69 protein-coding genes, 2 rRNA genes and 2 other annotated features (2 of these 73 only partly in view) are annotated in these 55,298 nt (G+C 49.6%); all 71 genes read left to right on the forward strand.

Annotation, left to right across the window (positions count from 1 at the left end):
• Positions 1 to 405, forward strand: a 23S ribosomal RNA gene (locus tag IC804_RS10275) (it extends 2,523 nt beyond the left edge of the window).
• A 99-nt stretch (positions 406 to 504) separates the two neighbouring features.
• A 5S ribosomal RNA gene (rrf, locus tag IC804_RS10280) occupies positions 505 to 621 on the forward strand.
• Positions 622 to 906: 285 nt separating this feature from the next.
• Positions 907 to 1,368, forward strand: coding sequence for a transcriptional regulator CtsR (gene ctsR, locus IC804_RS10285; RefSeq protein ID WP_029761781.1), 462 nt, complete (start codon positions 907 to 909; stop codon positions 1,366 to 1,368).
• Between the two features lie 14 nt (positions 1,369 to 1,382).
• A complete protein-coding gene (locus IC804_RS10290; RefSeq protein ID WP_008882051.1) occupies positions 1,383 to 1,931 on the forward strand; it encodes a protein-arginine kinase activator protein McsA in 549 nt (182 codons plus the stop codon).
• Positions 1,932 to 1,935: 4 nt separating this feature from the next.
• On the forward strand, positions 1,936 to 3,027 hold the full coding sequence (locus IC804_RS10295) for a protein-arginine kinase McsB (RefSeq protein WP_011886620.1): 1,092 nt from the start codon (positions 1,936 to 1,938) through the stop codon (positions 3,025 to 3,027).
• Complete coding sequence (clpC, locus tag IC804_RS10300) at positions 3,024 to 5,459, forward strand: ATP-dependent protease ATP-binding subunit ClpC (RefSeq protein WP_029761780.1); 2,436 nt, start codon at positions 3,024 to 3,026, stop codon at positions 5,457 to 5,459. Before IC804_RS10295 ends, clpC begins: the two co-directional genes overlap by 4 nt.
• A gap of 74 nt (positions 5,460 to 5,533) precedes the next feature.
• Positions 5,534 to 6,907: a DNA repair protein RadA gene (gene radA, locus IC804_RS10305; RefSeq protein WP_029761778.1), complete on the forward strand. Its 1,374-nt coding sequence runs from the start codon at positions 5,534 to 5,536 to the stop codon at positions 6,905 to 6,907.
• 205 nt (positions 6,908 to 7,112) lie between these two features.
• Complete coding sequence (locus tag IC804_RS10310) at positions 7,113 to 8,207, forward strand: PIN/TRAM domain-containing protein (protein WP_008882047.1); 1,095 nt, start codon at positions 7,113 to 7,115, stop codon at positions 8,205 to 8,207.
• A 21-nt stretch (positions 8,208 to 8,228) separates the two neighbouring features.
• Positions 8,229 to 8,915 carry a 2-C-methyl-D-erythritol 4-phosphate cytidylyltransferase gene (gene ispD, locus IC804_RS10315; protein ID WP_029761777.1) on the forward strand — a complete coding sequence of 229 codons (687 nt, stop codon included), beginning with the start codon at positions 8,229 to 8,231 and terminating at the stop codon, positions 8,913 to 8,915.
• Between the two features lie 14 nt (positions 8,916 to 8,929).
• Complete coding sequence (ispF, locus tag IC804_RS10320) at positions 8,930 to 9,412, forward strand: 2-C-methyl-D-erythritol 2,4-cyclodiphosphate synthase (protein ID WP_029761776.1); 483 nt, start codon at positions 8,930 to 8,932, stop codon at positions 9,410 to 9,412.
• 210 nt (positions 9,413 to 9,622) lie between these two features.
• Positions 9,623 to 11,092 (forward strand): glutamate--tRNA ligase, encoded by a 1,470-nt coding sequence (gltX, locus tag IC804_RS10325; RefSeq protein ID WP_029761775.1) that lies wholly within the window; start codon positions 9,623 to 9,625, stop codon positions 11,090 to 11,092.
• Positions 11,093 to 11,168: 76 nt separating this feature from the next.
• Positions 11,169 to 11,406: a binding site (T-box leader), on the forward strand.
• Positions 11,407 to 11,467: 61 nt separating this feature from the next.
• Positions 11,468 to 12,142: a serine O-acetyltransferase gene (gene cysE / locus IC804_RS10330; protein WP_008882042.1), complete on the forward strand. Its 675-nt coding sequence runs from the start codon at positions 11,468 to 11,470 to the stop codon at positions 12,140 to 12,142.
• A complete protein-coding gene (gene cysS / locus IC804_RS10335) occupies positions 12,120 to 13,523 on the forward strand; it encodes a cysteine--tRNA ligase (RefSeq protein ID WP_008882041.1) in 1,404 nt (467 codons plus the stop codon). Before cysE ends, cysS begins: the two co-directional genes overlap by 23 nt.
• 3 nt (positions 13,524 to 13,526) lie before the next feature.
• Entirely contained in the window at positions 13,527 to 13,949 is a 423-nt protein-coding gene (locus tag IC804_RS10340) for a Mini-ribonuclease 3 (RefSeq protein WP_008882040.1), read from the forward strand.
• Positions 13,949 to 14,686, forward strand: a complete 738-nt coding sequence (rlmB, locus tag IC804_RS10345) for a 23S rRNA (guanosine(2251)-2'-O)-methyltransferase RlmB (RefSeq protein WP_035499806.1) — start codon at positions 13,949 to 13,951, stop codon at positions 14,684 to 14,686. Before IC804_RS10340 ends, rlmB begins: the two co-directional genes overlap by 1 nt.
• Before the next feature lie 3 nt (positions 14,687 to 14,689).
• Complete coding sequence (locus IC804_RS10350) at positions 14,690 to 15,202, forward strand: NYN domain-containing protein (protein ID WP_008882038.1); 513 nt, start codon at positions 14,690 to 14,692, stop codon at positions 15,200 to 15,202.
• A gap of 69 nt (positions 15,203 to 15,271) precedes the next feature.
• Complete coding sequence (gene sigH / locus IC804_RS10355) at positions 15,272 to 15,922, forward strand: RNA polymerase sporulation sigma factor SigH (protein ID WP_008882037.1); 651 nt, start codon at positions 15,272 to 15,274, stop codon at positions 15,920 to 15,922.
• A gap of 106 nt (positions 15,923 to 16,028) precedes the next feature.
• On the forward strand, positions 16,029 to 16,178 hold the full coding sequence (gene rpmG, locus IC804_RS10360; protein WP_011886625.1) for a 50S ribosomal protein L33: 150 nt from the start codon (positions 16,029 to 16,031) through the stop codon (positions 16,176 to 16,178).
• Between the two features lie 40 nt (positions 16,179 to 16,218).
• Positions 16,219 to 16,401, forward strand: coding sequence for a preprotein translocase subunit SecE (gene secE, locus IC804_RS10365; protein WP_008882036.1), 183 nt, complete (start codon positions 16,219 to 16,221; stop codon positions 16,399 to 16,401).
• A gap of 107 nt (positions 16,402 to 16,508) precedes the next feature.
• The gene (gene nusG / locus IC804_RS10370; RefSeq protein ID WP_008882035.1) at positions 16,509 to 17,042 is read left to right on the forward strand and encodes a transcription termination/antitermination protein NusG; all 534 of its coding nucleotides are present in this window, start codon (positions 16,509 to 16,511) and stop codon (positions 17,040 to 17,042) included.
• Positions 17,043 to 17,282: 240 nt separating this feature from the next.
• Positions 17,283 to 17,708, forward strand: coding sequence for a 50S ribosomal protein L11 (gene rplK, locus IC804_RS10375; protein ID WP_008882034.1), 426 nt, complete (start codon positions 17,283 to 17,285; stop codon positions 17,706 to 17,708).
• Between the two features lie 202 nt (positions 17,709 to 17,910).
• Positions 17,911 to 18,612 carry a 50S ribosomal protein L1 gene (gene rplA / locus IC804_RS10380; protein WP_011886627.1) on the forward strand — a complete coding sequence of 234 codons (702 nt, stop codon included), beginning with the start codon at positions 17,911 to 17,913 and terminating at the stop codon, positions 18,610 to 18,612.
• Positions 18,613 to 18,660: 48 nt separating this feature from the next.
• Positions 18,661 to 18,811 (forward strand) — a sequence feature (ribosomal protein L10 leader region).
• A gap of 51 nt (positions 18,812 to 18,862) precedes the next feature.
• Positions 18,863 to 19,363, forward strand: a complete 501-nt coding sequence (rplJ, locus tag IC804_RS10385) for a 50S ribosomal protein L10 (RefSeq protein WP_008882031.1) — start codon at positions 18,863 to 18,865, stop codon at positions 19,361 to 19,363.
• 50 nt (positions 19,364 to 19,413) lie between these two features.
• Positions 19,414 to 19,782, forward strand: a complete 369-nt coding sequence (gene rplL / locus IC804_RS10390; protein ID WP_029761771.1) for a 50S ribosomal protein L7/L12 — start codon at positions 19,414 to 19,416, stop codon at positions 19,780 to 19,782.
• Between the two features lie 105 nt (positions 19,783 to 19,887).
• On the forward strand, positions 19,888 to 20,490 hold the full coding sequence (locus IC804_RS10395; protein ID WP_081157332.1) for a class I SAM-dependent methyltransferase: 603 nt from the start codon (positions 19,888 to 19,890) through the stop codon (positions 20,488 to 20,490).
• A gap of 406 nt (positions 20,491 to 20,896) precedes the next feature.
• The gene (gene rpoB / locus IC804_RS10400; protein WP_081157331.1) at positions 20,897 to 24,469 is read left to right on the forward strand and encodes a DNA-directed RNA polymerase subunit beta; all 3,573 of its coding nucleotides are present in this window, start codon (positions 20,897 to 20,899) and stop codon (positions 24,467 to 24,469) included.
• Positions 24,470 to 24,580: 111 nt separating this feature from the next.
• Positions 24,581 to 28,180 (forward strand): DNA-directed RNA polymerase subunit beta', encoded by a 3,600-nt coding sequence (rpoC, locus tag IC804_RS10405; RefSeq protein ID WP_081157330.1) that lies wholly within the window; start codon positions 24,581 to 24,583, stop codon positions 28,178 to 28,180.
• Positions 28,181 to 28,316: 136 nt separating this feature from the next.
• On the forward strand, positions 28,317 to 28,565 hold the full coding sequence (locus tag IC804_RS10410) for a 50S ribosomal protein L7ae-like protein (protein ID WP_008881950.1): 249 nt from the start codon (positions 28,317 to 28,319) through the stop codon (positions 28,563 to 28,565).
• A gap of 90 nt (positions 28,566 to 28,655) precedes the next feature.
• Positions 28,656 to 29,078 (forward strand): 30S ribosomal protein S12, encoded by a 423-nt coding sequence (rpsL, locus tag IC804_RS10415; protein WP_008881949.1) that lies wholly within the window; start codon positions 28,656 to 28,658, stop codon positions 29,076 to 29,078.
• Between the two features lie 39 nt (positions 29,079 to 29,117).
• The gene (gene rpsG, locus IC804_RS10420; RefSeq protein ID WP_008881948.1) at positions 29,118 to 29,588 is read left to right on the forward strand and encodes a 30S ribosomal protein S7; all 471 of its coding nucleotides are present in this window, start codon (positions 29,118 to 29,120) and stop codon (positions 29,586 to 29,588) included.
• A gap of 190 nt (positions 29,589 to 29,778) precedes the next feature.
• Positions 29,779 to 31,857, forward strand: a complete 2,079-nt coding sequence (gene fusA, locus IC804_RS10425) for an elongation factor G (RefSeq protein WP_008881947.1) — start codon at positions 29,779 to 29,781, stop codon at positions 31,855 to 31,857.
• Between the two features lie 122 nt (positions 31,858 to 31,979).
• Positions 31,980 to 33,167: an elongation factor Tu gene (tuf, locus tag IC804_RS10430; RefSeq protein WP_008881946.1), complete on the forward strand. Its 1,188-nt coding sequence runs from the start codon at positions 31,980 to 31,982 to the stop codon at positions 33,165 to 33,167.
• A 427-nt stretch (positions 33,168 to 33,594) separates the two neighbouring features.
• Entirely contained in the window at positions 33,595 to 33,903 is a 309-nt protein-coding gene (rpsJ, locus tag IC804_RS10435; protein WP_008881945.1) for a 30S ribosomal protein S10, read from the forward strand.
• Positions 33,904 to 33,928: 25 nt separating this feature from the next.
• Positions 33,929 to 34,564, forward strand: coding sequence for a 50S ribosomal protein L3 (rplC, locus tag IC804_RS10440; RefSeq protein ID WP_008881944.1), 636 nt, complete (start codon positions 33,929 to 33,931; stop codon positions 34,562 to 34,564).
• Between the two features lie 29 nt (positions 34,565 to 34,593).
• Positions 34,594 to 35,217, forward strand: a complete 624-nt coding sequence (gene rplD, locus IC804_RS10445) for a 50S ribosomal protein L4 (protein WP_008881943.1) — start codon at positions 34,594 to 34,596, stop codon at positions 35,215 to 35,217.
• On the forward strand, positions 35,217 to 35,504 hold the full coding sequence (rplW, locus tag IC804_RS10450; protein WP_008881942.1) for a 50S ribosomal protein L23: 288 nt from the start codon (positions 35,217 to 35,219) through the stop codon (positions 35,502 to 35,504). Before rplD ends, rplW begins: the two co-directional genes overlap by 1 nt.
• Positions 35,505 to 35,531: 27 nt before the next feature.
• Positions 35,532 to 36,362, forward strand: coding sequence for a 50S ribosomal protein L2 (rplB, locus tag IC804_RS10455; RefSeq protein WP_008881941.1), 831 nt, complete (start codon positions 35,532 to 35,534; stop codon positions 36,360 to 36,362).
• Positions 36,363 to 36,395: 33 nt separating this feature from the next.
• Positions 36,396 to 36,674 carry a 30S ribosomal protein S19 gene (gene rpsS / locus IC804_RS10460; RefSeq protein WP_008881940.1) on the forward strand — a complete coding sequence of 93 codons (279 nt, stop codon included), beginning with the start codon at positions 36,396 to 36,398 and terminating at the stop codon, positions 36,672 to 36,674.
• 18 nt (positions 36,675 to 36,692) lie between these two features.
• Positions 36,693 to 37,034 (forward strand): 50S ribosomal protein L22, encoded by a 342-nt coding sequence (rplV, locus tag IC804_RS10465; RefSeq protein ID WP_008881939.1) that lies wholly within the window; start codon positions 36,693 to 36,695, stop codon positions 37,032 to 37,034.
• Positions 37,035 to 37,037: 3 nt separating this feature from the next.
• Positions 37,038 to 37,694 carry a 30S ribosomal protein S3 gene (gene rpsC / locus IC804_RS10470; protein ID WP_008881938.1) on the forward strand — a complete coding sequence of 219 codons (657 nt, stop codon included), beginning with the start codon at positions 37,038 to 37,040 and terminating at the stop codon, positions 37,692 to 37,694.
• 2 nt (positions 37,695 to 37,696) lie between these two features.
• Positions 37,697 to 38,122: a 50S ribosomal protein L16 gene (gene rplP, locus IC804_RS10475; protein WP_008881937.1), complete on the forward strand. Its 426-nt coding sequence runs from the start codon at positions 37,697 to 37,699 to the stop codon at positions 38,120 to 38,122.
• A complete protein-coding gene (gene rpmC, locus IC804_RS10480) occupies positions 38,122 to 38,322 on the forward strand; it encodes a 50S ribosomal protein L29 (RefSeq protein ID WP_008881936.1) in 201 nt (66 codons plus the stop codon). Before rplP ends, rpmC begins: the two co-directional genes overlap by 1 nt.
• Before the next feature lie 22 nt (positions 38,323 to 38,344).
• Entirely contained in the window at positions 38,345 to 38,608 is a 264-nt protein-coding gene (rpsQ, locus tag IC804_RS10485; protein WP_008881935.1) for a 30S ribosomal protein S17, read from the forward strand.
• Positions 38,609 to 38,657: 49 nt separating this feature from the next.
• A complete protein-coding gene (rplN, locus tag IC804_RS10490) occupies positions 38,658 to 39,026 on the forward strand; it encodes a 50S ribosomal protein L14 (RefSeq protein WP_008881934.1) in 369 nt (122 codons plus the stop codon).
• Positions 39,027 to 39,062: 36 nt separating this feature from the next.
• The gene (rplX, locus tag IC804_RS10495) at positions 39,063 to 39,374 is read left to right on the forward strand and encodes a 50S ribosomal protein L24 (RefSeq protein WP_029761767.1); all 312 of its coding nucleotides are present in this window, start codon (positions 39,063 to 39,065) and stop codon (positions 39,372 to 39,374) included.
• A 27-nt stretch (positions 39,375 to 39,401) separates the two neighbouring features.
• Entirely contained in the window at positions 39,402 to 39,941 is a 540-nt protein-coding gene (rplE, locus tag IC804_RS10500; protein ID WP_008881932.1) for a 50S ribosomal protein L5, read from the forward strand.
• Between the two features lie 29 nt (positions 39,942 to 39,970).
• Positions 39,971 to 40,156 carry a type Z 30S ribosomal protein S14 gene (locus IC804_RS10505; RefSeq protein ID WP_003247599.1) on the forward strand — a complete coding sequence of 62 codons (186 nt, stop codon included), beginning with the start codon at positions 39,971 to 39,973 and terminating at the stop codon, positions 40,154 to 40,156.
• Between the two features lie 33 nt (positions 40,157 to 40,189).
• Positions 40,190 to 40,588 carry a 30S ribosomal protein S8 gene (gene rpsH, locus IC804_RS10510; protein WP_008881931.1) on the forward strand — a complete coding sequence of 133 codons (399 nt, stop codon included), beginning with the start codon at positions 40,190 to 40,192 and terminating at the stop codon, positions 40,586 to 40,588.
• 32 nt (positions 40,589 to 40,620) lie between these two features.
• Complete coding sequence (gene rplF / locus IC804_RS10515; RefSeq protein ID WP_008881930.1) at positions 40,621 to 41,157, forward strand: 50S ribosomal protein L6; 537 nt, start codon at positions 40,621 to 40,623, stop codon at positions 41,155 to 41,157.
• 33 nt (positions 41,158 to 41,190) lie between these two features.
• Positions 41,191 to 41,553 carry a 50S ribosomal protein L18 gene (gene rplR / locus IC804_RS10520; protein WP_008881929.1) on the forward strand — a complete coding sequence of 121 codons (363 nt, stop codon included), beginning with the start codon at positions 41,191 to 41,193 and terminating at the stop codon, positions 41,551 to 41,553.
• Between the two features lie 17 nt (positions 41,554 to 41,570).
• Entirely contained in the window at positions 41,571 to 42,071 is a 501-nt protein-coding gene (gene rpsE / locus IC804_RS10525) for a 30S ribosomal protein S5 (protein ID WP_008881928.1), read from the forward strand.
• Positions 42,072 to 42,084: 13 nt separating this feature from the next.
• Entirely contained in the window at positions 42,085 to 42,273 is a 189-nt protein-coding gene (gene rpmD, locus IC804_RS10530; RefSeq protein ID WP_008881927.1) for a 50S ribosomal protein L30, read from the forward strand.
• 25 nt (positions 42,274 to 42,298) lie between these two features.
• A complete protein-coding gene (gene rplO, locus IC804_RS10535) occupies positions 42,299 to 42,739 on the forward strand; it encodes a 50S ribosomal protein L15 (RefSeq protein ID WP_008881926.1) in 441 nt (146 codons plus the stop codon).
• On the forward strand, positions 42,739 to 44,031 hold the full coding sequence (gene secY, locus IC804_RS10540; protein ID WP_008881925.1) for a preprotein translocase subunit SecY: 1,293 nt from the start codon (positions 42,739 to 42,741) through the stop codon (positions 44,029 to 44,031). The genes rplO and secY overlap by 1 nt, the downstream gene beginning before the upstream one ends.
• A gap of 43 nt (positions 44,032 to 44,074) precedes the next feature.
• Positions 44,075 to 44,728 (forward strand): adenylate kinase, encoded by a 654-nt coding sequence (locus IC804_RS10545; protein ID WP_008881924.1) that lies wholly within the window; start codon positions 44,075 to 44,077, stop codon positions 44,726 to 44,728.
• Entirely contained in the window at positions 44,725 to 45,465 is a 741-nt protein-coding gene (map, locus tag IC804_RS10550; RefSeq protein WP_008881923.1) for a type I methionyl aminopeptidase, read from the forward strand. The genes IC804_RS10545 and map overlap by 4 nt, the downstream gene beginning before the upstream one ends.
• Before the next feature lie 208 nt (positions 45,466 to 45,673).
• Positions 45,674 to 45,892, forward strand: a complete 219-nt coding sequence (gene infA / locus IC804_RS10555) for a translation initiation factor IF-1 (protein ID WP_008881922.1) — start codon at positions 45,674 to 45,676, stop codon at positions 45,890 to 45,892.
• A gap of 34 nt (positions 45,893 to 45,926) precedes the next feature.
• On the forward strand, positions 45,927 to 46,040 hold the full coding sequence (rpmJ, locus tag IC804_RS10560) for a 50S ribosomal protein L36 (protein ID WP_008881921.1): 114 nt from the start codon (positions 45,927 to 45,929) through the stop codon (positions 46,038 to 46,040).
• Between the two features lie 20 nt (positions 46,041 to 46,060).
• The gene (rpsM, locus tag IC804_RS10565) at positions 46,061 to 46,426 is read left to right on the forward strand and encodes a 30S ribosomal protein S13 (RefSeq protein WP_008881920.1); all 366 of its coding nucleotides are present in this window, start codon (positions 46,061 to 46,063) and stop codon (positions 46,424 to 46,426) included.
• A 25-nt stretch (positions 46,427 to 46,451) separates the two neighbouring features.
• Positions 46,452 to 46,841 carry a 30S ribosomal protein S11 gene (gene rpsK, locus IC804_RS10570; protein ID WP_008881919.1) on the forward strand — a complete coding sequence of 130 codons (390 nt, stop codon included), beginning with the start codon at positions 46,452 to 46,454 and terminating at the stop codon, positions 46,839 to 46,841.
• Between the two features lie 171 nt (positions 46,842 to 47,012).
• The gene (locus tag IC804_RS10575; protein ID WP_008881918.1) at positions 47,013 to 47,957 is read left to right on the forward strand and encodes a DNA-directed RNA polymerase subunit alpha; all 945 of its coding nucleotides are present in this window, start codon (positions 47,013 to 47,015) and stop codon (positions 47,955 to 47,957) included.
• A 115-nt stretch (positions 47,958 to 48,072) separates the two neighbouring features.
• On the forward strand, positions 48,073 to 48,435 hold the full coding sequence (gene rplQ / locus IC804_RS10580) for a 50S ribosomal protein L17 (protein WP_008881917.1): 363 nt from the start codon (positions 48,073 to 48,075) through the stop codon (positions 48,433 to 48,435).
• A 121-nt stretch (positions 48,436 to 48,556) separates the two neighbouring features.
• On the forward strand, positions 48,557 to 49,396 hold the full coding sequence (locus tag IC804_RS10585; protein ID WP_008881916.1) for an energy-coupling factor ABC transporter ATP-binding protein: 840 nt from the start codon (positions 48,557 to 48,559) through the stop codon (positions 49,394 to 49,396).
• Positions 49,372 to 50,247: an energy-coupling factor ABC transporter ATP-binding protein gene (locus IC804_RS10590; RefSeq protein ID WP_008881915.1), complete on the forward strand. Its 876-nt coding sequence runs from the start codon at positions 49,372 to 49,374 to the stop codon at positions 50,245 to 50,247. Before IC804_RS10585 ends, IC804_RS10590 begins: the two co-directional genes overlap by 25 nt.
• Positions 50,237 to 51,034 carry an energy-coupling factor transporter transmembrane component T family protein gene (locus tag IC804_RS10595; RefSeq protein WP_081157329.1) on the forward strand — a complete coding sequence of 266 codons (798 nt, stop codon included), beginning with the start codon at positions 50,237 to 50,239 and terminating at the stop codon, positions 51,032 to 51,034. The genes IC804_RS10590 and IC804_RS10595 overlap by 11 nt, the downstream gene beginning before the upstream one ends.
• A gap of 12 nt (positions 51,035 to 51,046) precedes the next feature.
• Positions 51,047 to 51,808, forward strand: a complete 762-nt coding sequence (truA, locus tag IC804_RS10600) for a tRNA pseudouridine(38-40) synthase TruA (protein ID WP_008881913.1) — start codon at positions 51,047 to 51,049, stop codon at positions 51,806 to 51,808.
• A gap of 323 nt (positions 51,809 to 52,131) precedes the next feature.
• Positions 52,132 to 52,569: a 50S ribosomal protein L13 gene (gene rplM / locus IC804_RS10605; protein ID WP_008881912.1), complete on the forward strand. Its 438-nt coding sequence runs from the start codon at positions 52,132 to 52,134 to the stop codon at positions 52,567 to 52,569.
• Positions 52,570 to 52,591: 22 nt separating this feature from the next.
• Positions 52,592 to 52,984: a 30S ribosomal protein S9 gene (gene rpsI / locus IC804_RS10610; RefSeq protein WP_008881911.1), complete on the forward strand. Its 393-nt coding sequence runs from the start codon at positions 52,592 to 52,594 to the stop codon at positions 52,982 to 52,984.
• Positions 52,985 to 53,106: 122 nt separating this feature from the next.
• Positions 53,107 to 53,547, forward strand: a complete 441-nt coding sequence (locus tag IC804_RS10615) for a YbaK family protein (RefSeq protein ID WP_011886633.1) — start codon at positions 53,107 to 53,109, stop codon at positions 53,545 to 53,547.
• 66 nt (positions 53,548 to 53,613) lie between these two features.
• Positions 53,614 to 54,330 carry an N-acetylmuramoyl-L-alanine amidase CwlD gene (cwlD, locus tag IC804_RS10620; protein WP_008881909.1) on the forward strand — a complete coding sequence of 239 codons (717 nt, stop codon included), beginning with the start codon at positions 53,614 to 53,616 and terminating at the stop codon, positions 54,328 to 54,330.
• A 181-nt stretch (positions 54,331 to 54,511) separates the two neighbouring features.
• Positions 54,512 to 55,298: the 5' portion of an Mrp/NBP35 family ATP-binding protein gene (locus IC804_RS10625; RefSeq protein WP_008881908.1), read on the forward strand. Its footprint extends 230 nt past the window's final position; the window shows 787 of its 1,017 coding nt (coding positions 1-787); its start codon is at positions 54,512 to 54,514; its stop codon lies beyond the right edge, outside the window.

A 55,298-nucleotide genomic window follows, 5' to 3' on the forward strand; every position in this document is an offset into this window, starting at 1 on the left:
CACCTCGATGTCGGCTCATCGCATCCTGGGGCTGTAGTCGGTCCCAAGGGTTGGGCTGTTCGCCCATTAAAGCGGTACGCGAGCTGGGTTCAGAACGTCGTGAGACAGTTCGGTCCCTATCCGTCGTGGGCGTAGGAAATTTGAGAGGAGCTGTCCTTAGTACGAGAGGACCGGGATGGACGCACCGCTGGTGTACCAGTTGTCCCGCCAGGGGCACCGCTGGGTAGCTATGTGCGGAAGGGATAAGCGCTGAAAGCATCTAAGCGTGAAGCCCCCCTCAAGATGAGATTTCCCATCGCGTTAGGCGAGTAAGATCCCTCGAAGATGACGAGGTCGATAGGTCCGAGGTGGAAGCGTGGCGACACGTGGAGCTGACGGATACTAATCGATCGAGGGCTTAACCTAGAAAAGTGGCGGCCGGAGCTAGACAGTACGAAAAGCGGAGGCTTCTTCCCACTAAACGGTTATCTAGTTTTGAGGGAATGATCCCACAACTTCATATTGCCTAGTGGTGATAGCGGAGAGGAAACACCCGTTCCCATCCCGAACACGGAAGTTAAGCTCTCCAGCGCCGATGGTAGTTGGGGCCAGCGCCCCTGCAAGAGTAGGTCGCTGCTAGGCCAAACAAAAAGCACGTCTTTTTCATTAGGAAAAAAGGCGTGCTTTTTCGTTTATCAGCTGCCTGATGTTTCGTCAGCCAAAAAAACGGATATTCTATAGTTAGTTTGACTTCTCCGGTAACTCTTGCAATTTTTCGTAATACATTATATAGTAAAAACAAGGTCAAATATAGTCAAAGTCAACAAGAAGGCGATGATGCCGGTTTCTCCCTATAGGTCTTCTAGTACAAGATGGCAGCTGGTTTCATCGCTAAGCAGGTTGATTGTGAGGAAGGTGGGAGGTAGAGTGCCAAACATTTCCGACATTATTGAGCAATATTTAAAGCAAGTACTCAATATGAGCGACCAAGATATCGTTGAAATTAAACGGAGCGAGATTGCGAATAAATTTCAATGTGTCCCATCGCAAATTAACTATGTCATTAATACGAGGTTTACTCTTGAGAGAGGGTATATCGTCGAGAGTAAGCGCGGTGGCGGCGGGTATATCCGCATTATGAAAGTGAAGACGAAAAGTGAGGCTCATCTTATTGACCAACTGCTTGAGCTCGTTGGCCATCGCATTAGCCAATCGAATGCTGAAGATGTAGTAAAACGTCTTGTTGAAGAAAAGGTAATTTCGGAGCGGGAAGCGAAAATAATGTTAAGCGTGATGGATCGCTCTGTCTTATACATTGGCTTGCCTGAGCGTGATGAATTGCGGGCGCGCATGTTAAAGGCGATGTTGACGTCGCTGAAGTATAAGTAGGGGAGGGGGAAGCGTTGATTTGCCAAGAATGCAAGCAGCGACCAGCAACGATGCACTTTACGAAAATTGTCAACGGTGAAAAAACGGAATTCCATCTTTGTGAACAATGCTCCAAAGAGCATGGCCACATGTTTATGCTCTACGGTAATGATGACTTTTCGCTCAATAACTTGTTAGCAGGACTGCTCAATTTTCAAGCTCCAATGAAAGAGATGACGGCCAATGCGTTTCCAAATCCCGATTTGCTTCAATGTGAGACATGCAAAATGACGTATCATCAGTTCACGCAAATCGGACGATTCGGCTGCGCTGACTGTTACCGGACGTTTGCCCGCTACTTGCCGCCGATTTTGAAACGGCTTCATAGCGGAAATAACGCCCATTCAGGGAAAATTCCGAAGCGGAAAGGCGGCGTTCTCCATTTACGCAAGCAACTTGCTGTGCTGAAGCAAAAGCTCCAAGAGCTAGTCGCCCGTGAGGAATTTGAACGGGCAGCCGAAGTGCGCGACCAAATCCGCTCTTTAGAGGATGAACTTCGCCAACGCGGAGAGGGGGATATGTAGCGGTATGTCGTTTGAGAAGTTTTTCAATACGGCGGTCAGCGCTTGGATGAGCCAAGAAGGACCCGATTCGGACATTGTTTTGAGCAGTCGCATCCGGTTAGCTCGCAATATTGTTGATTTCCGCTTTCCAACGCTGTTTAGCAGCGAGGAGGCAATGCAAATCGTTGCTCTGTTTGAGCGGACGTTTGCCTACCGTTCATACGGGGGGGCAGGCCGTTTTGAGCTGTTGAAAATGTCGGAGCTTCAACCGATTGAAAAACGGGTATTAGTAGAAAAGCACTTAATTAGCCCACATTTGGCGGAAGACTCTCCATTTGGTGCCTGTCTGCTCTCAGAAAATGAGGAAATTAGCATTATGATCAATGAAGAGGATCATATCCGCATCCAATGCTTATTTCCAGGGCTGCAGCTTGCTGAGGCGCTTGAGGCGGCGAGCGAATTGGACGACTGGATTGAAGGACATGTCAACTATGCTTTCGATGAGCGGCTTGGTTACTTAACAAGTTGCCCTACAAATGTTGGGACAGGACTTCGGGCGTCTGTGATGATGCATCTTCCGGCGCTCGTATTGACTCAACAGATCAACCGCATTATCCCTGCCATCAATCAGCTCGGGCTTGTCGTCCGTGGGACATACGGGGAAGGAAGCGAGGCGTTGGGTAATATTTTCCAGATTTCTAACCAGCTCACGCTTGGAAAGTCGGAGGAGGACATTATCGCTGATTTGCATACGATCGTCCAACAGCTGATTGCCCAAGAAAGAGCGGCCCGTCAGGCATTAGTGAAAACTTTGGGCATACAATTAGAAGACAAGGTGTTCCGCTCATACGGCATATTGGCTAACTGCCGCGTCATCGAGTCGAAAGAAGCGGCGCAATGTTTGTCAGATGTGCGTTTAGGGATCGATTTAGGATATATCAAAAACGTCTCGCGCAACATCTTAAATGAGCTAATGATTTTGACGCAGCCAGGTTTTTTACAGCAATATGCTGGTGGGGCACTCCGCCCCGAGGAACGGGATGTCCGCCGGGCGGCATTAATTCGGGAACGCTTAAAGATGGAAGAACGAAGAAAGATGGAGGGTGATGAACGATGATGTTCGGCAGATTTACGGAACGGGCGCAAAAGGTATTGGCGTTGGCACAGGAAGAAGCCATTCGCCTTGGCCATAACAATATTGGCACAGAGCACATTTTGCTCGGGTTGATCCGCGAAGGAGAAGGAATCGCCGCTAAAGCGCTTATGGCGCTTGGCCTTGGTCCAGATAAAATTCAGAAAGAAGTGGAATCGCTCATTGGCCGCGGGAACGAGGTATCACATACGATTCACTACACACCGCGGGCGAAGAAAGTGATCGAGCTGTCAATGGATGAAGCGCGGAAGCTCGGTCATTCGTACGTCGGCACGGAACATATTTTGCTTGGATTGATCCGCGAGGGCGAAGGAGTGGCCGCCCGCGTGTTAAACAACTTAGGGGTGAGCTTGAACAAGGCGCGCCAACAAGTATTGCAGCTGCTCGGCAGCAATGAATCAGTATCGGGCCATGGTGGTGGAGGTGCCTCGCATGTAAACACGCCGACGCTTGACAGCCTCGCCCGTGATTTAACGGCGATCGCCCGTGAAGGGCGGCTTGATCCGGTCATTGGCCGGAGCAAAGAAATCCAGCGCGTTATTGAAGTGTTGAGCCGACGGACGAAAAACAACCCGGTGCTGATCGGTGAACCGGGTGTCGGGAAAACAGCGATCGCCGAAGGATTGGCTCAACAAATTGTCAATAACGAGGTGCCGGAAACGTTGCGCGACAAGCGGGTCATGACGCTCGATATGGGTACAGTTGTGGCCGGGACGAAATACCGTGGCGAGTTTGAGGATCGGTTGAAAAAAGTGATGGATGAGATTCGCCAAGCAGGCAACATCATTTTGTTCATCGATGAGCTCCATACGCTAATCGGCGCTGGCGGAGCCGAAGGAGCGATCGATGCATCGAACATTTTAAAACCAGCGTTGGCACGTGGCGAACTGCAATGCATTGGAGCGACGACGCTTGATGAGTATCGGAAATATATCGAGAAAGATGCCGCGCTTGAGCGCCGTTTCCAGCCGATTCATGTCGATGAGCCAACTGTGGAAGAATCGATCCAAATTTTAAAAGGGCTGCGCGACCGTTATGAAGCGCACCATCGCGTCTCGATTTCCGATGAGGCGATCGTGCAGGCGGTCAAACTGTCGGACCGTTACATTACCGACCGTTTTCTGCCGGATAAAGCGATCGACTTAATTGATGAAGCTTGCTCAAAAGTGCGCCTCCGCTCGTTCACGGCGCCGCCGAAACTGAAAGAGCTGGAGCAAAAGCTCGAGGAAGTGCGGAAAGAAAAAGACGCGGCCGTACAAAGCCAAGAGTTTGAAAAAGCAGCCTCGTTGCGTGATATGGAACAACGGTTGCGCGAAGAGCTCGAGGAAACAAAACGGGCATGGAAAGAAAAGCAAGGTCAAGAAAATTCTGAGGTGACAGTTGAAGATATTGCTGCAGTTGTCTCAAGTTGGACCGGCATTCCGGTATCGAAACTCGCTGAGACGGAAACGGAGCGGTTGCTCAAGCTTGAAGAAATTTTGCATGCGCGCGTTGTCGGCCAAGACGAGGCGGTCAAAGCGGTTGCAAAAGCCGTGCGCCGTGCCCGGGCCGGTTTGAAAGACCCGAAACGCCCGATCGGTTCGTTTATTTTCCTCGGTCCGACAGGTGTCGGGAAAACAGAATTGGCCCGTGCATTGGCAGAAGCCATGTTTGGCGATGAAGACGCCCTGATCCGCATCGATATGTCCGAGTATATGGAAAAACACTCGACATCGCGGCTCATCGGTTCGCCGCCAGGGTATGTCGGCTACGAAGAAGGCGGCCAGCTGACAGAAAAAGTGCGTCGCAAGCCGTACTCGGTCGTTCTGTTGGATGAAATGGAAAAAGCGCACCCAGACGTATTTAACATTTTGCTGCAAGTATTAGAAGACGGGCGGTTGACTGACTCGAAAGGGCGGACAGTCGACTTCCGCAATACGATTATCATTATGACGTCCAATGTTGGTGCTGATGCGCTGAAACGGAACAAGTACGTCGGCTTTAATATTCAAGATGGGAACCAACAATATAAGGACATGAAAAGCAAAGTGATGGATGAACTGAAAAAAGCGTTCCGTCCGGAGTTTTTGAACCGGATCGACGAAATCATCGTCTTCCATTCACTTGAAAAAGACCATCTGAAACAAATTGTCCGCTTGATGGCTGATACGCTTGTGAAGCGGCTGAAGGAACAAGATATCGATCTTGAACTGACTGAAGCAGCGATTGAGAAAATTGCTGCCGAAGGGTTTGATCTGGAATACGGTGCCCGTCCGCTGCGCCGCGCCTTGCAAAAACATATTGAAGACCGTTTGTCCGAAGAATTATTAAAAGGCACGATCGCCAAAGGTCAAAAAGTTGCTGTCGATGTGAAAGATGGAGAATTTGTCGTGTTGTCGAAACAGGCGGTCGTGTAAAGGAAAAAGGTATGCGGCAGCTTGCTGCCCATACCTTATTTTATATGGAACATGTTGCAGAAAGGGTTAGACGGATGGCGAAAAAGAAAACAAAATTTGTTTGCCAAGAATGCGGGTATGAATCAGCGAAATGGCTCGGTCGTTGCCCGGGCTGCCAAACGTGGAACTCGTTCGTTGAAGAAATCGAGCGGACAAAACCGGCTGTGCGCGGGGCGTTTCTTCATTCGGAACCATCGGGGCCAGCCAAACCAATTCCGATTACGGCTGTTACGGCAGCACAAGAGCCACGCATTGAAACGAAAAGTGTGGAGCTCAATCGGGTGCTTGGCGGAGGAATCGTCAAAGGATCGCTCGTCTTAATCGGCGGTGATCCGGGTATTGGCAAATCGACGTTATTGCTGCAGACATCGGCACAGCTCGCTGCGGCCGGACATACGGTATTGTATATATCCGGTGAAGAGTCGGTGAAGCAAGTGAAGCTGCGCGCTGGGCGTCTTCACGCTGAGTCTCATCAACTGTATGTGTTAGCAGAGGCGGATTTGGAATACATTGTAACAGCAATTGAAACGATTCAGCCTGCTTGTGTGATTGTCGATTCCATTCAGACGATGTACCGAACGGATATTACATCGGCGCCGGGCAGTGTTGCCCAAGTGCGCGAGTGCACCGCTGAGCTAATGAAAATCGCCAAGACGAAAGGCATTGCCATTTTCATTGTTGGCCATGTGACCAAAGAAGGGGCGATCGCCGGGCCGCGCCTGCTTGAGCATATGGTTGATACCGTTCTTTATTTTGAAGGGGAGCGGCATCATACGTACCGCATTTTGCGGGCGGTGAAAAACCGCTTCGGTTCAACGAATGAAATCGGTATTTTTGAAATGCGTGACATCGGGCTGCGCGAAGTAGAAAATCCGTCGGAAGTGTTTTTGGAAGAACGGTCGCGCGGGGCGGCCGGCTCGACAGTTGTCGCGGCAATGGAGGGGACGCGTCCGGTGCTTGTTGAAATTCAGGCGCTCGTTTCGCCAACGAGTTTCGGCAACCCGCGACGGATGGCGACCGGCCTTGATCATAATCGCGTATCGCTGTTAATGGCTGTGCTCGAAAAGCGGGTCGGGCTCCTGTTGCAAAACCAGGATGCTTACTTGAAAGTGGCAGGTGGAGTAAAGCTTGATGAACCGGCAATCGATTTGGCGGTCGCCGTCAGCATTGCCTCGAGCTTCCGCGACCGGCCGACAAATCCAGCCGATGTCATTATCGGCGAAGTCGGCTTGACCGGGGAAGTGCGCCGCGTTTCCCGCATTGAACAGCGCGTGCAAGAAGCCGTCAAATTAGGCTTTTCACGGGTCATTGTACCAAAAAACAATTTGACTGGTTGGCAGCCGCCTGCAGGCGTCAATGTGATCGGTGTTTCGCATGTGGCCGAGGCGCTTGAGCATACGATGTTATAAACGATGTGAAAGGATCGAACCTTTTTGTCTTGCAGACGTAAAACATATAGTGAGAACCGAAGTGAATCGGGCGCTATACCGACACCCACCGCTTATGATTACAAGTAGATGTCAAATGTTCAAAAATGGTTAAAAATTGCTTTCCAATTGGTTTCAAACATTGGAAATTGTTTATAATGTTAGATAGGGAGGTGAAGATGAGCCGATGGTCAAACGTATTGTACAACTATTTTTTCTTGCGGTGGGCGGAACGTTGGGAGCCATGTTTTTGCCCGATTTGCTTGAGCTGTTGAATGTAAGCGGCGTGTCGCTTGTCAATAATTCATACACGCTGGCGGTGTTAGGCGCAGTGGTTTTCTTTTTGCTGACGTTTTGGCTTGTCGATTATGTCGTCGATATGATCCGTTGGGCTGAGGAAACGTTGGTCAAGGCGCCGGTCGCTGATGTGTTATTTGGCAGCCTTGGGCTGATTTTTGGTCTTATTATCGCATTTTTAGTCGTTATGCCGTTGCAGTCGTTTCACATTCAAGTGTTGAATACAGTGTTACCGATTTTTTTAACTGTGCTGCTTGGCTATTTAGGATTTCGCGTTGGTTTAAAGAAACGGAATGAGCTGATGAACTTATTTTCTCTTTCCAATCGAATGACGAAGAAAAAAGGTGGAGAAGTCGAAAACGAAGCGTCTAAAGGCGGAGCAGTGAAAATTTTAGACACAAGCGTCATCATTGATGGGCGGATTGCGGACATCTGCCAAACCGGATTTCTTGAAGGACCGCTTGTCATTCCCCGCTTTGTGCTAGAGGAGCTCCAGCATATCGCTGATTCTTCCGACGTACTGAAGCGAAACCGCGGTCGCCGTGGCTTAGATATTTTAAACCGCATCCAAAAAGAGATGGCGATGAAGGTGGAAATTCACGAAGCGGATTTCAGTGATGTGCAGGAAGTCGATAGCAAGCTCGTTAAACTGGCGAAACAGCTTCAAGGAGTTGTCGTTACGAACGATTTTAATTTAAACAAAGTGTGTGAACTGCAAAATGTGCGCGTCCTCAATATTAACGACTTAGCAAACGCTGTTAAACCGGTCGTGCTGCCGGGTGAAGAGCTGAATGTGCACGTCATCAAAGACGGGAAAGAGCATAACCAGGGTGTCGCCTATTTGGACGATGGGACGATGATCGTCGTCGAAGATGGCAAAGAATATATCGGCAAACGGGTTGACGTCTTGGTCACGAGCGTGTTACAAACATCTGCGGGGAGAATGATTTTTGCCAAACTAAAACTGCTGCAAAAGGCGCTGTAAAAAGAACAGGGGAAACGTCTAATGAATTACGAAGCGATCGTATTAGCGGCCGGACAAGGAAAACGGATGAACGCCGGCATGAACAAGCAATTTATTGAACTTGGCGGCGAGCCGCTCATTGTCCGAACGCTGAAAGTGTTCGATGGTGATGAGCGATGCAACGGCATTGTGCTTGTCGTCAATCCAACTGAGCGAGGCCAGTTCGAACAACTTTTCGAGCGCTACCGCATTCGAAAAGTAGTGGCATTCGCCGATGGTGGACAGGAGCGGCAGCATAGTGTTTATAACGGGCTGCAGGCGCTGAGGAGTGGGGAGATTGTCCTCATTCACGACGGTGCCCGCCCGTTTGTGCGTATCGGGCATTTGCATGAGCTGGCGGATGCCGCTGTTCAATATGGGGCGGCTATTCCAGCAGTGAGGGTAAAAGACACGATCAAAAAAGTGGACGGTTTGTTTGTCGAACAGACGATTGATCGTTCCAGCTTGTGGGCGGTGCAAACGCCACAAGCTTTTCGTCTGTCTTTGATCATGGAAGCGCATGAAGAGGCGAAAAAAGCCGGTTACCTCGGCACAGATGATGCCAGCCTTGTTGAGCGGCTCGGCAGGCCGGTGAAAATCTTAGAAGGGGACTACCGCAATATTAAGCTGACAACTCCGGAGGACCTTTTATTTGCTGAGGCGATTTTAGCAAGCCGCATCGCAGAGTAGATGGGGGTGAAGAGATGTTTCGCATTGGACAAGGGTTTGACGTCCATCAATTCGTTGAAGGGCGTCCGCTCATCATTGGGGGCGTACATATTCCGTATGAGAAAGGGCTGCTTGGCCATTCCGATGCCGATGTGCTGCTTCACGCGGTAGCGGATGCATGCCTTGGAGCGATTGGCGCTGGCGATATTGGCCGGCATTTTCCGGATACGGATCCGCGCTATAAAGACGCTGATTCAGCCGAGTTGCTTGCTCACGTATGGTCGCTCGTCCGGCAAGAAGGGTATGTGTTAGTGAACGCAGACTGCACCATTATCGCACAAAAGCCGAAGATGGCGCCGTACATTGAGGAGATGAAGACGGTGATCGCCCGGTTGCTCGAAGTCGAACGTTCGCAAGTCAATGTGAAGGCGACAACGACAGAAAAGCTTGGGTTCACTGGGCGCGAAGAAGGCATTGCTGCTCAAGTGGTTGTGTTGCTGCAAAAGAGCGAGGCATAATGTTTGGCTTTGTTATGATCGCTTGAGAAGCAGCGGTACAACGGGAAGCATTTCGTTCTCCGTTTTTTTGCTGGGGGACGTTTACGTGTTGTGCGGAAGAGTCCGGTGTCAGCGGCATGGTGCCGTTAAGGTGAGCCTTCCGTTTTGAACTTTGCCACGATAAACGGTACAATAATAGCACAAGCTTTGATGGAATTGGAGGTTTGGACGATGGCAAAAAACGTGCGCGTGCGCTATGCGCCGAGCCCGACTGGCCATTTGCATATCGGTGGGGCACGGACAGCGCTGTTTAACTATTTGTTTGCCCGCCATTACGGCGGAAAAATGATCGTCCGCATCGAAGATACGGATATTGAACGGAACGTTGAAGGCGGCGAAGAGTCGCAGCTTGAAAACTTAAAATGGCTTGGCATCGATTATGACGAATCGATTGATAAGGACGGCGGATATGGGCCGTATCGTCAGACGGAACGGCTCGATATCTATCGGAAGTATGTGAACGAGCTGCTTGAACAAGGGCATGCGTATAAATGTTTTTGTACACCGGAAGAGCTCGAGCGGGAACGTGAGGAGCAACGGGCGGCAGGTATTGCTGCTCCGCAATACAGCGGCAAATGCCGCCATTTAACGCCGGAGCAAGTTGCCGAGCTTGAAGCACAAGGAAAACCGTATACGATCCGCTTGAAAGTGCCGGAAGGGAAAACGTATGAAGTAGATGATTTAGTGCGCGGTAAAGTGACGTTTGAATCGAAAGACATCGGCGATTGGGTCATTGTGAAGGCGAACGGTATTCCGACGTACAACTTTGCCGTTGTCATTGATGACCATTTGATGGAAATCAGCCATGTGTTCCGCGGTGAGGAGCATTTATCCAACACGCCGAAACAGCTAATGGTGTACGAATATTTCGGTTGGGAGCCACCGCAATTCGCCCATATGACATTGATTGTCAACGAGCAGCGGAAAAAGCTATCCAAGCGCGATGAATCGATTATCCAGTTCGTGTCGCAATATAAAGAGCTCGGCTATTTGCCGGAGGCGATGTTCAACTTTTTCGCCCTTCTTGGCTGGTCGCCGGAAGGAGAAGAAGAAATTTTTACGAAGGACGAGCTCATCCGCATTTTTGATGTCGCCCGGCTGTCGAAATCGCCGTCGATGTTTGATACGAAAAAGCTGACATGGATGAACAACCAATATATCAAAAAGCTGGATCTCGACAGGCTTGTCGAGCTGGCGTTGCCGCATTTAGTGAAAGCCGGACGCCTGCCGGCAGATATGAGTGATGAGCAGCGGCAATGGGCACGCGATTTGATTGCCTTGTACCAAGAGCAAATGAGCTACGGTGCGGAGATCGTTTCGCTGTCCGAGCTGTTCTTTAAAGAAGAAGTCGAATACGAAGACGAAGCCCGCCAAGTGCTCGCCGAAGAACAAGTACCGGATGTGCTCTCCGCCTTTTTGGCGAATGTGCGTGAGCTTGAGCCGTTTACGGCGGATGAGATTAAAGCAGCGATCAAAGCAGTGCAAAAATCGACAGGGCAAAAAGGCAAGAAGCTGTTTATGCCGATTCGCGCCGCAGTGACTGGGCAAACACACGGACCGGAACTGCCGTTTGCCATCCAACTGCTTGGCAAACAAAAGGTGATTGAACGGCTCGAACGGGCACTGCATGAAAAATTTTAATCAGTCTTTTATGCACGTTTGTTTTGTAGCTGTGGTATAATAATAAAAAGTTTTTGGCTGAACAAGTACACATCATGACAAAGCGTTGACGAGGAGAAGTAGGAGACATCGGCATTCCAGAGAGAACCGCCTTGGCTGGGAGCGGTTTATGCCCGGTGTTGTCTGAAATGCGCCTCGGAGTCTCCTTTCGAACCGGAACAGAGACGTTCTGCAGTAGAGGGGAGCGGAGTATCTCCGTTATCAGACTCAAAGTGAGCGAAACAGCGCATCCGTTTCGCTAAACAGAGTGGAACCGCGCCAAAAGCGTCTCTGTGTCTTCGGCACAGAGACGCTTTTTATTCATCTATATTGACAATAGAATGGAGGGAGGATGCTATGTTTAAAACATTAAAAGAAGACATCGAAGTGATTTTCGATCAAGATCCGGCAGCAAGAAGCTATTTGGAAGTCATTTTAACGTATTCCGGCTTGCATGCCATCTGGGCACACCGGATCGCCCATGCGCTTTACAAACGGAAATTTTTCTTTCTTGCCCGTTTGATTTCGCAAATTAGCCGCTTTTTCACTGGCATTGAAATACATCCAGGCGCAAAAATCGGCCGCCGCTTTTTCATCGATCATGGCATGGGAGTGGTGATTGGTGAGACGTGCGAAATTGGCGACAACGTCACCGTCTATCAAGGGGTTACATTAGGCGGGACGGGGAAAGAAAAAGGGAAACGCCATCCGACGATTAAAGACAACTGTTTGATCGCTGCCGGGGCGAAAGTGCTCGGTTCGATTACAATTGGGGAAAATTCCAAAATTGGCGCTGGGTCGGTTGTGTTAAAAGATGTGCCGCCCAACTCAACGGTTGTCGGCATCCCTGGCCGTGTTGTGGTGCGCGACGGGGTAAAAGTGAAAAAAGATTTAAATCATACCGATTTGCCGGACCCGATCGCGGACCGATTCCGGGAGCTTGAGGCTGAAATCGCCCGGCTGCAAAGCGAGCTTGAGGCATTGAAACAACATGAAAGGAAGAGCGAATATGAGCAGTATCCGACTTTATAATACGTTGACGCGAAAAAAGGAAACGTTTGAGCCGCTCGAACCGAACAAAGTGAAAATGTATGTATGTGGCCCGACGGTCTATAATTATATTCATATCGGCAATGCTCGCGCCGCTATCGTCTTTGATACGATCCGCCGTTATTTAGAGTTCCGCGGTTATGATGTGACGTATGTATCCAACTTTACTGATGTCGACGACAAGCTAATCAGGGCGGCCCGCGAGCTTGGTGAGAGCGTGCCGGCGATCGCCGAGCGGTTTATTGAGGCGTATTTTGAGGACATTGAGGCGCTCGGCTGCAAAAAAGCAGATATCCATCCGCGCGTGACGGAAAATATCGAAACGATTATCGAATTCATTCAAGCGCTCATTGACAAAGGCTATGCGTACGAAGTCGATGGTGACGTATACTATCGGACGCGCAAGTTTGATGGCTACGGCAAATTGTCGCATCAGTCGATCGATGAGCTACAAGCGGGGGCGCGCATCGAAGTTGGGGAAAAGAAAGATGATCCACTCGATTTTGCTCTTTGGAAAGCAGCGAAAGAAGGAGAGATTTCTTGGGACAGCCCATGGGGGAAAGGGCGGCCCGGTTGGCATATCGAATGTTCAGCGATGGCGCGCAAATATTTAGGAGATACGATCGACATTCATGCTGGCGGCCAAGACTTAACGTTTCCACACCATGAAAACGAAATTGCCCAATCGGAAGCACTGACCGGCAAACCGTTTGCGAAATATTGGCTGCACAATGGGTATTTAAATATTAACAATGAAAAAATGTCCAAGTCGCTTGGCAACTTTGTACTTGTTCACGATATCATCCGGCAGATTGACCCACAAGTGTTGCGTTTCTTTATGCTGTCGGTGCACTATCGCCACCCGATCAACTATAGCGAGGAGCTGCTTGAGAGCGCTCGGCGTGGTCTCGAACGCTTGAGGACAGCATACGGTAATTTGCAGCACCGGCTTGGGGCGAGCACGAACTTAACCGATAACGACGGCGAGTGGCTTTCGCGCCTCGCGGATATCCGCGCCTCGTTCATTCGTGAAATGGACGATGATTTCAACACAGCAAACGGCATTGCGGTCTTGTTCGAGCTCGCCAAACAAGCGAACTTGTATTTGCAGGAGAAAACGACATCCGAGAATGTCATTCACGCGTTTTTGCGCGAATTTGAGCAGCTGATGGATGTACTCGGCCTTACTTTGAAACAAGAGGAGTTGCTTGACGAAGAAATTGAGGCGCTGATCCGCCAGCGCAATGAAGCGCGGAAAAATCGTGACTTTGCCTTAGCCGACCGCATCCGCGACGAGTTGAAAGCAAAAAATATCATTTTGGAAGATACGCCGCAAGGGACGAGATGGAAACGGGGATCGTAAACGATGGCACAGTTTGAAATCATCCATGATGTGAAACAATTAAATGGCTTGGCGCTCGCCTATATTGGCGACGCCGTTTACGAGGTGTATGTGCGCCGCCATTTGCTTGCGACTGGTAACGTTCGGCCGCATGAGCTGCATCGGCGGGCGATCCGCTATGTGTCGGCGCGGGCGCAGGCGAAAGTCATTTTAGCTTTGCTTGATGAAGACGCGCTGACCGATGAGGAGAAAGCCATCGTCCGCCGCGGCCGCAATGCCAAATCTGGCACGACTCCGAAAAACACGGATGTTCAGACGTATCGGCATAGTACAGCGTTTGAAGCGTTAATCGGGTACCATTTTTTAAGGAATGATGAGAAGCGAGTCGATGAGCTGATCGGCCGTTCATTTGCCATTATTGAAAGGGAAGAAAGGGCGTTGGAATGATGGAGTACATTATCGGCAGAAATCCGGTTATTGAAGCGCTCAAATCCGGGCGCGACATCAATAAAATTTGGATCGCCGAAGGGGCACATCGTCACGCCGTCGAGCCCGTCCTCGACTGGGCGAAGCGGCGGGGGGTGATCGTCCAATATGTCCCGAAGCGCAAGCTCGACCAAATGGCTGAAGGGGCGCACCAAGGAGTTATCGCCCAAGTGGCGGCGTACCGCTACTATGAGGTGGATGACTTATTCGCCCGCGCCGCTGAACGCGGCGAGGCGCCGTTTTTCCTCGTGTTGGACGAGCTTGAGGATCCACATAATTTAGGGGCCATCATGCGTACAGCCGATGCGGTCGGGGCTCATGGTGTCATCATCCCGAAGCGGCGTTCAGTCGGGCTGACGCCAACGGTCGCAAAGGCGTCAACTGGAGCGATTGAGCACATTCCGGTTGCGCGTGTGACGAACTTGGCACGGACGATCGACGAGTTGAAGGAGCGGGGAGTTTGGGTGGCCGGAACCGACGCAGCTGCCAAAGATGATTACCGTTCACTTGACGGTACGATGCCGTTGGCGCTTGTGATTGGCAGTGAGGGCAAAGGCATTAGCCGTTTAGTGCTCGAAAAGTGTGATTTTTTATTCCGGCTGCCGATGCGCGGTCATGTCACCTCGCTCAACGCTTCCGTTGCCGCCAGCCTACTTATGTATGAGGTGTACCGGAAGCGGTATCCATTAGGGGAATAGCTGATGAACATTTTGATTGTTGACGGCTATAACATCATTGGGGCATGGCCGGTGCTGCGCCAGTTAAAAGAAGAGGGCGATCTAGCTGCAGCAAGGGATTTGCTGATTGATAAAATGGCTGATTACAAAGGGTTTACTGGGGATCATGTCATGATCGTGTTTGACGCCCATCTCGTGCCAGGGAATGAGAAAAAATATAAAAATTACGATGTTGACGTTATTTTTACAAAGGAAAATGAGACGGCCGATGAACGGATTGAACGGTTGGCAAAAACGTTAATGAACGCGCGCACAAAGGTATATGTAGCGACATCTGATTATACTGAGCAATGGACAGTGTTTAGCCAAGGTGCCCTGCGCAAATCGGCACGCGAACTGCTGTACGAAATCGAGGCGGTTGAGCGGGATATTTCCAAAAAACTGAAGGAGATCAAGCAGCACACCCCCATCTCGAAAATGCCGCTCAATGATCGAGTTGCCGAAATTTTTGAAAAATGGAGAAGAGGGCAAAAATGAGCGGTTGACGCTGTAAAAATTTGTACTGTATAATAAATATTAGCGATTGATGCGGTCGGGGGGATCAGCGTGGGGGAATGCTTCAGAGTAGACAATGTCAGAGACTACCAAAAGTTGGATGATGAACAACTTGTCGCACTCGTTCATCAAGGGGATGGGGAAGCGCTTGATTTTTTAATTCACAAATACCAAAACTTTGTGCGCGCCAAAGCCCGCTCGTATTTTTTAGTCGGAGCCGATCGGGAAGATATTGTGCAGGAAGGGATGATCGGGCTGTATAAGGCAGTCCGCGATTTTAAAGGGGACAAGCTCTCCTCATTTAAAGCGTTTGCAGAGCTTTGTATCACAAGGCAAATGATCACCGCTATTAAAACAGCGACCCGCCAAAAACATATCCCGCTCAACTCTTACGTTTCTTTAGACAAGCCCATTTACGATGACGAATCAGACCGGACGCTCATGGATGTGTTGTCCGGTACACAAGCGACGGATCCGGAAGAATTGATTGTCAACCGCGAGGAAGTCGACGATATTGAGCTGAAGATGGCGGAGCTGCTAAGCGATCTAGAGCGGAAAGTGCTTGCCTTATATTTAGATGGGCGCTCGTACCAAGAAATTTCGGAAGAGTTGAACCGCCATGTCAAATCGATCGACAACGCTTTGCAACGTGTGAAGCGGAAGCTCGAGAAATATTTGGAATATCGGGAGATTAGCTTATAAGCAGCGTACCATCCTGAGGCAAAGGAAGACCAAAAGATAGCATTGACAGCAGAAACATGGGTATGATAAATTTTTATGGACATCCTGCGGAAACGGTGAAATGTTTATGCGCCAAAAAGTAACCCTGGCTTGCGAGCAGTGCGGAAGCCGAAATTATACAACGACAAAACAGATGGGCCGCCTCGGTGAGCGCCTGACGGCCAACAAATTTTGCTCAGTATGCAACAAACATACCGTCCATCGCGAAACGAAATGAGCGGTGGCGACAGTTTTGAGCAATCGTGGAGGTACGAGTGATGCAGCGAGTAACCAACTTTTTTAAAGAGGTCGTACGCGAACTGAAAAAGGTAAGTTGGCCAAACCGGAAGGAGTTAGTCAACTATACGGCGGTTGTGTTGGCCACGGTGGCGTTTTTCACCGTCTTTTTTGCCGTTATCGATCTCGGAATTTCACAGTTAATTCGCCTTGTGTTTGAATAAGAGGGCGAATGATATGCTATAATGAAAGATAATCGTAAGAGTATGGAACCCGGCAACGGGTTTTTGTTTTGCATAAAAAATGAAAACCGCCCTAGGGAGGCTCGCTGATGGAGAAAAACTGGTATGTCGTCCATACATATTCAGGATACGAAAATAAAGTGAAAGCGAACTTGGAAAAACGTGTTGAATCAATGGGGATGCAAGATAAAATTTTCCGTGTTGTCGTCCCCGAGGAGACGGAGACGGACATTAAGAATGGAAAGCGGAAAACGACGAAAAAGAAAGTGTTCCCTGGTTATGTGCTTGTTGAAATGGTCATGACCGACGATTCATGGTACGTTGTGCGCAACACACCGGGCGTTACCGGGTTTGTCGGTTCAAGTGGAGCAGGTTCGAAACCGACACCGCTCATGGAAGAAGAAGTAAAACTGATTTTAAAACGGATGGGCATGCCGCTCGCTGAGGTGGATGTCGACTACGAGGTGAACGAGACCGTCCGGATTAAAGAAGGGCCATTTGCGAATTTCACTGGAAAAGTTGAAGCGATTGACCCTGATAAACAGAAAGTAAAACTGCTTGTCGACATGTTCGGACGCGAAACGCGGGTGGAGCTGGAGTTTTCACAAATAGAAAAAATCTAATGGCAAAGAACTTGCAATCACTATTGAAAAGTGATAATATTTTAAAGTCAGTATGTCTTGGGTCTTAGACAAGGCATACAGCGATGAACTTATACCCGCTGTATAAGGGAGCAAACGTGCTTTATGCGCTGATCCTCTCGATGGAAACGGGAGATATGGAGACGGCTCGTTAGACTGGAGCCGAATGAGTGGGAGGGGCAATCCCTATTACCACATCACGGACTTAAGGAGGTGTGTCTCGTGGCGAAAAAAGTAATCAAGATCGTCAAACTGCAAATTCCTGCAGGAAAAGCGAATCCGGCGCCGCCAGTAGGTCCTGCGCTAGGTCAAGCCGGTGTTAATATTATGGCGTTTTGTAAAGAGTTTAATGCCCGTACCGCTGACCAAGCAGGGTTGATCATTCCGGTTGAAATTACGGTTTTTGAAGACCGTTCATTTACATTCATCACCAAAACGCCGCCAGCCGCTGTATTGCTGAAAAAAGCGGCCGGCATTGAATCGGGCTCCGGCGAACCGAACCGCAATAAAGTGGCGACGATCAAACGCGACAAAGTGCGTGAGATCGCTGAGCTGAAAATGCCGGATTTGAATGCAGCGAGCATTGAAGCAGCCATGCGCATGGTTGAAGGTACGGCTCGCAGCATGGGCATCGTGATTGAAGACTAAGGCCAGCGTGTTGTCCGGGGAGGTTGCGTATTCCGCAACCTCTCTCTCCATGGGCAAAAAAAGCGTTTGCTATTTGTTGGGTTAAGGATAGACCGCCTCAGCAGGCGGCTTTTCGCTGAATGGTGTACCTTCGAAAGAGACGAAGGTTGTTTCGTCGTGGGAGGTTTTTTCCGTTAAAACCACAATCAAGGAGGATTTTGACATGCCGAAAAGAGGGAAAAAGTACTTAGAAGCGTTGAAGCTCGTTGACCGCTTCAAAGCATACCCGGTTGCCGAAGCGATCGAGCTTGTGAAAAAAACGAACGTCGCTAAATTTGACGCGACGGTTGAAGTTGCGTTTCGTTTAGGTGTTGACCCGAAAAAAGCGGATCAACAAATTCGCGGTGCTGTCGTTCTGCCGCACGGTACAGGGAAAGTGGCACGCGTGTTAGTGTTCGCGAAAGGGGAAAAAGCGAAAGAAGCAGAAGCAGCTGGCGCTGACTATGTCGGCGATACGGAATATATCAACAAAATCCAACAAGGTTGGTTTGACTTCGATGTTGTTGTGGCCACGCCGGACATGATGGGTGAAGTCGGTAAACTTGGCCGCATTTTAGGACCGAAAGGGTTAATGCCAAACCCGAAAACTGGTACGGTTACATTTGATGTGACGAAAGCCGTGCAAGAAATCAAAGCCGGTAAAGTAGAATACCGCGTTGATAAAGCTGGTAACATTCATGTGCCGATCGGCAAAGTCTCGTTTGACAACGAAAAACTAGCTGAAAACTTCGCAACGATTTACGAAGCGATTTTGAAAGCAAAACCGGCAGCAGCTAAAGGGACGTATGTCAAAAACGTAACGATTACGTCGACAATGGGTCCTGGCATTAAAGTTGACCCGACGACCGTAGCGGTTGCACAATAAACGGTTGACTTTTGTCGCTTAGTCTGATAGAATGCCATTTGGTTGAACAAACGAATATCATTTGTACCGTAGACAGTAGGTGCCTTTTCGGGCTTAATTTCCTACCGAGGTATGTGGACGATAGACAGCGCGCCATCGATCGCGGCGCGTTGAACGATACCTCCATGTCTACGTGGCATGGGGGTTTTTCATTGAACTACCGAACGGTATAAGTGGTATTCCGCTATTTTCTTTGCAGGAGGTGCAGGACGTGTCGAGCGCGATTGAACTGAAAAAACAAGTGGTCGCTGAGATCGCGGATAAATTCCGTGCCAGCAAGGCGACTGTCATCGTCGATTACCGCGGCTTGAACGTGGCGGAAATGACCGAGCTGCGCAAACAGTTGCGCGAAGCAGGTATTGAGTTCAAAGTGTACAAAAACACGATGACCCGCCGGGCGCTCGCGGAAATCGGCCTGGAAGGATTGGATGAGGTGTTTACCGGCCCGAACGCCATTGCGTTCAGCAATGAAGATGTTGTAGCGCCGGCGAAAATTTTAAGCGAATTTGCGAAAACGCATGAGGCGTTGGAAATCAAAGGTGGCGTTATTGAAGGAAGCGTCGCTAGCAAAGAAGAAATCGACGCCTTGGCGAAACTTCCATCCCGCGAAGGGTTGCTCTCGATGTTGCTTAGCGTTCTTCAAGCCCCGATCCGCAACTTTGCGCTTGCGGTTAAAGCGGTGGCCGACAAACAAGAGGAACAAGGCGCGTAATGGCGCATATCGATGTGCATAACGAATATTAACACAAGGAGGAAACGATGATGACGAAAGAACAAATCATTGAAGCAGTGAAAAATATGACGGTATTGGAATTAAATGAATTAGTAAAAGCTATTGAAGAAGAATTCGGCGTAACGGCTGCAGCTCCGGTTGTTGTTGCTGGCGGTGCGGCAGCTGGCGGTGAAGCAGCAGCTGAGAAAACAGAATTCGATGTTATCCTTGCTGATGCTGGTGCGCAAAAAATTAAAGTTATCAAAGTTGTTCGTGAAATCACTGGCCTCGGCTTGAAAGAAGCAAAAGACTTAGTTGACAACACGCCGAAACCGCTCAAAGAAGCTGTTTCGAAAGAAGAAGCTGAAGAAATTAAAGCAAAACTTGAAGAAGTTGGCGCGAAAGTTGAAGTGAAGTAATCGTGTCGCTATAAAAAAGGGGCTGACCCAGGCAAGGGGCGGCCTCTTTTTTGTTACACTATATATCGGGGGCTAATGCAGCTTATCAACAGAGGAGGGATGATTGTGAGCGAACATTATTACTCAGCTAACCCGACGTCTGAGCGAAATCCCCAAACGTGGACGTTTACTTTGCGCGGACATGAATTCCGCTTTACGACCGACAGTGGGGTCTTTTCAAAGCGCGAGGTTGATTTCGGTACGCGTTTACTGATTGAAACGTTTCAAGAACCGGACGTTGCCGGTGATTTGTTAGATGTCGGTTGCGGGTACGGCCCGATCGGCCTCGCTTTAGCCAAATCGTTTCCCGATCGGCGCGTCCAGATGATCGATGTCAATGAACGGGCGTTAGAGCTAGCGGAAGAAAACAAGCAAGCAAACGGTATCCATAATGCCATCATTTATAAAAGCGACTTGTTTTCAGAAGTTGGGGAACAGCGATTTGCGGCAGTGATCACCAATCCGCCGATTCGGGCTGGCAAGCGGGTCGTCCATGCGATCTTTGAGCAAAGCCGAGCGCACCTAGTTGATAATGGAGAGCTGTGGGTTGTCATTCGAAAGAAGCAAGGTGCCCCATCCGCACTGCAAAAGCTGAAAGAATGGTTTGTGGCTGTTGAGGTTGTTGCGAAGAAAAAAGGATATTATATCATAAAGACGAAAAAATGTTGACACCGTTTTTTTATTGTGGTAACATTATAGAATGCTAAATATGCACATTTCCTGTGTAAAGGGGATGACGTATAATTTTGGACGCAATGGAAAAAATGATAAAATCAATAAATAGCTAAACATATGGTTTTCTACTGGATAGAAACCATTTTCTTTTTTTCGCCATCTAACATCTGGTTTCCTCGCGCCGGGAGCATGTTGAATCCCCTTAACGAAACGGTGGTGCCACAGCCAAGCCGTTTCCATCCGGACGGCGGGGGGCCGGCCGCATGCATGCCTAGCGCTGTGCCTCGGAAGACGGAGCGGCCATAATGCCTTGGCGGCATATCTCGCCAAGCGAGATGGATGGGCACGATGTTCCGCTTCCGGTTTTCACTAATGTCTACATTTGAGGGGTGAATCACTCTTGACAGGCCGACTAGTTCAATATGGGCGACACCGCCAAAGAAGAAGTTATGCACGCATTAGCGAAGTGCTGGAATTGCCGAACTTAATTGAAATTCAAACGTCCTCCTATCAATGGTTTCTCGATGAAGGGCTGCGGGAAATGTTCAAAGAAATTTCCCCGATCGAAGATTTTTCTGGCAATCTTTCTCTTGAATTTATCGACTATAGCTTAGGGGAGCCGAAATACTCGGTTGAAGAGGCAAAAGAACGCGATGTTACATATGCAGCACCGCTTCGCGTGAAAGTCCGCCTCATCAATAAAGAGACGGGCGAAGTGAAAGAACAAGACGTGTTTATGGGCGATTTCCCACTGATGACGGAAACCGGCACGTTTATCATCAACGGAGCGGAACGCGTCATCGTCTCTCAGCTCGTTCGCTCGCCAAGCGTCTATTATAGTGATAAAGTCGATAAAAATGGGAAACGCGGCTATTCGGCAACAGTGATTCCGAACCGCGGCGCATGGCTTGAATATGAAACCGATGCGAAAGACGTCGTTTACGTTCGTATCGACCGCACCCGTAAACTTCCTGTTACGGTGCTTCTTCGTGCGCTCGGGTTCAGCTCCGATCAAGAAATCATCGACTTGCTTGGTGATAACGAATATTTGCGCAATACGCTCGAAAAAGATAATACCGACAGCACGGAAAAAGCGTTGATCGAAATTTATGAGCGTCTCCGCCCGGGTGAACCACCGACGCTAGAGAATGCGAAAAGCTTGCTCGCGTCACGCTTTTTTGACCCGAAACGCTACGATCTAGCTAGCGTAGGACGCTATAAAATCAACAAAAAACTTCATATTAAAAACCGTTTGTTTAACCAGCGGTTGGCGGAAACGATTGCTGATCCGGAAACAGGAGAAATCATCGCCGAAGCTGGAACGATGATCGACCGCCGGACGCTGAACCGTCTGTTGCCTTATTTAGAAAAAGGTGCCGGGTTGCAGACGTACCGGCCGACTGAAGGGGTAGCCGACGGACAAATTTCAGTGCAAACGGTAAAAATCTATGCGCCAAATGACCCAGACAATGAAAAAGTCATCAACATTATCGGCAATGGTTTTATTGCTGAGGATGTGAAACATATTACACCGGCGGATATTATTGCGTCGATCAGCTATTTCTTTAACTTGCTTCACGGTGTTGGCGATACGGATGATATCGACCATTTGGGTAATCGTCGCCTTCGTTCGGTCGGCGAACTGTTGCAAAACCAATTCCGTATCGGTTTGTCGCGCATGGAACGCGTCGTGCGCGAGCGCATGTCAATCCAAGATGCGAACACGATTACACCGCAGCAACTGATCAACATTCGCCCGGTGATTGCGGCGGTTAAAGAGTTTTTCGGCAGCTCACAGCTGTCACAGTTTATGGATCAAACGAACCCATTGGCTGAGTTGACGCATAAACGCCGTCTTTCTGCGCTTGGTCCTGGCGGATTGACGCGGGAGCGCGCCGGATTTGAAGTGCGTGACGTTCACTATTCTCACTATGGACGGATGTGTCCGATCGAGACGCCAGAAGGTCCGAACATCGGGTTGATTAACTCACTGTCTACCTACGCGAAAGTAAACAAATTCGGCTTTATTGAAACACCATACCGACGCGTCGATCCGGAGACAGGGAAAGTTACGGATCAAATTGATTATTTAACGGCCGACGAGGAAGACAACTATGTCGTGGCGCAAGCGAACGTGCCGCTTGCGGAAGATGGAACGTTCCTTGAGGAAAACGTCATCGCTCGTTTCCGCGGTGAAAACATTGTCGTCAAACGCGAGCGCGTCGACTATATGGACGTTTCGCCAAAGCAAGTTGTTTCTGCAGCAACGGCATGTATTCCGTTTTTGGAAAACGACGACTCGAACCGCGCCTTGATGGGGGCGAACATGCAGCGTCAAGCGGTACCGCTGTTGCAGCCAGAGGCGCCGATCGTCGGTACTGGAATGGAGTACGTCTCAGCGAAAGATTCGGGAGCAGCGATCATCTGCAAGCATCGCGGCATCGTTGAGCGCGTTGAGGCAAAAGAAATTTGGGTGCGTCGGCTCATTGAAGTAGACGGCAAAGAAGTCAAGGGAGATTTAGATAAATACCGCTTGCTCAAATTCGTTCGTTCGAACCAAGGTACATGCTACAATCAGCGTCCGATTGTGAAAAAAGGCGACATCGTCGAAAAAGGGGAAATTTTAGCTGACGGTCCATCCATGGACAAAGGCGAGCTGGCACTCGGCCGCAACGTGCTTGTCGCCTTTATGACATGGGATGGCTACAACTACGAAGACGCGATCATTATGAGCGAACGGCTCGTCAAAGAAGACGTATATACGTCGATCCATATTGAGGAATATGAGGCGGAATCGCGCGACACGAAGCTTGGTCCGGAAGAAATTACGCGCGACATCCCGAACGTGGGCGAGGACGCGTTGAAAAACTTGGATGAGCGCGGCATTGTCCGCATTGGGGCGGAAGTAAAAGACGGCGACTTGCTCGTTGGTAAAGTGACGCCAAAAGGAATGACTGAGTTGACGGCCGAGGAGCGGCTGTTGCACGCGATTTTCGGTGAAAAAGCGCGCGAGGTGCGCGACACATCGCTGCGTGTCCCGCACGGTGGCGGCGGCATTGTCCTCGATGTGAAAGTATTCAATCGCGAAGATGGTGACGAGCTCCCGCCAGGTGTCAACCAGCTTGTCCGTGTCTACATTGTGCAAAAACGGAAAATTTCCGAAGGTGACAAAATGGCGGGTCGTCACGGGAACAAAGGGGTTATTTCCCGTATTCTTCCGGAAGAAGATATGCCGTTCCTGCCAGACGGCACGCCGATCGATATCATGTTAAACCCGCTCGGCGTTCCGTCGCGGATGAACATCGGGCAAGTGTTTGAGCTGCATCTTGGTATGGCAGCCAAAAAGCTCGGTTTGCATATTGCTTCCCCGGTCTTTGACGGAGCCACGGAGGAAGATGTGTGGAACATTCTCGAAGAGGCTGGCATGGCTCGCGATGCAAAAACCGTGCTCTATGACGGTCGGACAGGGGAACCGTTTGACAACCGCGTGTCGGTCGGAATCATGTATATGATTAAGCTTGCCCACATGGTTGATGACAAGCTTCACGCCCGTTCAACTGGCCCGTATTCGCTCGTCACCCAGCAGCCGCTTGGCGGTAAGGCGCAATTTGGCGGTCAGCGCTTTGGTGAGATGGAAGTATGGGCGCTTGAGGCATATGGGGCGGCATATACGCTGCAAGAAATTTTGACCGTCAAGTCCGACGATGTCGTTGGCCGTGTCAAAACGTACGAGGCGATCGTCAAAGGGGAAAACATTCCAGAACCGGGTGTACCGGAGTCGTTTAAAGTATTGATTAAAGAACTCCAAAGCTTGGGTATGGACGTTACGATTTTGACGAGCGATGAACAAGAAATCAACATGGAAAACTTTGATGATGACGACGACCATGCGCCGGATGCCATCATGGTAGACGTTAAGCCGGTCGAATCGGAAGAAGCTGACGAAGAAAAAAATGCGGTAACGAAAGAGTAACCGACAATGACGGCTAGGCGGGGAGCGTTCCCCGCCATAGGCCGTTAAAGCGAACGGATGACGAACAAGCCACGGAGTAAAACCGACGGATCAAAGAGGGAGGTATACCCCTTGCTAGATGTCAATAAGTTTGAGTACATGAAAATCGGGCTCGCTTCCCCGGAGAAAATTCGTTCCTGGTCGTACGGTGAGGTTAAAAAACCAGAAACGATCAACTATCGGACGTTAAAGCCGGAAAAAGACGGACTATTTTGCGAGCGCATTTTCGGCCCGACGAAAGACTGGGAGTGCCATTGCGGCAAATATAAGCGCGTCCGCTACAAAGGGGTTGTTTGTGACCGTTGCGGCGTCGAAGTGACGCGTTCCAAAGTCCGCCGTGAACGGATGGGCCATATCGAGCTCGCCGCTCCGGTTTCGCACATTTGGTATTTTAAAGGCATCCCGAGCCGGATGGGTCTTGTGCTTGATATGTCGCCGCGGGCGCTTGAGGAAGTTATTTACTTTGCTTCTTACGTCGTCACCGACCCAGGTGATACGCCGCTGGAGAAAAAACAGCTGTTGTCGGAAAAAGAATACCGCGCCTATCGCGAGAAATATGGTCAATCGTTCCAAGCATCAATGGGGGCTGAGGCGATTAAAAAGCTGCTCCAAGACATTGACTTGGATAAAGAAGTGGCCACACTGAAAGAAGAGCTGAAAACAGCGCAAGGGCAACGGCGCGCCCGCATTATTAAACGACTTGAGGTGCTTGAGTCATTCCGCAGCTCCGGGAATGATCCAGCTTGGATGGTGCTTGATGTGCTGCCGGTCATTCCGCCGGAACTCCGCCCGATGGTTCAGCTCGATGGCGGACGGTTTGCGACATCGGACTTAAACGATTTATACCGCCGTGTCATCAACCGCAACAACCGGTTGAAACGGTTGCTTGACCTTGGCGCACCGAACATCATCGTGCAAAACGAGAAGCGGATGTTGCAAGAGGCAGTCGATGCTTTGATCGACAACGGCCGCCGCGGCCGCCCAGTAACTGGGCCGGGGAACCGCCCGTTAAAGTCGCTTTCCCATATGCTGAAAGGAAAGCAAGGGCGCTTCCGGCAAAACTTGCTCGGTAAACGGGTCGACTACTCTGGTCGTTCGGTTATTGTAGTCGGTCCAAACTTAAAAATGTATCAATGCGGACTGCCGAAAGAAATGGCGCTCGAGCTGTTTAAGCCGTTCGTCATGAAAGAACTCGTTGAGCGGGGCTTGGCGCACAACATTAAAAGCGCGAAGCGGAAAATTGAGCGCGTGCATCCGGAAGTATGGGATGTGCTTGAAGATGTCATTAAAGAACATCCGGTGCTGTTAAACCGTGCTCCGACGCTTCACCGCCTCGGTATTCAGGCGTTTGAGCCGACGCTTGTCGAGGGGCGTGCGATCCGTCTTCATCCGCTCGTTTGTACGGCGTACAACGCGGACTTTGACGGCGACCAAATGGCGGTGCACGTGCCGCTGTCCGCTGAAGCACAAGCTGAAGCGCGTTTGTTGATGCTGGCGGCGCAAAACATTTTGAACCCGAAAGATGGAAAACCGGTCGTTACGCCTTCGCAGGACATGGTTTTAGGAAACTATTACTTGACGATGGAACGCGAAGGGGCAATCGGCGAGGGCATGGTATTCAAGGATACGGACGAAGCGCTGCTTGCTTATCATAACGGCTATGTCCATCTCCATTCACGCATCGCTATCCATGCCGGCTCGCTGAAAAACGAAACGTTTACTCCGGAACAAAACAACAAGCTGTTGCTGACGACGGTTGGAAAACTCATTTTCAATGAAATTTTGCCGAAGTCGTTCCCGTACATTAACGAGCCGACGACGGAAAATATCGAAGGGCGGACGCCGGATAAGTACTTCTTGGATAAAGGGGTCGACGTGCGCGAAGAGATCCGCAAGCGCGAACTCGTGCCGCCGTTTAAGAAAAAAGTGCTTGGGCAAATTATCGCCGAAGTATTTAAGCGGTTCAAAATTACCGAAACATCAAAGATGCTCGACCGCATGAAAGATCTCGGTTTCCAATACTCAACGAAAGCCGGTATTACGATTGGTGTTTCCGATATCGTCGTTCTGCCGGAAAAACAAGAAATTTTGGATGAAGCTCAAGCGAAAGTCGACACCGTGTTGAAACAGTTCCGCCGCGGATTGATTACCGACGAAGAACGGTATGAGCGCGTCATCTCTGTTTGGAGTGCGGCGAAAGATAAAATTCAAGATCGGTTGATGAAATCGCTCGATAAGCGCAACCCGATCTTTATGATGAGCGATTCCGGGGCGCGCGGTAACGCCTCGAACTTTACGCAGCTCGCAGGGATGCGCGGTTTAATGGCTAACCCGGCCGGCCGGATTATCGAGCTGCCGATCAAATCGTCGTTCCGTGAAGGCTTAACGGTATTGGAGTACTTTATCTCGACGCACGGCGCGCGCAAAGGGTTGGCGGATACGGCGTTGAAAACGGCCGACTCAGGTTATCTCACGAGACGTCTTGTTGACGTGGCGCAAGATGTCATCGTCCGTGAAGAAGATTGCGGCACGGATCGCGGCATTTTGGCGCGGGCGTTAACGGACGGCACGGAAGTTGTCGTCAAGCTTGAAGAGCGTCTTGTCGGCCGCTATGCGCACAAGACGGTGCACCATCCGGAAACGGGTGAAGTGATCGTCCGCAAAGATGAGATGATCACAGAAGATATCGCCAATGAGATCATCAAGGCTGGCATTACCGAAGTATGGATTCGTTCTGTCTTTGCTTGCAACACGCGCCATGGTGTGTGCAAAAAATGTTACGGCCGCAACATGGCGACAGGTATGGATGTTGAAGTTGGCGAGGCGGTCGGCATCATCGCTGCCCAATCAATCGGTGAGCCGGGTACGCAGTTGACGATGCGGACGTTCCATACGGGCGGTGTTGCTGGGGACGATATCACTCAAGGTTTGCCTCGGGTACAAGAGCTGTTTGAAGCACGCAACCCGAAAGGGCAAGCCGTCATCTCGGAAATTGACGGCACGGTCGTTGCGATTAATGAAACGCGCGACAATCAATATGAAATCGTCGTGCAAAGCGAAGTGGAGACACGCTCTTATGTGGCTCCGTACAATGCACGCCTGAAAGTCGAAGAAGGGCAACACGTTGAACGCGGCCAAGAGCTGACGGAAGGTTCGGTCGACCCGAAACAGTTGTTGCGCGTGCGTGATATTACGTCTGTCCAAGAATACTTGCTCCGTGAAGTGCAAAAAGTGTACCGGATGCAAGGGGTTGAAATTAGCGATAAGCACATTGAAGTCATGGTGCGACAAATGCTGCGCAAAGTGCGCGTTATCGATGCCGGCGATACAGATGTGTTGCCAGGCACGCTTTTGGACGTTCATCAGTTCACGGATGTCAACGCTCAAGCTATTCGGGAAGGAAAGCGGCCAGCAACAGCCCGCCCGGTGCTGCTCGGTATTACGAAAGCGTCGCTTGAAACGGATTCGTTCTTGTCGGCCGCTTCGTTCCAAGAAACGACGCGCGTCTTGACCGATGCAGCGATCAAAGGAAAACGGGATGAGCTGCTCGGCTTGAAAGAAAACGTCATTATCGGCAAACTTGTCCCGGCGGGAACAGGCATGGTCCGCTACCGCAACGTAAAACCTGCCGTCAAGAAGGAAACGGCTAATGATACCGTTCCATCTAATTAAAAAGTAACGGGGATGGCCGGCTAAGGTGCCCTTGGCCGGCTCTTCCTTGATGAAAAAATTCAGTTGACAACGAACAGAGAAAGTGGTAGTCTAATAAAGGTGTTCCAACAACCTGGTACTTTGGAGGATATGTTACATGTCTTATGAAAAAGTATTACAGGCTGGGAAAATCGTCATTGGAACCAAACAAACGATAAGGGCTTTAAAGGAAGGAAAGGCAGCGGAAGTGATCGTGGCAGAAGATGCCGATTTGCCGATTATCGAAAAAGTGATGGCAGCAGCCAATGAGGCGAACGTGCCGATCACGAAAGTCGATTCGATGAAAAAACTCGGCAAGGCATGTAAAATCCAAGTTGGTGCAGCTGCGGTAGCGATCCTCCGTTGATTGCTTTACCTTTAAAACCTTTGTTTGCATAAACGATGAACCACCTGGATATGTGGGCTTAAACGATACGTGTGAAAGGAGGATTTTTTCATGCCTACAATTAACCAACTGGTCCGTAAAGGGCGCCAGAAAAAAGTATTTAAGTCAAAATCCCCTGCATTGAACAAAGGGTACAACAGCTTCAAAAAAGAGCAAACGAACGTGTCGTCTCCACAAAAACGCGGCGTATGTACGCGTGTCGGCACGATGACGCCGAAAAAACCGAACTCGGCGCTTCGGAAATATGCCCGTGTCCGCCTGACGAACGGGATTGAAGTGACGGCTTACATCCCGGGAATCGGCCATAACTTGCAAGAACACAGCGTCGTGCTCATCCGTGGCGGACGTGTTAAAGACTTGCCAGGGGTACGCTACCATATCGTTCGTGGTGCATTGGATACAGCGGGCGTAGCAAACCGGATGCAAGGTCGTTCGAAATACGGCGCGAAAAAGCCAAAAGCAGCGAAAAAATAATGAAGTGAAGAGAATTTTTTCCTGAAAGGAGGAAAAACTATGCCACGTAGAGGCCCAGTTGCTAAACGTGACGTATTGCCAGATCCGATTTACAACTCGAAACTTGTCACCCGTTTGATCAATAAAATCATGATCGACGGAAAAAAATCGAAAGCACAAAAAATTCTTTACACTGCGTTTGATATTATCCGTGAACGCACGGGTAAAGATCCAATGGAAGTGTTCGAACAAGCGTTGAAAAACGTTATGCCAGTGTTGGAAGTACGCGCTCGCCGCGTTGGTGGGGCGAACTACCAAGTTCCGGTCGAAGTTCGTCCGGATCGTCGCGTTTCCCTCGGATTGCGCTGGCTCGTGCAATATTCCCGTCTCCGCGGTGAAAAAACGATGGAAGAACGCTTGGCGAACGAGATTATGGATGCAGCCAACAACACGGGTGCAGCAGTGAAAAAACGCGAAGATACGCATAAAATGGCTGAAGCGAACAAAGCGTTTGCTCATTACCGCTGGTAAGGAGCGCTGCTCAAAGGAAATAGGTGAGAAGGCACGCGTGATGTTGCCTGTTCACCTATCTTCCTGTATATTGTGGCCCTTTCAGCTGCATGCATCTAGCTTCTCTTAATCAATTCAAAGAGAGTTGCGCCATAGATGGCGTCGCCATCTACTTATATTTTATATTGTAAGGAAGGAGAAAATAACCACTATGGCAAGAGAGTTCTCCTTAGAAAACACTCGTAACATAGGGATCATGGCGCACATTGACGCCGGAAAAACGACGACGACGGAACGAATCCTGTTCTACACAGGCCGCGTTCATAAAATCGGGGAAACGCATGAAGGCTCAGCTACGATGGACTGGATGGAACAAGAGCAAGAGCGCGGGATTACGATTACGTCGGCGGCGACAACGGCGCAATGGAAAGGCCATCGCATCAACATCATCGACACGCCAGGGCACGTCGACTTCACGGTTGAGGTTGAACGTTCGTTGCGCGTGTTGGACGGAGCCATTACGGTTCTTGACGCCCAATCTGGTGTAGAACCGCAAACGGAAACAGTTTGGCGTCAAGCGACTACATATGGTGTTCCGCGGATTGTATTCGTCAACAAAATGGACAAAATCGGTGCGGACTTCTTGTATGCGGTAAAAACGCTCCATGACCGCTTACAAGCGAATGCCTACCCGGTGCAGTTGCCGATCGGCGCTGAAGACCAATTCACCGGCATTATTGACCTCGTGGAAATGTGTGCATACCATTACCACGACGACCTTGGCAAAAACATCGAACGCATCGAAATTCCGGAAGACTACCGCGATTTAGCGGAAGAATATCATGGCAAGCTCATTGAGGCCGTTGCGGAACTCGATGAAGAGCTGATGATGAAATATTTAGAAGGAGAAGAAATTACGAAAGAAGAGCTGAAAGCCGCAATCCGTAAGGCGACGATCAACGTTGAATTCTATCCAGTCTTCTGCGGTTCAGCTTTTAAAAACAAAGGTGTTCAGCTGCTTCTTGACGGGGTTGTCGACTACTTGCCGTCTCCGTTAGATATCCCGGCGATTCGCGGTATCATTCCGGATACGGAAGAAGAAGTGGCTCGCGAAGCACGCGATGACGCTCCGTTCTCCGCGTTGGCATTCAAAATTATGACTGACCCGTACGTTGGGAAGTTGACGTTCTTCCGCGTCTACTCCGGAACGCTTGATTCCGGTTCTTACGTCATGAACTCAACGAAACGGAAACGTGAACGGATCGGTCGCTTGCTGCAAATGCATGCGAACCACCGTCAAGAAATTTCGACAGTCTATGCCGGTGATATTGCGGCAGCAGTAGGTTTAAAAGAAACAACGACCGGCGATACTCTATGTGATGAGAAAAATCTTGTCATCTTAGAGTCGATGCAATTCCCAGAGCCGGTTATCTCGGTGGCGATCGAACCGAAATCGAAAGCCGACCAAGATAAGATGGGTCAAGCATTGCAAAAACTGCAAGAGGAAGACCCGACATTCCGTGCGCATACCGATCCGGAAACAGGACAAACGATCATTTCCGGGATGGGCGAGCTGCACTTGGACATTATCGTCGACCGGATGCGTCGCGAATTCAAAGTCGAGGCGAACGTTGGTGCACCGCAAGTTGCTTACCGTGAAACGTTCCGTCAATCGGCTCAAGTCGAAGGAAAATTTATTCGCCAGTCCGGTGGTCGTGGTCAGTACGGTCACGTTTGGATCGAATTCACACCGAACGAACGCGGTAAAGGCTTTGAATTTGAAAATGCGATCGTCGGTGGGGTTGTTCCGAAAGAGTACGTGCCGGCTGTTCAAGCTGGATTGGAAGAAGCGATGCAAAACGGTGTCTTAGCTGGCTACCCGGTTGTTGACATCAAAGCGAAACTGTTTGATGGATCGTACCATGATGTCGACTCGAGTGAGATGGCGTTCAAAATTGCTGCTTCGATGGCGTTGAAAAACGCGGCAGCGAAGTGTGAACCGGTTCTGCTTGAACCGATCATGAAAGTAGAAGTCGTCATCCCTGAAGAATACCTCGGCGACATTATGGGTGACATCACATCCCGCCGCGGTCGCGTCGAAGGGATGGAAGCGCGCGGAAACGCCCAAGTTGTTCGTGCAATGGTGCCGCTGGCCGAAATGTTCGGTTATGCAACATCGCTCCGTTCGAACACGCAAGGGCGTGGAACGTTCTCGATGGTATTTGACCATTACGAAGAAGTTCCGAAAAACATCGCCGATGAAATTATCAAAAAAAATAAAGGCGAATAATTGATTTCTCTTGCTAGTTTCGCTATAAATACTTATGTAAGACTTGGGAACATCTTGTTCCCAAGCATCCTATAATTACTTAACTATATCAATCCATATTTTATTTAAGGAGGATCTTTCTCATGGCTAAAGCGAAATTTGAGCGTACGAAACCGCACGTCAACATTGGCACGATCGGCCACGTTGACCATGGGAAAACGACGTTGACAGCTGCGATCACGACAGTTCTTGCGAAACAAGGTAAAGCAGAAGCGAGAGCGTACGACCAAATCGACGCTGCTCCGGAAGAGCGTGAACGCGGAATCACGATTTCGACGGCTCACGTTGAGTATGAAACAGAAAACCGTCACTATGCGCACGTTGACTGCCCGGGCCACGCTGACTACGTGAAAAACATGATCACGGGCGCGGCGCAAATGGACGGCGCGATCCTTGTTGTATCGGCTGCTGACGGTCCGATGCCGCAAACTCGCGAACACATTCTTCTTTCCCGCCAAGTCGGTGTTCCGTACATCGTTGTTTTCTTGAACAAATGCGACATGGTGGACGACGAAGAATTGCTTGAACTCGTTGAAATGGAAGTTCGCGATCTTCTTTCTGAATATGACTTCCCGGGCGACGAAGTGCCGGTTATCAAAGGTTCGGCATTAAAAGCGCTCGAAGGCGATGCACAATGGGAAGAAAAAATCGTTGAACTGATGAACGCGGTTGACGAGTACATCCCAACTCCGCAACGTGAAGTAGACAAACCGTTCATGATGCCGGTTGAGGACGTCTTCTCGATCACGGGTCGTGGTACGGTTGCAACGGGCCGTGTTGAGCGCGGTACGTTAAAAGTTGGTGACCCGGTTGAAATCATCGGTCTTTCGGACGAGCCGAAATCGACGACTGTTACGGGTGTAGAAATGTTCCGTAAGCTTCTCGACCAAGCAGAAGCTGGTGACAACATCGGTGCGCTTCTCCGCGGTGTATCGCGTGACGAAGTTGAGCGCGGTCAAGTATTGGCGAAACCGGGCTCGATCACGCCACACACGAAATTTAAAGCACAAGTTTACGTTCTGACGAAAGAAGAAGGCGGACGCCATACTCCGTTCTTCTCGAACTACCGTCCGCAATTCTACTTCCGTACAACGGACGTAACGGGCATCATCACGCTTCCAGAAGGCGTTGAAATGGTTATGCCTGGCGACAACGTTGAAATGACGGTTGAACTGATCGCTCCGATCGCGATCGAAGAAGGTACGAAATTCTCGATCCGTGAAGGCGGCCGCACGGTTGGTGCTGGTTCCGTATCGGAAATCATTGAGTAATCAATGAAAAAAGGATGTCCAGTTGATGGACATCCTTTTTCTTTTAGCTAGACATTTCGTTTTATTAGAAGTCTAAGAAATTCTTAATCCGTGAAGGTGCTGGTGAGCGTTCCGGATCGGAAGTGGTACCGAACAGCAACGGCTTCATCATGCCGTTGCTATTCTTTTGGCGGTGGGCTTTCCCAACTTCATCGTCTAGGCATTGTGTTGAAAACGAGGCAGTGGCTATGTATAATGAAGAAGTGTGGGAAAAGCGAAGAAATGACTTGCAATCTCGCTTACATACAGGTATAATATCAAATGTTGGTCTTTGACTGCGATGAAGCGGAAGGTTGCTGACACACCCGGCTGCTTTGCCACAGCCCTGTGCAGGAAATTTCCGTGGAGAAGTCTATTTTCAAAATAGGCGAAGAAGGAGGGAAACCAAATGGCAAAAGAAAAAATTCGCATTCGTTTAAAAGCTTATGATCATCGAATTTTAGACCAATCGGCGGAGAAAATCGTCGAAACCGCAAAACGTTCTGGGGCAAAGGTATCGGGTCCGATCCCGCTGCCGACGGAAAGAACGGTTTATACGATTTTGCGTGCCGTTCACAAGTACAAAGACTCCCGTGAACAATTTGAAATGCGGACACATAAACGTTTGATCGACATCATTAATCCGACTCCGCAAACAGTTGATTCGTTGATGCGGTTAGATTTGCCGTCGGGCGTTGATATTGAAATTAAACTTTAATCTAGTCGATTAGGAGGTGTGACAAATGACGAAAGGAATCTTAGGAAGAAAAATCGGTATGACGCAAGTATTTGCGGAAAACGGCGATTTGATTCCGGTAACCGTCATCGAAGCGACGCCAAACGTCGTGCTGCAAAAGAAAACGATCGAAAACGACGGTTACGAAGCGATTCAATTAGGATTTGAAGACTTGAGCACAAAGCGAGCCAACAAACCGCAAATCGGCCATGCTGCCAAAGCAAACACGGCACCTAAGCGCTTCATTCGTGAAATCCGCGGTGCTAACGTGAATGAGTATGAAGTTGGCCAAGAAGTAAAAGTTGACATTTTCAGCGAAGGCGACATTGTTGATGTTACAGGCATTTCCAAAGGGAAAGGCTTCCAAGGGGTCATTAAACGTCACGGCCAATCGCGCGGACCAATGGCTCACGGTTCCCGTTACCATCGTCGTCCAGGTTCGATGGGGGCGATCGCACCGAACCGCGTATTTAAAACGAAAAACTTGCCAGGCCGCATGGGCGGTGAACGCGTTACGATCCAAAACTTGAAGATTGTGAAAGTCGACCCAGAACGCAACTTGCTGCTCATTAAAGGCAACGTACCGGGTCCGAGAAAAGGATTAGTTATCGTGAAAAGCGCCGTTAAAGCGAAGGCGAAGTAACATCTGGCCAAGAAAGGAGGAACTACGTAATGCCAAAAGTAGCATTATATAACCAAAACGGACAGACGATCGGAGAAATCGAATTAAACGATGCCGTTTTTGGTATTGAACCGAATAAACACGTATTGTTCGAAGCAGTTATTATGCAACGCGCCTCGATGCGCCAAGGAACGCATAAAACGAAAAATCGTGCTGAAGTGAGCGGCGGCGGCCGCAAACCATGGCGTCAAAAAGGGACTGGACGTGCTCGCCAAGGTTCGATTCGTTCTCCACAATGGCGGGGCGGTGGTACGGTCTTTGGTCCGGTTCCGCGTAGTTACAGCTACAAATTGCCGAAAAAAGTCCGCCGTTTAGCGATCAAATCTGCATTGTCGTCGAAAGTGCTCGAAAACGACATCGTTGTATTAGATCAACTGTCGCTTGAGGCACCGAAAACGAAAGAAATGGTGAAAATTTTAAATAACCTCGCGGTTGACCGGAAGGCACTCATTGTAACCGACGAGTTGAACGAAAACGTCTATTTGTCGGCGCGCAACATCCCGGGCGTCAAAGTTGTTGCTGCCAACGGCATCAATGTGCTTGACGTGTTAAACCATGACAAGCTCGTCATTACGAAGGCGGCCGTGGAGAAAGTAGAGGAGGTGCTTGCATAATGAAAGACCCTCGCGACATTATTAAGCGCCCCATCATCACGGAAAACACGATGAACTTGGTCGGGCAACGGAAATATACGTTTGAAGTTGACGTCAAAGCGAACAAAACGGAAGTGAAAGACGCCGTTGAGAAAATCTTTGGTGTCAAAGTCGAAAAAGTCAACATTATGAACTATAAAGGGAAATTCAAACGCGTTGGCCGTTACAGCGGCTACACGAATCGTCGCCGCAAAGCGATCGTAACGCTGACGCCGGACAGCAAAGAAATCGAACTGTTTGAAGTGTAATATTAACGAAGAAGGAGGGACATTCCGATGGCGATTAAAAAGTATAAACCGACATCGAACGGCCGTCGCGGTATGACGGTGCTTGATTTCTCGGAAATTACGACAGATCAGCCGGAAAAATCGCTGCTTGCCCCGTTAAAGAAAAAAGCGGGCCGCAACAACCAAGGGAAAATTACGGTTCGCCATCAAGGCGGTGGCCATAAGCGCCAATACCGGATTATCGATTTTAAACGTGACAAAGACGGAATTCCAGGACGCGTTGCTACGATCGAATACGATCCGAACCGCTCTGCCAACATCGCGCTCATTAACTATGCAGACGGTGAGAAACGTTATATTCTCGCGCCGAAAAACTTAAAAGTTGGCATGGAAATCATGTCAGGTCCGAACGCGGACATTAAAGTCGGTAACGCACTTCCGCTTGAAAACATCCCGGTCGGTACACTCGTTCACAACATTGAGCTGAAACCAGGCCGTGGCGGTCAATTAGTGCGTGCAGCTGGTACATCGGCGCAAGTGCTCGGGAAAGAAGGCAAATATGTCATCATCCGCTTAGCTTCCGGTGAAGTGCGTATGATTTTGGGTAAATGCCGTGCCACAGTCGGTGAAGTTGGCAACGAGCAACATGAACTTGTCAACATCGGGAAAGCAGGACGCGCTCGCTGGTTAGGCATCCGTCCGACAGTTCGCGGTTCGGTTATGAACCCGGTTGATCACCCGCACGGTGGTGGTGAAGGTAAAGCACCAATCGGACGTAAGTCGCCGATGACGCCATGGGGCAAACCGACGCTCGGATACAAAACGCGCAAAAAGAAAAACAAATCGGATAAATTCATCATCCGTCGCCGCAAGAAGTAATGAACGAGCGCAATTAAGAAGGGAGGTTCACTTATGGGTCGCAGCTTGAAAAAAGGTCCATTTTGCGATGAACATTTGATGAAAAAAATCGAGAAGCTCAATGAAACTGGGCAAAAACAAGTGATCAAAACATGGTCTCGTCGTTCGACGATCTTCCCGCAATTTATCGGCCATACGATCGCCGTATATGACGGTCGTAAACATGTGCCAGTATACATTACAGAGGACATGGTCGGGCATAAACTTGGTGAATTTGCGCCGACGCGCACGTTCCGCGGCCATGCCGGTGACGACAAGAAAACAAAACGGTAATGAGAGGAGGTTCTGAATATGCAAGCTAAAGCTGTTGCGAGAACTGTTCGCATCGCTCCTCGTAAAGCACGCTTAGTCATTGATTTGATCCGCGGGAAAAAAGTCGGCGAAGCGTTCGCTATTTTGCGTCACACGCCAAAAGCCGCTTCCCCGATCATTGAGAAAGTATTGAAATCGGCTGTTGCCAACGCTGAACATAACTATGACATGGATATCAACAACTTGGTTGTTTCTCAAGCGTACGTAAACGAAGGCCCGACGTTGAAACGTTTCCGTCCGCGCGCGAGAGGACAGGCAAGCGCCATTAATAAGCGCACAAGCCATATTACAATCGTCGTTTCAGAAAAGAAGGAGGGATAATCCGTGGGTCAAAAGGTCAACCCGATCGGTCTGCGCATCGGCATCATTCGTGACTGGGAATCGAGATGGTATGCGGAAAAAGACTATGCAGATCTGTTGCACGAGGACTTAAAAGTCCGCGAATACATTAACAAACGCCTGCAAGACGCGGCCGTCTCCCGTGTGGAGATTGAACGTGCAGCCAACCGCGTCAATGTAACGATCCATACGGCCAAACCAGGTATGGTCATCGGGAAAGGCGGCTCGGAAGTTGAAGCGCTCCGCAAAGCGCTCGCGCAATTGACCGGCAAACGTGTCCACATTAATATCGTTGAAATTAAAAAGCCGGATTTGGATGCAAAACTTGTTGCCGAAAATATCGCTCGCCAATTGGAAAACCGCGTTTCGTTCCGCCGGGCGCAAAAACAAGCCATTCAACGGGCAATGCGCGCTGGTGCGAAAGGGATTAAAACGATGGTTTCCGGTCGTTTAGGCGGTGCCGATATCGCTCGTTCGGAACATTACAGCGAGGGGACGGTTCCACTCCATACGTTGCGCGCTGACATCGACTATGCAACGGCAGAAGCGGATACAACGTACGGAAAAATCGGCGTAAAAGTATGGATTTATCGTGGGGAAGTCCTTCCGACAAAGAAAAAAGCTGAGGAAGGAGGAAAATAATCATGTTAATGCCAAAACGCGTCAAATATCGCCGTGAACATCGCGGACGGATGAAAGGTCGCGCAAAAGGCGGTACGGAAGTTCATTTCGGTGAATTCGGTTTGCAAGCCTTAGAATCGGCTTGGATCACAAACCGACAAATCGAGGCAGCCCGCCGTGCGATGACTCGTTACATGAAACGTGGCGGGAAAGTATGGATTCGCATTTTCCCATCCAAACCGTATACAGCTAAGCCGCTTGAAGTGCGGATGGGTTCCGGTAAAGGGGCGCCGGAAGGATGGGTTGCTGTTGTTAAACCGGGCAAAGTAATGTTTGAAGTGGCGGGTGTTTCCGAGGAAGTAGCACGTGAAGCATTGCGTTTGGCTTCTCACAAACTTCCGATCAAATGCAAATTCGTAAAACGTGAAGAAACTGGTGGTGAAGCGTAATGAAAGCGAAAGAAATCCGTGATTTGACCACTGCCGAAATCGAGCAAAAAATTAAATCGTTGAAGGAAGAATTATTCAACCTTCGCTTCCAGCTGGCAACTGGCCAACTGGAAAACACAGCGCGCATCCGCCAAGTGCGCAAAGACATTGCCCGTATGAAAACGATCATTCGCGAACGCGAGCTCGCTGCCAATAAATAATGTTTGAGAGGAGGTTTGCGGAATGAGCGAACGCAATCAACGCAAAGTGTACGTTGGACGGGTTGTATCTGACAAAATGGACAAAACGATTACCGTTTTAGTTGAAACGTACAAAAAACACCCGTTATACGGCAAACGCGTGAAGTACTCGAAAAAATATAAAGCACACGATGAACATAACATTGCTAAAGTCGGCGACATCGTAAAAATTATGGAAACTCGCCCGCTGTCGGCAACGAAACGCTTCCGTTTAGTAGAAGTCGTCGAAAAGGCTGTTATTCTGTAATCGTTCTTCACTTAGTTCGGGGAGATAATTCCGAAAGGAGGTTTCGTCGATGATTCAACAAGAATCTCGCTTAAAAGTAGCTGATAACTCTGGCGCACGCGAAGTGCTTGTCATTAAAGTGCTCGGAGGTTCGGGCCGCCGCTACGCGAACATCGGCGATGTCGTTGTAGCTACGGTTAAAGATGCGACGCCAGGTGGCGTTGTTAAAAAAGGTCAAGTCGTTAAAGCGGTTGTCGTTCGCACGAAACGCGGGGTACGCCGTTCGGATGGTTCGTACATCCGTTTTGACGAAAACGCCTGCGTCATCATTCGTGATGACAAAAGCCCGCGCGGTACGCGTATTTTTGGACCGGTTGCCCGCGAATTGCGCGATAAAGACTTCATGAAAATCATTTCTTTAGCTCCGGAAGTTATTTAATGGAACGGAATAGCGTTTCAAGGAGGTGCGAATCCGATGCATGTAAAAAAAGGTGACAAAGTGCAAGTAATCTCCGGCAAAGACAAAGGCAAACAAGGCGTCATCCTGGCGGCATTTCCAAAGAAAAACCGCGTCATTGTGGAAGGCGTCAATATCGTGAAAAAGCATGCGAAACCGTCGCAAGCGAACCCGCAAGGCGGCATTATTGAAAAAGAAGCGCCAATCCACGTTTCCAAAGTGATGCCGTTGGATCCGAAAACAGGTACGCCGACGCGCGTTGGCTACAAAGTTGTCGACGGCAAAAAAGTGCGCTATGCGAAAAAATCCGGAGAGATTTTGGATAAATAACCGTGACGCAGGAAGGGAGGTACTTTTATGAACCGCCTAAAAGAGAAATATACCAAAGAAGTCGTGCCTGCTCTCATGAGCAAGTTCAACTATAAATCGATCATGCAAGTTCCGAAAATCGAAAAGATCGTCATTAATATGGGTGTCGGCGATGCGGTGCAAAACCCGAAAGCATTAGACAGCGCTGTAGAAGAGCTGACATTGATCGCTGGCCAACGCCCGGTTGTGACACGCGCGAAAAAATCGATCGCTGGTTTCCGCCTTCGTCAAGGAATGCCGATCGGTGCGAAAGTCACGTTGCGTGGTGAACGGATGTATGAATTCCTTGATAAATTGATTTCGGTCTCGCTTCCGCGCGTACGCGACTTCCGCGGCGTATCGAAAAAAGCGTTCGACGGACGCGGTAACTATACGCTCGGTATTAAAGAACAACTCATTTTCCCAGAGATCGACTACGATAAAGTCAATAAAGTGCGCGGCATGGATATCGTGATCGTCACGACGGCCAACACGGATGAAGAAGCGCGTGAATTGTTAACGTTGCTCGGCATGCCATTCCAAAAATAATGATCCCATAACGCAAGGGAGGCGAAATCGTGGCTAAAAAATCGATGATCGCGAAACAAAAACGGACGCCGAAGTTTAAAGTGAGAGCGTACACCCGCTGCGAGCGCTGCGGCCGCCCGCATTCGGTTTACCGCAAATTTAAACTTTGCCGTATTTGTTTCCGTGAACTCGCATATAAAGGTCAACTTCCAGGCATTAAAAAAGCCAGCTGGTAATAAACCCATTGATTGGGAAGGAGGTAAAACAAAATGGTGATGACAGATCCAATTGCTGATATGCTAACTCGCATCCGCAATGCGAACATGGTACGTCACGAAAAACTCGAAGTCCCGGCTTCGAAAATCAAGCGGGAAATCGCCGAGATTTTGAAGCGTGAAGGGTTTATTCGTGATGTGGAATATATCGAAGACAACAAACAAGGTATTCTCCGCATTTTCTTGAAATACGGTCCGAACAACGAACGCGTCATTACCGGGCTGAAACGCATCAGCAAACCAGGGTTGCGCGTATATGTTAAGGCTCATGAAGTGCCGCGCGTCTTAAACGGCTTAGGGATCGCCATTCTCTCGACGTCGCAAGGCATCTTAACAGACAAAGAAGCACGGCAAAAAGGTACGGGCGGCGAAGTAATCGCCTACGTTTGGTAATTTATTTGTTCAAGAATGGAGGTGTTTTTGACATGTCACGTGTCGGCAAAAAACCAATTGAAATTCCTGCCGGTGTCACTGTCACGGTGAACGGCAATACGGTTACGGTCAAAGGCCCGAAAGGGGAATTAACCCGCACGTTCCACCCGGATATTACGATCAACGTTGAAGACAATGTGATCACCGTTACACGCCCAAGCGATGAGAAGCAACATCGCGCGCTTCACGGTACGACGCGCAGCTTGCTTGCTAACATGGTCGAAGGCGTTTCGAAAGGCTATGAAAAAGCCCTTGAGCTGGTCGGTGTCGGATACCGTGCATCGAAACAAGGGAAAAAGCTCGTATTGAGCGTCGGCTACTCTCATCCGGTAGAAATTGAGCCGGAAGAAGGGCTTGAAATTGAAGTGCCAGCTCAAACGAAAGTCATCGTCAAAGGGGCAGACAAACAGCGCGTGGGCGAACTGGCAGCCAACATTCGCGCCGTACGTCCGCCGGAGCCGTATAAAGGTAAAGGTATTCGCTACGAAGGCGAAGTTGTGCGCTTAAAAGAAGGTAAAACTGGTAAATAACGCGGCATAGCGAAGCGAAAGGAGTGACATTCGATGATCACGAAAGTTGACCGAAACGCGGTCCGTAAAAAAAGACACGCGCGCATCCGTAAAAAAATCTTCGGCACAGCTGAACGTCCGCGGTTGAGCGTGTTCCGTTCGAACAAACATATTTACGCGCAAATTATCGACGATGTGAAATCGGCAACGATTGTCAGCGCCTCAACATTGGATAAAGAGTTCAGCTTAGATTCGACAAACAACATTGATGCGGCGAAAAAAGTCGGCGAACTTGTTGCCAAACGGGCGTTAGAGAAAGGCATTAAACAAGTTGTGTTCGACCGCGGTGGCTATTTATATCATGGACGGGTTAAAGCATTAGCGGATGCCGCCCGCGAAGCCGGCTTGGAATTCTAATTAAAGGAGGGACACCGATGCGTCGTATTGATCCAAACAAACTTGAATTGGAAGAGCGTGTAGTCGCGATAAACCGTGTGGCAAAAGTTGTAAAAGGCGGACGTCGCCTGCGCTTTTCAGCTTTAGTCGTTGTCGGCGATAAAAACGGCCATGTTGGATTTGGTACAGGGAAAGCGCAAGAAGTTCCGGAAGCAATCCGCAAAGCCATTGAAGATGCGAAGAAAAATTTAATGGAAGTACCGATTGTTGGTACGACGATTCCGCATGAAGTGATCGGTCATTTTGGTGCCGGAGAAATTATTTTAAAACCGGCTTCCGAAGGTACTGGAGTTATCGCCGGTGGTCCAGCTCGTGCTGTATTAGAGTTGGCAGGCATCAGCGACATTTTGTCGAAATCGATCGGCTCGAACACGCCAATCAACATGGTGCGTGCAACGTTCGACGGATTAAAACAATTAAAACGCGCCGAAGACGTAGCAAAATTGCGCGGCAAAACAGTCGAGGAACTGTTAGGATAAGGAGGGAACGATCATGGCAAAGAAATTGGCGATTACCCTCACGCGCAGCGTGATTGGTCGTCCGGAAGACCAACGCATTACCGTGAAAACACTCGGCTTGCGGAAAATGCACCAAACGGTCGTTCATAATGATAATCCCGCCATCCGTGGGATGATTAACAAAGTCGCTCACCTTGTGACAGTAAAAGAAATTGAAGAATAATGAGATCATAAGGAGGTGCTTCGCCATGAAACTTCATGAATTGCAACCAGCGCCGGGTTCCCGGAAAAAAGCTGTTCGTGTCGGCCGCGGAATCGGTTCGGGCAACGGCAAAACGGCTGGCCGTGGTCACAAAGGTCAAAAAGCTCGCTCCGGCGGAGGGGTTCGCCTTGGATTTGAAGGAGGCCAAACGCCTTTGTTCCGCCGCTTGCCGAAACGCGGGTTCACGAACATCAACCGCAAAGAATATGCGGTAGTCAACTTAGATAGACTGAACATTTTCGAAGATGGCACGGAAGTTACACCGGAATTGTTGCTTGAAAAAGGTGTAATCAGCAAGCTGAAGTCGGGCGTGAAAATTTTAGGCAAAGGTCAAATCGAGAAAAAGTTAACGGTCAAAGCGCATAAGTTCTCGGCATCGGCAAAAGAGGCTATCGAGGCGGCTGGCGGTAAAACTGAGGTGATTTAATGTTTCGGACAATCTCCAACTTTATGCGCGTCAGTGATATTCGAAACAAAATCATTTTCACTCTCCTTATGCTAATCGTGTTCCGCATCGGAACATTCATCCCTGTTCCGAGCGTGAACACCGATGTATTAAAACTGCAAGACCAATTAAATGCATTCGGCGTCCTGAACATTTTTGGCGGCGGGGCGCTGCAAAACTTTTCGATTTTTGCCATGGGGGTTATGCCCTACATTACGGCATCAATTATCGTCCAGCTGTTGCAAATGGACGTCGTTCCAAAATTCGCGGAATGGTCGAAGCAAGGCGAGATGGGCCGACGTAAATTAGCTCAGTTTACCCGCTATTTTACGATCGTGCTTGGATTTATCCAAGCGCTCGGCATGTCGTACGGCTTCAACAATTTGGCCGGCGGGATGCTTATTCAAAATCCGGGCATTGGCACATATTTGCTGATCGCGGTTGTTTTGACCGCTGGCACAGCTTTTTTAATGTGGCTCGGCGAACAGATCACTGCCAAAGGAGTCGGGAACGGAATTTCGATCATTATTTTTGCTGGGATCGTCTCCGGCATTCCGACGATTTTGAACCAAATTTACGCCCAACAATTTGAAAATGTCGGGGAAGACTTGTTTTTACGTATTGTCCGGTTGCTGCTTGTAGCGTTGGCAGTTGTTGCTGTTATTGTTGGCGTTATTTACATTCAGCAGGCGTTCCGGAAAATTCCGATTCAATATGCGAAGCGGCTTGAAGGCCGAAACCCGGTCGGCGGCCATTCGACTCATTTGCCGCTCAAAGTGAATCCAGCCGGGGTCATTCCGGTCATTTTTGCCGTATCCTTTTTGATTGCACCACCGACGATTGCATCGTTTTTTGGCACGAATGATGTAACATTGTGGATTCGCCGAACGTTTGACTATACTCATCCGGTTGGCATGACGATCTATGTCGTGCTTATTATCGCGTTTACGTACTTTTACGCGTTTGTTCAAGTCAACCCGGAACAGATGGCTGATAACTTGAAAAAGCAAGGCGGTTACATCCCAGGTATTCGCCCTGGAAAAAATACACAAGAGTACGTAACGAGAATTTTATACCGATTGACGCTCGTCGGCTCGCTCTTTTTAGCGTTCATTGCCGTGCTGCCGGTGTTCTTTGTAAACTTTGCGAACTTGCCGCCTTCCGCACAGATCGGTGGTACGAGCTTGCTCATCGTTGTCGGCGTGGCCCTTGAGACGATGAAACAGCTTGAGAGCCAGCTGGTAAAACGCCATTACCGAGGATTCATCAAGTAAAGAAGGCAAGAGTCGACATCTCTTGTGCGTGGGGGGAGTTAGGATGAATTTAGTGCTGATGGGGCTGCCAGGTGCCGGCAAAGGCACGCAAGCCGAGAAAATCGTAGAAACGTATGGAATCCCACATATTTCAACCGGGGATATGTTTCGGGCGGCGATGAAAGAAGGCACACCGTTAGGATTGCAGGCAAAAGAATATATCGACCGTGGTGATCTTGTTCCGGATGAGGTGACGATCGGTATCGTCCGTGAACGGTTAAGCAAAGACGACTGCCAAAACGGCTTTTTGCTTGACGGATTCCCACGCACGGTTGCCCAAGCGGAGGCGCTGGAAGCGATGCTGGCTGAAATCGGCCGCAAGCTTGACTATGTCATCCATATCGATGTTCGCCAAGATGTGTTAATGGAGCGCCTCACAGGCAGACGAATTTGTCGCAACTGCGGAGCGACATACCATCTTGTTTTTCACCCACCGGCTCAGCCAGGCGTATGTGATAAATGCGGTGGCGAGCTTTATCAGCGCCCTGACGATAATGAAGCAACAGTGGCGAATCGGCTTGAGGTGAATACGAAACAAATGAAGCCATTGCTCGATTTCTATGAGCAAAAAGGCTATTTGCGCCACATTAACGGCGAACAAGAAATGGAAAAAGTGTTTAGCGACATTCGCGAATTGCTCGGGGGACTTACTCGATGATTATTTATAAAACCGAGCATGAAATTGCCCTTATGCGTGAGGCGGGAAAAATTGTTTCCCTTACCTTAGAAGAGCTGAAAAAGCATATTCGTCCCGGGATAACGACAAAGGAACTGGACGCCATTGCGGAGGAAGTAATTCGTTCCCATGGCGCCATTCCGTCGTTTAAAGGGTATCAAGGGTTTCCAGGAAGCATTTGCGCCTCAGTAAATGAGGAACTCGTGCACGGAATTCCCGGCAATCGCATGCTACGCGAGGGCGACATTATTACGGTCGATGTGGGAGCACAGTATGAAGGCTACCATGCTGACTCAGCTTGGACATATCCAGTTGGGGAGATCGACGCTGAGACGAAGCGGTTGCTTGACGTGACGGAACAATCGTTGTATGTTGGACTCGCAGAGGCGAAGCCAGGTGCCCGCTTGACAAACATTTCTCATGCGATTCAAACATACGTCGAAGCGCACCATTTTTCCGTCGTCCGCGAGTATGTCGGGCACGGAATTGGTCAACACTTACATGAAGACCCACAAGTCCCTCATTATGGTCCACCGAATAGAGGACCAATTTTGCGGCCAGGCATGACGCTGTGCATTGAGCCGATGGTCAATGCTGGAAGTCGTCATGTGAAAACATTGGCTGACGATTGGACTGTTGTCACGGTGGACGGAAAACGGTGTGCTCATTTCGAACATACGATTGTTATTACAGAGCAAGGCTATGAAATCTTAACATGAACGGATGCAGGCAGCGCAGTCTCTAAGCGTCGGGGCAGGTCAGCAAGCTTTTCTTCAGAGTTTGCGGTGGCCTTAGACCACTCAACTGATTCAGCGATCAAGGCGGCCGTTTATCGACCTTCTCGATCATCGTGGACATCGCCCGCCTTATGTCCGTTCGGTTTTGCGTAACACAATGTTACTCATTCGAAGGAGGGAGAGCCGCTCGATGGCAAAAGACGATGTAATTGAAGTGGAAGGCACCGTCATTGAAACATTGCCAAATGCGATGTTTCGTGTAGAATTAGAAAATGGGCACACAGTATTGGCCCATGTGTCCGGCAAAATCCGTATGCACTTCATCCGCATTTTGCCTGGCGATAAAGTGACGGTGGAGTTGTCGCCGTATGATTTAACGCGTGGACGGATTACGTATCGATATAAATAAAGAATGCACTCCGTTTAATAGGGAGGTAAACAACATGAAAGTGAGACCATCTGTCAAACCAATTTGCGAAAAATGCAAAGTCATTCGCAGACATGGCAAAGTAATGGTCATTTGTGAAAATCCGAAGCATAAACAACGTCAAGGGTAATTTCCAAGGAGGTGTACAATATGGCACGTATTGCAGGTGTTGACATTCCGCGCGATAAACGAGTAGTTATTTCGTTAACATACATTTATGGGATCGGCAAACCGACTGCGCAAAAAATCTTAAAAGAAGCAGGCGTATCGGAAGACACACGCGTTCGCGATTTAACGGAAGAGGAGCTTGGCCGCATTCGTGAAATCGTTGGCCGCTTAAAAGTGGAAGGCGACTTGCGCCGTGAAGTATCGTTAAACATTAAACGGTTAATGGAAATCGGCTGCTATCGTGGTCTTCGTCATCGCCGTGGGTTGCCGGTTCGTGGTCAAAACACGAAAAACAATGCTCGCACGCGTAAAGGCCCGCGCCGTACGGTAGCGAACAAGAAGAAATAATCATGCAAAGGAGGTCATTTGACGAATGGCACGTAGAACAAATACTCGTAAACGCCGCGTAAGAAAAAATATTGATACGGGCATCGCTCATATTCGTTCGACTTTCAACAACACGATCGTAACGATTACGGACGTTCATGGCAACGCCATTGCTTGGTCAAGCGCTGGCGCATTAGGGTTCAAAGGTTCGCGCAAATCGACGCCGTTTGCAGCACAAATGGCTGCAGAGGCAGCAGCAAAAGCATCGATGGAACATGGCATGAAAACGGTCGAAGTGAACGTGAAAGGTCCTGGGGCTGGCCGTGAAGCAGCGATCCGTGCGTTGCAAGCAGCCGGATTAGAAATTACGGCGATCAAAGACGTCACTCCGATCCCGCACAATGGATGCCGTCCGCCAAAACGTCGCCGCGTGTAACGCCCCTGTATAGAATTTGAACCATTGTCAATAATGGGATATGATAAAGACCATGACAGGGGAGCCGGCTTCGTCCGCTGGCAAGCGTAGATATAGATTTATGGGGGAATGTTATTAGGCGTGTACCGTTTGGTCGGGGTCTCGACGTTTTGAAGGAGGGTATAATAATCGATGATTGAAATTGAAAAGCCGAAAATTGAAACGGTCGAACTGAGCGAAGATGCCAAATACGGCAAATTCGTGGTCGAACCGCTCGAGCGCGGATATGGAACAACCTTAGGGAACTCCTTGCGTCGTATCCTATTGTCTTCACTCCCTGGTGCGGCTGTGACATCGGTGCAAATCGACGGTGTACTGCACGAGTTTTCAACGATTGAAGGCGTCGTCGAGGATGTAACAGCCATCATTCTGAATGTCAAAAAGTTAGCGTTGAAAATTTACTCGGACGAAGAGAAAACGTTGGAAATCGATGTGCAGGGTGAAGGAGTTGTCACGGCTGCCGATATTACTCACGACAGCGATGTAGAAATTTTAAACCCGGACCTTCATATTGCTACGCTGGCGGAAGGTGGTCGCTTGCGCATGCGCATGACCGCCAGACGGGGGCGTGGGTATGTACCGGCTGAGGCGAACAAGCGTGAAGATCAGCCAATCGGCGTGATTCCGATCGACTCCATTTATACGCCTGTCTCCCGAGTTTCCTATCAAGTTGAGAACACGCGGGTCGGTCAGGTGACAGACTATGACAAATTGACGATTGACGTGTGGACCGATGGAAGCATCGGGCCGAAAGAGGCCATTTCCCTTGGGGCGAAAATTTTAACTGAGCACTTGAACATTTTTGTCGGCCTGACGGATGAAGCACAAAATGCTGAGATCATGGTAGAAAAAGAGGACGACCAAAAAGAAAAAGTGCTCGAAATGACGATCGAGGAACTCGATCTTTCTGTCCGTTCCTACAACTGCTTAAAACGTGCCGGCATCAACACCGTTCAAGAGCTGACGCAAAAAACGGAAGAAGATATGATGAAAGTGCGCAACCTCGGCCGCAAATCGCTTGAAGAAGTGAAGGCGAAGCTGGCCGAGCTGGGGCTTAGCCTGCGTAAAGACGATTAAGCGCCAGTCTCCGCCGACAAGGCGGAAGCGCGCTTTAGCCATAGATTTCGCGTTCGGCGTCAACCGATCATGACGGCAATGAGGAACACATTATTTTAAGAGGGAGGGACATTCGATGTCGTACAGAAAATTAGGACGCACTACTTCTCAACGAAAAGCATTGCTTCGCGATTTAGCGACGGACTTAATCATCAACGAACGCATCGAAACGACTGAGGCACGGGCAAAAGAATTGCGCTCGGTTATTGAAAAAATGATCACGCTCGGCAAACGCGGCGATTTGCATGCTCGCCGTCAAGCAGCGGCATTTATTCGCAATGAAGTCGCCAACAGCGAAACTGGCCAAGATGCACTGCAAAAGCTGTTCAGTGACATTGCGCCGCGCTACCAAGATCGCCAAGGCGGCTATACGCGCATTATGAAACTTGGTCCTCGCCGCGGTGACGGGGCGCCGATGGTCATTATCGAACTCGTGTAACGGTTGTTTTATTTCAACAAGGGCGAGACAGTTTCTTTTGAACTGGATCTATGCCCTTTTTTTGTTTACCATCATTTAGCAAGGTATGGTTGAGAATGTGACGAGGCAAGGAGAAACCATTATGGCCGAACCGATCCTTTCGATCGAAGGAGTGTATTTCCGTTATCCGAACCAATCGGAGTATGCGGTACAAAACGTTAGCTTCCAAGCCGAGCGCGGAGAGTGGCTGGCGATTGTCGGTCATAACGGATCCGGTAAGTCGACCATTGCCCGGCTGCTCATCGGCCTGCTTCGGCCGGAGCGGGGCGTCATTCGCCTATTCGGACGCCCGCTCGATGAAACAACCGTTTGGGATGTACGCCGCCGTGTCGGCATGGTGTTCCAAAATCCAGATAACCAGTTTGTCGGGACGACCGTTGAAGACGATATCGCCTTTGCTCTTGAAAACAACGGCATTCCGCGTGATGAAATGGTCGAGCGTATCCATGAAGCTGTCCGCCAAGTGCATATGGAATCGTTTCTCGAACACGAGCCACACCGGCTTTCCGGTGGGCAGAAGCAACGTGTTGCCATCGCTGGCATTTTAGCGCTTCGTCCCGACATGATCATTTTGGACGAAGCAACATCGATGCTCGATCCGCGTGGGAGGGAAGAAGTGCTCGACACGGTGCGCCGCCTGAATCGCCAGCGACGCATCACAGTCGTATCGATCACGCATGATCTGGAAGAAGCGGCGAGAGCAGATCGCATTGTCGTCATGAACAAAGGAGAAGTCATGGCAGAAGGAACGCCGGAACATGTTTTCCGGCTAGGAGGCAAGCTTGAGCGCATCGGGCTTGATCTGCCGTTTGCCGTGAAAATGGGCAGTCGCTTGCGGGAGAAAGGCATTCCGCTTCGGGTGGGATACTTCACGACGGAGGAGTTGGTCGAGGAGCTATGGACATTGTATTCGAAAAAGTAGAGCATGTGTACAATGCCCGTTCGCCGTTCGCCCGCCGGGCGCTATATGATGTGAACGTGACCATTGCGGACGGAACGTATGTCGCCATTGTTGGCCATACGGGTTCGGGCAAATCGACGCTCCTTCAGCATTTAAACGGCTTATTGCAACCGACAAGCGGCACGGTGAAAATCGGCGAAGAGACGATTACCGGCAGCAAGCGACCAAAGCAGCTCAAACCGTTGCGCAAAAAAGTCGGGATTGTGTTTCAGTTTCCAGAACATCAATTGTTCGAAGAAACGGTTGAGAAAGATATTTGTTTTGGCCCACTCAATTTCGGTGTACCCGAGGAAGAAGCGAAACGAAAGGCAAAAGAGCTCGTCAAGCTTGTCGGGCTCAACGAAGACGTGCTGGCCAAATCGCCGTTCGACTTAAGCGGCGGGCAAATGCGGCGCGTCGCCATTGCCGGCGTACTCGCGCTTGAGCCGGAAATGATCGTGCTTGATGAACCGACTGCTGGACTTGATCCCCGTGGGCGTAAGGAAATTATGGAGATGTTTTATCGTCTTCATCACGAAAAACAGCTAACGACGGTCCTTGTCACCCACAGTATGGAAGATGCCGCCCAATACGCCGACGAAATCATTGTGATGCACGAAGGAACAGTATGGGGCCAAGGGACGCCAGAGGAGATTTTTCGTGATCCCGAGCGGCTTGCCGCCATTGGCTTAAGCGTGCCGGAAACGGTCAAGTTGAAGCAGGAGCTAGAAAGACGGTTTGGCGTCACCATTCCGTCGCCATGCTTAACGATTGAACAGACGGCTGACGCCATCAAGCAATTGTTTTCTAAGGTGAGCGTCCATGACCAATAATTTGATTATCGGGCAATATGTGCCCGGCCATTCACTGATCCACCGTTTAGACCCACGCGCGAAGCTGTTGATCGTGTTTGCCTATGTCCTTATCGTCTTTTTGGCGAACAATGTGGTGACCTATACGGTGTTGTCGTTATTTACGTTCGTTTTTGCGGCCCTGTCGCGCATCCCGCTTTCGTTCATTATGCGCGGCTTAAAGCCGATTTTATGGGTTGTTTTGTTTACGATGTTATTGCATTTATTCATGACGAAAGAAGGGGACGTTGTCTATCAGCTTGGCACCTTTTCGATTTATGAAGGCGGCATTCGACAAGGAATCTTTATTTCGTTGCGGTTTTTGCTGCTTGTGCTCATGACGACGATGCTGACGCTGACGACAACGCCCATTGAAGTGACCGATGGCGTGGAAAGTTTACTCGGGCCGCTCAAAAAAATGCGCGTGCCCGTCCATGAGCTCGCCTTAATGATGGCGATTTCATTGCGATTTATTCCGACACTAATGGAAGAGACAGAAAAAATTATGAAGGCGCAAGCAGCACGTGGTGTCGATTTTTCCGGCGGTCGTTTTTCTGAGCGGGTGAAAGCGATCGTCTCGCTGCTCGTCCCATTGTTTATCAGTTCGTTTAAGCGGGCTGATGAGCTGGCAACAGCGATGGAAGCGCGCGGCTACCGGGGCGGGGAAGGACGGACGAAATTTCGTCAACTCGTCTGGAAGCCGTTGGACACGTCTTTTTTAGTCGCCACCGCGCTGCTGGCTGCATTGCTTTTTCTATTACGTTCATAGCGGAGGACTGCCATGACACGACGAATCAAATGCGTGGTAGCGTATGATGGCACGTATTTTTCCGGCTATCAAGTTCAGCCGGGAAAACGTACGGTGCAAGGCGAGTTCGAGGGAGTGCTCAAGCGGATGCATAAAGGGGATGACGTGCGAATCACGGCTTCCGGGAGGACGGACGCCGGCGTTCACGCCTACGGGCAAGTCATTCACTTTGATACGCCGCTTGCTCTTTCCCCTGAGCAGTGGAAAAAGGCGTTAAACGCCCAGCTTCCAGACGATATCGCTGTCCGCTCGGTAGACGAGGCAGACAGCACGTTTCACGCCCGTTTTTCCGCCAAAGCGAAAGAGTACCGCTATAACGTATGGACGGCGGCCGAGCGCGACGTGTTCCGTCGCCATTATTGCGCATGGCATCCGTACCCGCTCCGTGTAGACGCCATGAGCGAGGCACTCGGCTTGCTTAAGGGGACACACGATTTTACGAGCTTTTGTTCGGCCAAAACGGTGATTGAAGACCGTGTGCGCACCATTTATCAGGCCGAAATGGAAGTGGATGGCCCAATGCTTCAGTTTCGGTTTGTTGGAAGCGGCTTTTTATACAACATGGTGCGCATCATCGTTGGTACAGTGCTTGAGGTCGGCCAAGGGAAACGGCCTCCTGACGATATTGAGGCGCTGCTTGCGGCGAAAGACCGTCGGCTTGCCGGTCCCACCGCGCCGGCTGAAGGGCTGTATTTATGGCGCGTGTATTATGATGGTGAAAGTTTCGGTCATTAGCTGAGGGCTGCTCTTCTCTTCATATAAACTGGCCAAAAGCCCTTTAAGCATCGCAATACGAGTGTTACCTGTCGTTTCCAATTAGGAAGGAAGACAAACGTCTGTTTGAGACGGCCGGGAAAGTTGTATGGTGCGCAAGGCTCCCAAAGGAGAAACGGAAGGTTCATGACAACGAATCCTCGTGTAACATTTTCTTGACATTGGCGCACCGGCAAGCTATCATATCATATGGCATGTATTTTCCACGATTAGCCCCGGACAGCAATCGTGTTGAAATAAACCATCAACTTACTTGTTCATTTTTCTTTTAGGAGGGAACTATATTGCGTACGACTTACATGGCGAAACCGAATGAAGTAGAGCGTAAATGGTACGTTGTCGACGCAGCTGGCAAAACGTTAGGTCGTTTAGCTAGCGAAGTAGCAGCGCTGTTGCGCGGCAAACATAAACCGACGTTCACTCCGCACGTCGACTGCGGGGATCATGTGATCGTCATCAATGCAGACAAAGTCGAACTGACAGGGAAAAAGTTAACGAAAAAACTGTATTATCGCCACAGCTTACACCCGGGCGGTTTGAAAGTAAGAACAGCGCTTGAAATGCGCACAAACTATCCGGAACAAATGATTGAACGGGCAGTACGCGGCATGCTTCCAAAAGGCAGCCTCGGCCGTCAAATGTTCAAAAAGCTGCACGTTTACCGTGGAAGCGAGCATCCGCATCAAGCGCAAAAACCGGAAGTATACGAACTTCGCGGATAATTGACAAGGGAGGGTATTTATTTTGGCACAAGTACAATATTACGGTACAGGTCGTCGCAAAAGCTCAGTTGCCCGCGTCCGCCTCGTCCCGGGCGATGGACGCATCATCGTCAATAAACATGACATTCGTGAATACATTCCGTCGGAAGCGCTCATCGAAATGGTAAAACAACCGCTCGTCCTGACGGAAACGCTCGGCAGCTATGACGTTTTAGTGAACGTCCATGGTGGCGGATTTGCTGGCCAAGCTGGCGCTATTCGTCACGGCATTGCTCGTGCGTTGCTTGAAGTAGATCCGGAATTCCGCGCGGTATTGAAGCGCGCTGGCTTGCTGACACGCGATGCCCGCGTGAAAGAACGGAAAAAATATGGGCTCAAAGGCGCCCGCCGCGCTCCGCAGTTCTCGAAACGTTAATCATATCCGTCTATTCCAACCCAGCCAATTTGGCTGGGTTTTTTGCTTATTTCTGCCTTTGGTCCGCACGTATGTTTACGTCCGATCGTTAAACACTACATCGTAAAGGAGCGTGAACAACGATGGCAGTCATCACTTCATTGACGGAAAAAAGGCAGGAAAAGCAGCTTCGCTATGAGCGAAAAATGTTGCGGGAATTGTCGCTCGAGAAACTGCGGGCCAAAGTGCTTGAACATTTTGTCCCTTTCTACCAAACGTATCGGATTTTCCCATCCGTTGTCGAGGAAGGCTGCATTGACTTGGCCATTGAAGCATATTTGCTTGGCGCTCATTACAGCCGGTTTGGCTATTATGGGGAACCAACCGACAGTGTGCGCCAGCGCTGTGTCCGAGAGGAGAAATATTTGGTTGACACGCTGTTTGATTTTCTTTGCTTTTGGGGCAATGTTGAGGATGATATCCGAGGTGAGTCACTTTACTATGCATGCGAGCAATATATCAGTAACTGGTGGACAGAAGGATTTGAACGGGGGAAAAAGCGGTACCGGCTAAAACTTCACTAAATGAGTTCTATTCCCGCGCCTTGTCCCATATAAGATAGAGAAGGGAAATGCGCGGGAGGAGAAACGATGAAAAAAAAGTGGAAGTGGCTGGTCGCTGTTGCTGCGATCACCATCCTCGGTGTTTTGTTATTTCCATCCTTATTTTCTGATCTTACATCGACCAAGCCTTGGAATCTTCCGTTATCAGGGAGAATTATCGTATTAGACCCCGGCCACGGTGGACCAGACGGCGGTGCTGTTGGCGGCGAGGTGGTAGAAAAGGAAATCGCGCTGAACGTGGCGAAAAAACTGCGCGATTACTTGCAGCAGCAAGGCGCGCTCGTGCTTATGACACGAGAGACGGATCGCGACTTGGCCAGCCCGTCAACGCGCGGCTACAGCCGGCGGAAAACGGAAGACTTGCGTGAACGAACGACATTCATTAACAAGTCCGATGCGGATCTATTCATCAGCATTCATTTAAACGCCATTCCATCGCCGCGATGGCGGGGGGCACAGACGTTTTACTACGGTTCGCTCATCGAAAACGAGCGGCTGGCGAAATTTATCCAGGCTGAGCTACGGCGCAACTTGGAAAACACTCATCGGGTGGCGAAAATGATTGACACGGTTTATTTGTTGAAACACGCGAAAAAGCCAGGTGCGCTTGTTGAGATCGGGTTTTTATCGAATCCGGACGAGCGGGAATTGCTCGCCTCTGATCATTACCAGACGCAACTCGCCGCTTCCATTTACAAAGGGGTATTGCGCTACTTTTCCAATGAACCCACGCTTCGTGAATAGCGAGGGTTTTTTTTGAGTAGAACAGCGGCAGCGAAACATGATCTTTACCAAAGGGAAATGGAAATCCTCATTCCCACTATAAGTAAATGGGAAAGAAGGCTGAACATGGCGGTTTCCTAGCAACTTATGGTATAGTAGATAATAGAAACAGTCATTGATTGAAAAAGGGTTGGTGAATACGATGCTGACGGAAAACGACGTGCGAGCCATTCTTGAAAACATGAAAGACCCATTTTTAAACAAAACGTTTAAGGAAACGAACGCCATTCAAGAAATTAAAATTAAAGAAGAGAAGAACCATGTCAGCGTAAAAATCGCGCTCGCTAAAATCGGTACTCCTGACCAACTCCGCGTACAAACGGCGATCGTCCAACAGTTGAAAGACGCAGGTGCTGCTTCTGTCGGACTGCGGTTTGCCGAACTGCCGCGAGAAGTCGTTGAGGAATATAGCGAGAATAAGCAAAGAACGACATATATCGCTATCGCCAGTGGCAAAGGTGGGGTTGGGAAATCAACCGTTTCTGTCAATTTGGCCGTCGCGCTTGCTCGGCTTGGCAAAAAAGTCGGGTTGATCGACGCTGATATTTACGGGTTTAGTGTACCCGACATGATGGGGATCACCGAGCGCCCAACAGTAAGAGGCGATAAGATTATCCCGGTTGAACGGTTTGGGGTAAAAGTCATTTCGATGGCCTTTTTCGTTGAGGACAACGCTCCGGTTATTTGGCGCGGTCCGATGCTTGGAAAAATGCTCAACAACTTTTTTAAAGAAGTCGAATGGGGCGATTTAGACTACCTGCTGCTTGACCTGCCGCCAGGTACAGGTGACGTCGCTTTAGATGTGCATACGCTTCTGCCGTCATGCAAAGAAATTATCGTTACAACCCCGCATCCAACCGCCGCGTTTGTCGCTGCCCGTGCCGGGGCCATGGCCTTACGCACTGAACACGAGATTATCGGTGTCATCG

Source organism: Geobacillus sp. 47C-IIb, assembly GCF_014679705.1.
GTDB classification, from domain to species: domain Bacteria; phylum Bacillota; class Bacilli; order Bacillales; family Anoxybacillaceae; genus Geobacillus; species Geobacillus thermodenitrificans.

Bases quoted from the DNA above. Each gene is read 5' to 3' on its own strand.
- IC804_RS10295 (WP_011886620.1), top strand. From the start codon at position 1,936: ATGTCGTTTGAGAAGTTTTTCAATACGGCGGTCAGCGCTTGGATGAGC.
- clpC (WP_029761780.1), top strand. From the start codon at position 3,024: ATGATGTTCGGCAGATTTACGGAACGGGCGCAAAAGGTATTGGCGTTG.
- radA (WP_029761778.1), top strand. From the start codon at position 5,534: ATGGCGAAAAAGAAAACAAAATTTGTTTGCCAAGAATGCGGGTATGAA.
- IC804_RS10310 (WP_008882047.1), top strand. From the start codon at position 7,113: ATGGTCAAACGTATTGTACAACTATTTTTTCTTGCGGTGGGCGGAACG.
- ispD (WP_029761777.1), top strand. From the start codon at position 8,229: ATGAATTACGAAGCGATCGTATTAGCGGCCGGACAAGGAAAACGGATG.
- ispF (WP_029761776.1), top strand. From the start codon at position 8,930: ATGTTTCGCATTGGACAAGGGTTTGACGTCCATCAATTCGTTGAAGGG.
- gltX (WP_029761775.1), top strand. From the start codon at position 9,623: ATGGCAAAAAACGTGCGCGTGCGCTATGCGCCGAGCCCGACTGGCCAT.
- cysE (WP_008882042.1), top strand. From the start codon at position 11,468: ATGTTTAAAACATTAAAAGAAGACATCGAAGTGATTTTCGATCAAGAT.
- cysS (WP_008882041.1), top strand. From the start codon at position 12,120: ATGAGCAGTATCCGACTTTATAATACGTTGACGCGAAAAAAGGAAACG.
- IC804_RS10340 (WP_008882040.1), top strand. From the start codon at position 13,527: ATGGCACAGTTTGAAATCATCCATGATGTGAAACAATTAAATGGCTTG.
- rlmB (WP_035499806.1), top strand. From the start codon at position 13,949: ATGGAGTACATTATCGGCAGAAATCCGGTTATTGAAGCGCTCAAATCC.
- IC804_RS10350 (WP_008882038.1), top strand. From the start codon at position 14,690: ATGAACATTTTGATTGTTGACGGCTATAACATCATTGGGGCATGGCCG.
- rpmG (WP_011886625.1), top strand. From the start codon at position 16,029: ATGCGCCAAAAAGTAACCCTGGCTTGCGAGCAGTGCGGAAGCCGAAAT.
- secE (WP_008882036.1), top strand. From the start codon at position 16,219: ATGCAGCGAGTAACCAACTTTTTTAAAGAGGTCGTACGCGAACTGAAA.
- nusG (WP_008882035.1), top strand. From the start codon at position 16,509: ATGGAGAAAAACTGGTATGTCGTCCATACATATTCAGGATACGAAAAT.
- rplA (WP_011886627.1), top strand. From the start codon at position 17,911: ATGCCGAAAAGAGGGAAAAAGTACTTAGAAGCGTTGAAGCTCGTTGAC.
- rplL (WP_029761771.1), top strand. From the start codon at position 19,414: ATGACGAAAGAACAAATCATTGAAGCAGTGAAAAATATGACGGTATTG.
- IC804_RS10410 (WP_008881950.1), top strand. From the start codon at position 28,317: ATGTCTTATGAAAAAGTATTACAGGCTGGGAAAATCGTCATTGGAACC.
- rpsL (WP_008881949.1), top strand. From the start codon at position 28,656: ATGCCTACAATTAACCAACTGGTCCGTAAAGGGCGCCAGAAAAAAGTA.
- rpsG (WP_008881948.1), top strand. From the start codon at position 29,118: ATGCCACGTAGAGGCCCAGTTGCTAAACGTGACGTATTGCCAGATCCG.
- fusA (WP_008881947.1), top strand. From the start codon at position 29,779: ATGGCAAGAGAGTTCTCCTTAGAAAACACTCGTAACATAGGGATCATG.
- tuf (WP_008881946.1), top strand. From the start codon at position 31,980: ATGGCTAAAGCGAAATTTGAGCGTACGAAACCGCACGTCAACATTGGC.
- rpsJ (WP_008881945.1), top strand. From the start codon at position 33,595: ATGGCAAAAGAAAAAATTCGCATTCGTTTAAAAGCTTATGATCATCGA.
- rplC (WP_008881944.1), top strand. From the start codon at position 33,929: ATGACGAAAGGAATCTTAGGAAGAAAAATCGGTATGACGCAAGTATTT.
- rplD (WP_008881943.1), top strand. From the start codon at position 34,594: ATGCCAAAAGTAGCATTATATAACCAAAACGGACAGACGATCGGAGAA.
- rplW (WP_008881942.1), top strand. From the start codon at position 35,217: ATGAAAGACCCTCGCGACATTATTAAGCGCCCCATCATCACGGAAAAC.
- rplB (WP_008881941.1), top strand. From the start codon at position 35,532: ATGGCGATTAAAAAGTATAAACCGACATCGAACGGCCGTCGCGGTATG.
- rpsS (WP_008881940.1), top strand. From the start codon at position 36,396: ATGGGTCGCAGCTTGAAAAAAGGTCCATTTTGCGATGAACATTTGATG.
- rplV (WP_008881939.1), top strand. From the start codon at position 36,693: ATGCAAGCTAAAGCTGTTGCGAGAACTGTTCGCATCGCTCCTCGTAAA.
- rplP (WP_008881937.1), top strand. From the start codon at position 37,697: ATGTTAATGCCAAAACGCGTCAAATATCGCCGTGAACATCGCGGACGG.
- rpmC (WP_008881936.1), top strand. From the start codon at position 38,122: ATGAAAGCGAAAGAAATCCGTGATTTGACCACTGCCGAAATCGAGCAA.
- rpsQ (WP_008881935.1), top strand. From the start codon at position 38,345: ATGAGCGAACGCAATCAACGCAAAGTGTACGTTGGACGGGTTGTATCT.
- rplN (WP_008881934.1), top strand. From the start codon at position 38,658: ATGATTCAACAAGAATCTCGCTTAAAAGTAGCTGATAACTCTGGCGCA.
- rplX (WP_029761767.1), top strand. From the start codon at position 39,063: ATGCATGTAAAAAAAGGTGACAAAGTGCAAGTAATCTCCGGCAAAGAC.
- rplE (WP_008881932.1), top strand. From the start codon at position 39,402: ATGAACCGCCTAAAAGAGAAATATACCAAAGAAGTCGTGCCTGCTCTC.
- rpsH (WP_008881931.1), top strand. From the start codon at position 40,190: ATGGTGATGACAGATCCAATTGCTGATATGCTAACTCGCATCCGCAAT.
- rplF (WP_008881930.1), top strand. From the start codon at position 40,621: ATGTCACGTGTCGGCAAAAAACCAATTGAAATTCCTGCCGGTGTCACT.
- rplR (WP_008881929.1), top strand. From the start codon at position 41,191: ATGATCACGAAAGTTGACCGAAACGCGGTCCGTAAAAAAAGACACGCG.
- rpsE (WP_008881928.1), top strand. From the start codon at position 41,571: ATGCGTCGTATTGATCCAAACAAACTTGAATTGGAAGAGCGTGTAGTC.
- rpmD (WP_008881927.1), top strand. From the start codon at position 42,085: ATGGCAAAGAAATTGGCGATTACCCTCACGCGCAGCGTGATTGGTCGT.
- rplO (WP_008881926.1), top strand. From the start codon at position 42,299: ATGAAACTTCATGAATTGCAACCAGCGCCGGGTTCCCGGAAAAAAGCT.
- secY (WP_008881925.1), top strand. From the start codon at position 42,739: ATGTTTCGGACAATCTCCAACTTTATGCGCGTCAGTGATATTCGAAAC.
- IC804_RS10545 (WP_008881924.1), top strand. From the start codon at position 44,075: ATGAATTTAGTGCTGATGGGGCTGCCAGGTGCCGGCAAAGGCACGCAA.
- map (WP_008881923.1), top strand. From the start codon at position 44,725: ATGATTATTTATAAAACCGAGCATGAAATTGCCCTTATGCGTGAGGCG.
- infA (WP_008881922.1), top strand. From the start codon at position 45,674: ATGGCAAAAGACGATGTAATTGAAGTGGAAGGCACCGTCATTGAAACA.
- rpmJ (WP_008881921.1), top strand. From the start codon at position 45,927: ATGAAAGTGAGACCATCTGTCAAACCAATTTGCGAAAAATGCAAAGTC.
- rpsM (WP_008881920.1), top strand. From the start codon at position 46,061: ATGGCACGTATTGCAGGTGTTGACATTCCGCGCGATAAACGAGTAGTT.
- rpsK (WP_008881919.1), top strand. From the start codon at position 46,452: ATGGCACGTAGAACAAATACTCGTAAACGCCGCGTAAGAAAAAATATT.
- IC804_RS10575 (WP_008881918.1), top strand. From the start codon at position 47,013: ATGATTGAAATTGAAAAGCCGAAAATTGAAACGGTCGAACTGAGCGAA.
- rplQ (WP_008881917.1), top strand. From the start codon at position 48,073: ATGTCGTACAGAAAATTAGGACGCACTACTTCTCAACGAAAAGCATTG.
- IC804_RS10585 (WP_008881916.1), top strand. From the start codon at position 48,557: ATGGCCGAACCGATCCTTTCGATCGAAGGAGTGTATTTCCGTTATCCG.
- IC804_RS10590 (WP_008881915.1), top strand. From the start codon at position 49,372: ATGGACATTGTATTCGAAAAAGTAGAGCATGTGTACAATGCCCGTTCG.
- IC804_RS10595 (WP_081157329.1), top strand. From the start codon at position 50,237: ATGACCAATAATTTGATTATCGGGCAATATGTGCCCGGCCATTCACTG.
- truA (WP_008881913.1), top strand. From the start codon at position 51,047: ATGACACGACGAATCAAATGCGTGGTAGCGTATGATGGCACGTATTTT.
- IC804_RS10615 (WP_011886633.1), top strand. From the start codon at position 53,107: ATGGCAGTCATCACTTCATTGACGGAAAAAAGGCAGGAAAAGCAGCTT.
- cwlD (WP_008881909.1), top strand. From the start codon at position 53,614: ATGAAAAAAAAGTGGAAGTGGCTGGTCGCTGTTGCTGCGATCACCATC.